Annotated in this window: 56 protein-coding genes (1 of these 56 cut by a window edge); 16 read left to right on the top strand and 40 right to left on the bottom strand. The window is 63.3% G+C overall.

Features of this window, described 5'->3' with window-relative positions; genetic code table 11:
• Positions 1-123: 123 nt before the first annotated feature.
• Together QQK95_RS03800 and lexA are read left to right on the top strand one after the other, a co-directional pair.
• On the top strand, positions 124-897 hold the full coding sequence (locus tag QQK95_RS03800; protein WP_284269067.1) for a GntR family transcriptional regulator: 774 nt from the start codon (positions 124-126) through the stop codon (positions 895-897).
• A gap of 599 nt (positions 898-1,496) precedes the next feature.
• Positions 1,497-2,234, top strand: coding sequence for a transcriptional repressor LexA (lexA, locus tag QQK95_RS03795; protein ID WP_032933442.1), 738 nt, complete (start codon positions 1,497-1,499; stop codon positions 2,232-2,234).
• Here the strand turns inward: lexA and QQK95_RS03790 are convergent.
• On the bottom strand, positions 2,228-4,675 hold the full coding sequence (locus QQK95_RS03790; protein ID WP_284269065.1) for a ComEC/Rec2 family competence protein: 2,448 nt from the start codon (positions 4,673-4,675) through the stop codon (positions 2,228-2,230). The genes lexA and QQK95_RS03790 overlap by 7 nt on opposite strands.
• A 102-nt stretch (positions 4,676-4,777) precedes the next feature.
• Between QQK95_RS03790 and gltX the strand changes: the two genes are divergently transcribed.
• Positions 4,778-6,202, top strand: a complete 1,425-nt coding sequence (gene gltX, locus QQK95_RS03785; protein ID WP_284269063.1) for a glutamate--tRNA ligase — start codon at positions 4,778-4,780, stop codon at positions 6,200-6,202.
• Positions 6,203-6,385: 183 nt separating this feature from the next.
• Positions 6,386-7,714 carry a citrate synthase gene (gene gltA, locus QQK95_RS03780; RefSeq protein WP_019858188.1) on the top strand — a complete coding sequence of 443 codons (1,329 nt, stop codon included), beginning with the start codon at positions 6,386-6,388 and terminating at the stop codon, positions 7,712-7,714.
• Positions 7,715-7,746: 32 nt separating this feature from the next.
• On the opposite strand, the gene lpxB is transcribed toward gltA, so the two are convergent.
• The 13 genes from lpxB to QQK95_RS03715 form a co-directional block, all read right to left on the bottom strand.
• Positions 7,747-8,919 (bottom strand): lipid-A-disaccharide synthase, encoded by a 1,173-nt coding sequence (lpxB, locus tag QQK95_RS03775; RefSeq protein ID WP_284269061.1) that lies wholly within the window; start codon positions 8,917-8,919, stop codon positions 7,747-7,749.
• Positions 8,912-9,826, bottom strand: coding sequence for an LpxI family protein (locus QQK95_RS03770; protein ID WP_284269060.1), 915 nt, complete (start codon positions 9,824-9,826; stop codon positions 8,912-8,914). Before QQK95_RS03770 ends, lpxB begins: the two co-directional genes overlap by 8 nt.
• Positions 9,798-10,631 (bottom strand): acyl-ACP--UDP-N-acetylglucosamine O-acyltransferase, encoded by an 834-nt coding sequence (lpxA, locus tag QQK95_RS03765; protein ID WP_284269059.1) that lies wholly within the window; start codon positions 10,629-10,631, stop codon positions 9,798-9,800. Before lpxA ends, QQK95_RS03770 begins: the two co-directional genes overlap by 29 nt.
• 13 nt (positions 10,632-10,644) lie before the next feature.
• Entirely contained in the window at positions 10,645-11,112 is a 468-nt protein-coding gene (gene fabZ / locus QQK95_RS03760; RefSeq protein WP_258583665.1) for a 3-hydroxyacyl-ACP dehydratase FabZ, read from the bottom strand.
• Positions 11,105-12,160, bottom strand: coding sequence for a UDP-3-O-(3-hydroxymyristoyl)glucosamine N-acyltransferase (gene lpxD / locus QQK95_RS03755; protein ID WP_284269058.1), 1,056 nt, complete (start codon positions 12,158-12,160; stop codon positions 11,105-11,107). The genes fabZ and lpxD overlap by 8 nt, the downstream gene beginning before the upstream one ends.
• Before the next feature lie 75 nt (positions 12,161-12,235).
• Positions 12,236-14,614, bottom strand: coding sequence for an outer membrane protein assembly factor BamA (bamA, locus tag QQK95_RS03750; protein WP_284269057.1), 2,379 nt, complete (start codon positions 14,612-14,614; stop codon positions 12,236-12,238).
• A 217-nt stretch (positions 14,615-14,831) separates the two neighbouring features.
• Positions 14,832-15,974, bottom strand: coding sequence for an RIP metalloprotease RseP (rseP, locus tag QQK95_RS03745; RefSeq protein ID WP_284269056.1), 1,143 nt, complete (start codon positions 15,972-15,974; stop codon positions 14,832-14,834).
• Between the two features lie 95 nt (positions 15,975-16,069).
• Positions 16,070-16,885, bottom strand: coding sequence for a phosphatidate cytidylyltransferase (locus QQK95_RS03740; RefSeq protein ID WP_284269055.1), 816 nt, complete (start codon positions 16,883-16,885; stop codon positions 16,070-16,072).
• Positions 16,882-17,616, bottom strand: coding sequence for an isoprenyl transferase (locus QQK95_RS03735; RefSeq protein ID WP_284269054.1), 735 nt, complete (start codon positions 17,614-17,616; stop codon positions 16,882-16,884). The genes QQK95_RS03740 and QQK95_RS03735 overlap by 4 nt, the downstream gene beginning before the upstream one ends.
• 32 nt (positions 17,617-17,648) lie before the next feature.
• Positions 17,649-18,203 carry a ribosome recycling factor gene (gene frr / locus QQK95_RS03730; RefSeq protein ID WP_010909550.1) on the bottom strand — a complete coding sequence of 185 codons (555 nt, stop codon included), beginning with the start codon at positions 18,201-18,203 and terminating at the stop codon, positions 17,649-17,651.
• Between the two features lie 107 nt (positions 18,204-18,310).
• Positions 18,311-19,033, bottom strand: a complete 723-nt coding sequence (pyrH, locus tag QQK95_RS03725; protein ID WP_027025102.1) for a UMP kinase — start codon at positions 19,031-19,033, stop codon at positions 18,311-18,313.
• 159 nt (positions 19,034-19,192) lie between these two features.
• Positions 19,193-20,302 (bottom strand): aldo/keto reductase, encoded by a 1,110-nt coding sequence (locus tag QQK95_RS03720; protein WP_284269053.1) that lies wholly within the window; start codon positions 20,300-20,302, stop codon positions 19,193-19,195.
• Between the two features lie 37 nt (positions 20,303-20,339).
• Positions 20,340-20,882 carry a nuclear transport factor 2 family protein gene (locus QQK95_RS03715; protein WP_284269052.1) on the bottom strand — a complete coding sequence of 181 codons (543 nt, stop codon included), beginning with the start codon at positions 20,880-20,882 and terminating at the stop codon, positions 20,340-20,342.
• Positions 20,883-21,012: 130 nt separating this feature from the next.
• On the opposite strand from QQK95_RS03715, the gene QQK95_RS03710 reads away from it, so the two are divergent.
• Positions 21,013-21,948, top strand: coding sequence for a LysR family transcriptional regulator (locus QQK95_RS03710; protein WP_284269051.1), 936 nt, complete (start codon positions 21,013-21,015; stop codon positions 21,946-21,948).
• 13 nt (positions 21,949-21,961) lie between these two features.
• Here the strand turns inward: QQK95_RS03710 and tsf are convergent, their stop codons facing one another.
• The 5 genes from tsf to QQK95_RS03685 all read right to left on the bottom strand — a co-directional run bounded on the left by tsf (position 21,962) and on the right by QQK95_RS03685 (position 25,722).
• Positions 21,962-22,882 (bottom strand): translation elongation factor Ts, encoded by a 921-nt coding sequence (gene tsf, locus QQK95_RS03705; protein ID WP_010909555.1) that lies wholly within the window; start codon positions 22,880-22,882, stop codon positions 21,962-21,964.
• Between the two features lie 110 nt (positions 22,883-22,992).
• Positions 22,993-23,775, bottom strand: a complete 783-nt coding sequence (gene rpsB / locus QQK95_RS03700; protein WP_019858207.1) for a 30S ribosomal protein S2 — start codon at positions 23,773-23,775, stop codon at positions 22,993-22,995.
• 193 nt (positions 23,776-23,968) lie between these two features.
• Positions 23,969-24,580 (bottom strand): LysE family translocator, encoded by a 612-nt coding sequence (locus QQK95_RS03695; protein WP_284269050.1) that lies wholly within the window; start codon positions 24,578-24,580, stop codon positions 23,969-23,971.
• Complete coding sequence (locus QQK95_RS03690) at positions 24,577-24,855, bottom strand: DUF4031 domain-containing protein (protein WP_202354338.1); 279 nt, start codon at positions 24,853-24,855, stop codon at positions 24,577-24,579. The genes QQK95_RS03695 and QQK95_RS03690 overlap by 4 nt, the downstream gene beginning before the upstream one ends.
• 36 nt (positions 24,856-24,891) lie before the next feature.
• Complete coding sequence (locus QQK95_RS03685) at positions 24,892-25,722, bottom strand: cell envelope integrity EipB family protein (RefSeq protein WP_284269049.1); 831 nt, start codon at positions 25,720-25,722, stop codon at positions 24,892-24,894.
• Positions 25,723-25,860: 138 nt separating this feature from the next.
• On the opposite strand from QQK95_RS03685, the gene QQK95_RS03680 reads away from it, so the two are divergent.
• The 4 genes from QQK95_RS03680 (at position 25,861) to QQK95_RS03665 (ending at position 28,876) form a co-directional block, all read left to right on the top strand.
• Positions 25,861-26,325 (top strand): RidA family protein, encoded by a 465-nt coding sequence (locus tag QQK95_RS03680; protein WP_140891041.1) that lies wholly within the window; start codon positions 25,861-25,863, stop codon positions 26,323-26,325.
• 13 nt (positions 26,326-26,338) lie between these two features.
• A complete protein-coding gene (locus QQK95_RS03675) occupies positions 26,339-27,067 on the top strand; it encodes a glycerophosphodiester phosphodiesterase (protein ID WP_284269048.1) in 729 nt (242 codons plus the stop codon).
• Between the two features lie 55 nt (positions 27,068-27,122).
• Positions 27,123-28,337: a GNAT family N-acetyltransferase gene (locus QQK95_RS03670; protein ID WP_284269047.1), complete on the top strand. Its 1,215-nt coding sequence runs from the start codon at positions 27,123-27,125 to the stop codon at positions 28,335-28,337.
• A gap of 107 nt (positions 28,338-28,444) precedes the next feature.
• Complete coding sequence (locus QQK95_RS03665) at positions 28,445-28,876, top strand: HIT family protein (protein ID WP_284269046.1); 432 nt, start codon at positions 28,445-28,447, stop codon at positions 28,874-28,876.
• Between the two features lie 132 nt (positions 28,877-29,008).
• Here the strand turns inward: QQK95_RS03665 and QQK95_RS03660 are convergent, their stop codons facing one another.
• The 4 genes from QQK95_RS03660 to QQK95_RS03645 all read right to left on the bottom strand — a co-directional run bounded on the left by QQK95_RS03660 (position 29,009) and on the right by QQK95_RS03645 (position 33,102).
• Complete coding sequence (locus QQK95_RS03660) at positions 29,009-29,629, bottom strand: chloramphenicol phosphotransferase CPT family protein (protein WP_284269412.1); 621 nt, start codon at positions 29,627-29,629, stop codon at positions 29,009-29,011.
• Between the two features lie 61 nt (positions 29,630-29,690).
• The gene (clpA, locus tag QQK95_RS03655) at positions 29,691-32,159 is read right to left on the bottom strand and encodes an ATP-dependent Clp protease ATP-binding subunit ClpA (protein WP_010909564.1); all 2,469 of its coding nucleotides are present in this window, start codon (positions 32,157-32,159) and stop codon (positions 29,691-29,693) included.
• Positions 32,160-32,165: 6 nt separating this feature from the next.
• On the bottom strand, positions 32,166-32,495 hold the full coding sequence (gene clpS / locus QQK95_RS03650; RefSeq protein WP_010909565.1) for an ATP-dependent Clp protease adapter ClpS: 330 nt from the start codon (positions 32,493-32,495) through the stop codon (positions 32,166-32,168).
• A gap of 277 nt (positions 32,496-32,772) precedes the next feature.
• Complete coding sequence (locus tag QQK95_RS03645; protein ID WP_095774324.1) at positions 32,773-33,102, bottom strand: phasin family protein; 330 nt, start codon at positions 33,100-33,102, stop codon at positions 32,773-32,775.
• Positions 33,103-33,387: 285 nt separating this feature from the next.
• Between QQK95_RS03645 and QQK95_RS03640 the strand changes: the two genes are divergently transcribed.
• A complete protein-coding gene (locus QQK95_RS03640) occupies positions 33,388-34,824 on the top strand; it encodes a D-alanyl-D-alanine carboxypeptidase (protein WP_284269029.1) in 1,437 nt (478 codons plus the stop codon).
• 45 nt (positions 34,825-34,869) lie between these two features.
• On the opposite strand, the gene QQK95_RS03635 is transcribed toward QQK95_RS03640, so the two are convergent.
• From QQK95_RS03635 to QQK95_RS03625, 3 genes are all read right to left on the bottom strand, one after another.
• Complete coding sequence (locus QQK95_RS03635; RefSeq protein WP_284269027.1) at positions 34,870-35,571, bottom strand: DnaJ domain-containing protein; 702 nt, start codon at positions 35,569-35,571, stop codon at positions 34,870-34,872.
• A gap of 276 nt (positions 35,572-35,847) precedes the next feature.
• Positions 35,848-36,285 (bottom strand): DUF1489 family protein, encoded by a 438-nt coding sequence (locus QQK95_RS03630; RefSeq protein ID WP_284269025.1) that lies wholly within the window; start codon positions 36,283-36,285, stop codon positions 35,848-35,850.
• A 70-nt stretch (positions 36,286-36,355) separates the two neighbouring features.
• Positions 36,356-37,759, bottom strand: a complete 1,404-nt coding sequence (locus tag QQK95_RS03625; protein ID WP_284269023.1) for an L-serine ammonia-lyase — start codon at positions 37,757-37,759, stop codon at positions 36,356-36,358.
• A gap of 176 nt (positions 37,760-37,935) precedes the next feature.
• Between QQK95_RS03625 and QQK95_RS03620 the strand changes: the two genes are divergently transcribed.
• Positions 37,936-38,655 (top strand): DUF599 domain-containing protein, encoded by a 720-nt coding sequence (locus QQK95_RS03620; RefSeq protein ID WP_284269022.1) that lies wholly within the window; start codon positions 37,936-37,938, stop codon positions 38,653-38,655.
• On the opposite strand, the gene QQK95_RS03615 is transcribed toward QQK95_RS03620, so the two are convergent.
• From QQK95_RS03615 to QQK95_RS03590, 6 genes are all read right to left on the bottom strand, one after another.
• On the bottom strand, positions 38,628-39,425 hold the full coding sequence (locus QQK95_RS03615) for a YdcF family protein (RefSeq protein WP_284269020.1): 798 nt from the start codon (positions 39,423-39,425) through the stop codon (positions 38,628-38,630). The genes QQK95_RS03620 and QQK95_RS03615 overlap by 28 nt on opposite strands.
• A gap of 28 nt (positions 39,426-39,453) precedes the next feature.
• Positions 39,454-41,019, bottom strand: coding sequence for an amidase (locus QQK95_RS03610; protein ID WP_284269018.1), 1,566 nt, complete (start codon positions 41,017-41,019; stop codon positions 39,454-39,456).
• Positions 41,019-41,474 (bottom strand): GNAT family N-acetyltransferase, encoded by a 456-nt coding sequence (locus QQK95_RS03605; protein WP_095788830.1) that lies wholly within the window; start codon positions 41,472-41,474, stop codon positions 41,019-41,021. The genes QQK95_RS03610 and QQK95_RS03605 overlap by 1 nt, the downstream gene beginning before the upstream one ends.
• Positions 41,475-41,481: 7 nt before the next feature.
• Positions 41,482-41,769, bottom strand: a complete 288-nt coding sequence (gene gatC, locus QQK95_RS03600) for an Asp-tRNA(Asn)/Glu-tRNA(Gln) amidotransferase subunit GatC (protein WP_010909575.1) — start codon at positions 41,767-41,769, stop codon at positions 41,482-41,484.
• Positions 41,770-41,893: 124 nt separating this feature from the next.
• The gene (locus QQK95_RS03595) at positions 41,894-42,310 is read right to left on the bottom strand and encodes a hypothetical protein (RefSeq protein WP_284269012.1); all 417 of its coding nucleotides are present in this window, start codon (positions 42,308-42,310) and stop codon (positions 41,894-41,896) included.
• Positions 42,311-42,334: 24 nt separating this feature from the next.
• Positions 42,335-43,042 (bottom strand): metal-dependent hydrolase, encoded by a 708-nt coding sequence (locus QQK95_RS03590; protein ID WP_284269011.1) that lies wholly within the window; start codon positions 43,040-43,042, stop codon positions 42,335-42,337.
• Positions 43,043-43,167: 125 nt separating this feature from the next.
• Between QQK95_RS03590 and ruvX the strand changes: the two genes are divergently transcribed.
• Positions 43,168-43,653 (top strand): Holliday junction resolvase RuvX, encoded by a 486-nt coding sequence (gene ruvX / locus QQK95_RS03585; protein ID WP_284269010.1) that lies wholly within the window; start codon positions 43,168-43,170, stop codon positions 43,651-43,653.
• Here the strand turns inward: ruvX and QQK95_RS03580 are convergent.
• From QQK95_RS03580 to QQK95_RS03570, 3 genes are all read right to left on the bottom strand, one after another.
• Positions 43,592-43,951 carry a DUF6105 family protein gene (locus QQK95_RS03580; protein ID WP_284269008.1) on the bottom strand — a complete coding sequence of 120 codons (360 nt, stop codon included), beginning with the start codon at positions 43,949-43,951 and terminating at the stop codon, positions 43,592-43,594. The genes ruvX and QQK95_RS03580 overlap by 62 nt on opposite strands.
• Positions 43,951-44,514, bottom strand: coding sequence for a hypothetical protein (locus QQK95_RS03575; protein ID WP_284269006.1), 564 nt, complete (start codon positions 44,512-44,514; stop codon positions 43,951-43,953). The genes QQK95_RS03580 and QQK95_RS03575 overlap by 1 nt, the downstream gene beginning before the upstream one ends.
• Before the next feature lie 156 nt (positions 44,515-44,670).
• Positions 44,671-46,299, bottom strand: coding sequence for a DNA alkylation response protein (locus QQK95_RS03570; protein ID WP_284269004.1), 1,629 nt, complete (start codon positions 46,297-46,299; stop codon positions 44,671-44,673).
• Positions 46,300-46,456: 157 nt separating this feature from the next.
• On the opposite strand from QQK95_RS03570, the gene QQK95_RS03565 reads away from it, so the two are divergent.
• From QQK95_RS03565 to dprA, 4 genes are read left to right on the top strand one after another with little or no spacing between them, the layout of a single operon-like run.
• The gene (locus QQK95_RS03565; protein ID WP_123169285.1) at positions 46,457-47,437 is read left to right on the top strand and encodes an aspartate carbamoyltransferase catalytic subunit; all 981 of its coding nucleotides are present in this window, start codon (positions 46,457-46,459) and stop codon (positions 47,435-47,437) included.
• Positions 47,434-48,720 (top strand): dihydroorotase, encoded by a 1,287-nt coding sequence (locus QQK95_RS03560; RefSeq protein ID WP_284269000.1) that lies wholly within the window; start codon positions 47,434-47,436, stop codon positions 48,718-48,720. The genes QQK95_RS03565 and QQK95_RS03560 overlap by 4 nt, the downstream gene beginning before the upstream one ends.
• A 56-nt stretch (positions 48,721-48,776) precedes the next feature.
• The gene (gene plsY / locus QQK95_RS03555; protein WP_284268998.1) at positions 48,777-49,364 is read left to right on the top strand and encodes a glycerol-3-phosphate 1-O-acyltransferase PlsY; all 588 of its coding nucleotides are present in this window, start codon (positions 48,777-48,779) and stop codon (positions 49,362-49,364) included.
• Positions 49,361-50,494: a DNA-processing protein DprA gene (gene dprA / locus QQK95_RS03550; RefSeq protein WP_284268996.1), complete on the top strand. Its 1,134-nt coding sequence runs from the start codon at positions 49,361-49,363 to the stop codon at positions 50,492-50,494. Before plsY ends, dprA begins: the two co-directional genes overlap by 4 nt.
• Positions 50,495-50,503: 9 nt before the next feature.
• On the opposite strand, the gene QQK95_RS03545 is transcribed toward dprA, so the two are convergent.
• The 5 genes from QQK95_RS03545 to QQK95_RS03525 form a co-directional block, all read right to left on the bottom strand.
• Complete coding sequence (locus QQK95_RS03545) at positions 50,504-50,710, bottom strand: hypothetical protein (RefSeq protein WP_284268994.1); 207 nt, start codon at positions 50,708-50,710, stop codon at positions 50,504-50,506.
• A gap of 51 nt (positions 50,711-50,761) precedes the next feature.
• Positions 50,762-51,553, bottom strand: coding sequence for a trehalose-phosphatase (gene otsB, locus QQK95_RS03540; RefSeq protein WP_284268992.1), 792 nt, complete (start codon positions 51,551-51,553; stop codon positions 50,762-50,764).
• Positions 51,550-53,319: an alpha,alpha-trehalose-phosphate synthase (UDP-forming) gene (locus tag QQK95_RS03535; protein ID WP_284268991.1), complete on the bottom strand. Its 1,770-nt coding sequence runs from the start codon at positions 53,317-53,319 to the stop codon at positions 51,550-51,552. Before QQK95_RS03535 ends, otsB begins: the two co-directional genes overlap by 4 nt.
• 107 nt (positions 53,320-53,426) lie before the next feature.
• Complete coding sequence (locus QQK95_RS03530) at positions 53,427-55,589, bottom strand: amylo-alpha-1,6-glucosidase (RefSeq protein WP_284269403.1); 2,163 nt, start codon at positions 55,587-55,589, stop codon at positions 53,427-53,429.
• A gap of 45 nt (positions 55,590-55,634) precedes the next feature.
• Positions 55,635-55,820, bottom strand: partial view of a glycosyltransferase family 4 protein gene (locus QQK95_RS03525; RefSeq protein WP_284268989.1) — the 3' portion only. 876 nt of this gene lie beyond the right edge of the window; only the last 186 of its 1,062 coding nucleotides appear in the window; the start codon falls outside the window, past its right edge; the stop codon is at positions 55,635-55,637.

Genomic DNA, 55,820 nt, shown 5'->3' with positions numbered 1-55,820 from the left:
TCGGGGCGGCAACTGGAGGCGATCATGGTCAGTACCCCGCCACCTGTCAAACATTATATATAATTCTTGCCATGCATCCCCATCATATATAATTTTCGCGAGCCCGATGATGGACGGATCGCGATGCAGGATCAGAACAACTCCACAAAGACCGAGGCGGCCTACCAGCTGCTACGGCGCGATATCCTGACCACCCGCCTCATGCCTGGGGCGCCGCTCAAGCTGAGCGCGCTGCGCGGCACATACGGTGTCGGCTGGACGCCGCTGCGTGAGGCCTTGTCCCGACTTGAAGCCGAACGCCTGGTCACCGCCATCAGCAATCGCGGCTTTGCCGTCGCTCCCGTGTCGCGCGCCGAGCTCGAGGACCTGGCGCGAGCAAGGATGGTTGTCGAAATGCCGCTGTTCCTGGAATCGATCGCGAAAGGCGGCAGGGAATGGGAGGACGCGGTCGTCACCGCCCATTACCGGCTCTCGCGCTGCAAGACCGCGGTCGACGACCCTTCCGATGCGGCCGTCGACAAATGGGACGAGAGCCACGAGGCCTTCCACGCGGCGCTGCTGAGCGCGGCGACATCCAACTGGCTGTTACGCTTCCGCTCGACGATCGCCGACCAGCTGCGTCGGCATCATCGGTTTCTCGGCCTGGCGCCGACATTGCGGGCGGCGGCCGGCCTGAAGGACGGCTATGGCGAGGCAATGGACGCGCTGCGCGAGGCGATCGCCATCGAGCATCACACCGCGATCATGGAAGCGGCGCTCGACCGCGACGTCGAGCGGGCAAAGGCGCTGATGACGGCGCATATCGGCTACACGCTGCACGTCTATGTGCACAGCGAAGATAACGGCGCCAACACCTACACCGCGCGCGCCGGCAGCCTGAAAGCGGTTTCCGGATGACGCTGCCGCAGCGCCCGGCACCTGACGAGGTTGTCGCGGCCCGGTGATCGGCCGAGCGTCTGGCTGCCGCGCACGCCGCTGCCGCGCACCGATCTCGGCCGGCCCGATCAGCGGATATTCAAGCTCGAGACATTGCCGCCCATCGGCGCCTTCAAGATCAGGCCGGCGCTCAATGCCTTGGTTTGTCGCGACGCCGATGAGCTCAGGCATGGCGTGGCGACTGAGAGTTCCGGCAACATGGCCTTGCATCCGTTACCGCCTGAAGCCAGTGATGGGTTGGCGTTTTGATTTCGTTTCGTTCCGCTGGAAATGGATCGATACACCGCACGGATCCGCCCCATGGACGCCTGTCAAACGCCTGATGCCAAACCGGGTCCAGGGATAGGCCACAGGCCATTAACCAAAATGATTTCAATGCGCCTGCAGGCAGCGGAAGCGGTCGATCGCCACCCGCTGCCGGGGTCAATTAATTTCGGCCGCCTTAACAAATTCATTAAACTTTAAACAGTTGCAGAACACAACTGGAACAGATAGTGTTTGTTCTGGGTTTGTTTTTCGATTCTGGTTCACACCCTTCGTTCAATGCCTTGGGGGCCGCCATGCTGACACGCAAGCAACATGAACTGCTGATGTTCATTCATGAACGGCTCAAGGAAAGCGGCATTCCGCCTTCCTTCGACGAGATGAAGGAAGCCCTCGATCTCGCCTCCAAGTCAGGCATCCATCGCCTGATCACGGCACTGGAAGAGCGCGGCTTCATTCGCCGGCTGCCCAACCGGGCGCGCGCGCTGGAAGTGCTGCGGCTGCCGGATTCGATCGCGCCCGGCCTCAACGCGGCAAAGAAATTCTCGCCAAGCGTCATCCAGGGCAGCCTTGGTCAAGGCGGTCTTGGCCGCCAGATCAAGCCTGCGCCGTCGCGCTTGCCCGCGGCCGGCAATGATGATGATGCGGTTTCCGCCGTGTCGATCCCTGTGATGGGCCGCATCGCCGCCGGTGTGCCGATCGATGCCATCCAGCACCAGACGCATTCGATCTCGGTGCCGCCGGACATGATCATGGGTGGCGAGCATTACGCGCTTGAGGTCAAGGGCGACTCGATGATCGAGGCCGGCATCTTCGATGGCGACACGGTCATCATTCGCAACGCCGACACGGCGAGCCCGGGCGAGATCGTCGTGGCGCTGGTCGACGAGGAGGAAGCAACCCTGAAACGGTTCCGGCGCAAGGGCGCCTCGATTGCGCTTGAAGCCGCCAACCCGGCCTACGAGACGCGCATTTTCGGACCGGATAGGGTCAAGGTGCAAGGCAAGCTCGTCGGCCTGATCCGACGCTACTGAGCAGCGGCGGCCGGTTTTTCGGATTTTTGATAGGGCGGCAGCCCCCTCGCCTCACGCGAAAATTTTCGCTGCTCGTGCCAGGGCCGATATGGTCCGTCCACCGCGAAGCTGACGGTTGGCGGACTGGTCGCAGATTGGCGGTCGAAGAAGACGGCGGCGCTGCCCTTGCGGGCGAGCTGCTGTTTGGTGACGACAAGAACCAGCGGATTGTGGCAGGCATCATAGCCCGTCGCGTCATTGACGACGATCAGGTCGGCGAAACCGCAGGCTTTCCAGGTGTCCTTGCGGTCTTCGACATGCGCGATGATCGCACCCGAGGGGTGCCGGGCAAGACAGACACCATCCGTGCAATAGAACGGAGCTCCCGGCGGCAGATTGACGGCATCGGCAATGTCGAATTGCCCGTCCGCCCTGTCGAACATCTCCGGCACGACGATGGTTTCGGACACCAGCACGCGTTTCCAATTGTCGACGGTGAACTCGTTCGGGCGAGCCCGGCTGACCGCGAGTTCGCCGCCGCCGATCGGCAGCGCGACCAGCCGCGCATCTTCGGAGATCAGCACATCCGGGGTGCGCGTATCCGACACCGTCAACAAGCCGGCAAGCGCGAACGGCACTGCCGCGAGCCGCAGCCAGGTCGTCGCCATCGTCGCGATGACCAGGGCGATGGTCACCAGCAGCACGGATTGCTGAGAAATCAGCCCGACAGCATCGACCGGTGAGCGTTCCGATATCCACGCCGATATGGCGATCATCGCCGTCAGGCCCTTTCCCATCAGGTAAAGCGTCGGCGCATCCAATCCGAATGGCATCAGCAACGCGCTGGCAACAGCCAGGAACATCACGACCGACACGATCGGCATGACGGCCAGATTGGCGAACAGGCTGAGCGGTGACACACGCTGGAAATGCCAGATAGCAAACAGCGCCGTGGCGCAGCCGGCAATGATGGAGGTCATTGCCAATCCGCCGGTCGCCAGCAGGAATTTTCGCGTGAGAAAACCCGGCAGGGATCGCTTTGGCGGTGGCGGTCTTGCCTTTCCCGCATGGTGATCAGCCCACCCGGCATAGGCGCCGACCAGCGCCGCGGTCGCGGCGAACGACATCTGGAAGCTTGGGCCGACGACCTCGTGCGGCGACACCAGAATAACGGCGATCGCCGAGATCGCCAGATTGCGCATGGTCAGCGCCGCGCGATCGAACAGGACGGCAACCAGCATCACCGCCAGCATGATGAAGCTGCGCTCGGCGGCAACGACGACACCGGAGATGACGAGATAGGCGGCAATCGAGAACAGGGCGGCGGCAGCCGCGTATTTCTTCACCGGCCGGCGCGCGGAAAAATCTGGAAACAGCGCGAAGGCACCACGCAGCAGCCCCATGATGGTACCGGCGACCAGCGCCATATGCAGCCCGGAAATGGAGATGATGTGATAAATGCCGGTGCGCCGCATCGCTTCGTTGATTTCATCGGGAATACCGGCCCGCACGCCGACGATCAGCGCTGCTGCGATCTCCCCTTCGGCGCCGCCGACCGTGGCCCTGATATGGTCGGCTATGGCTTCACGGGCATTTTCTATTCCTGAGAAAAGCCGGGCCGAAAGCGGCATCTCGTCGTCCGCGGAGACAAGCTTTGGATTGCCGAGAAAGAAGCCGCTGCCGCCAATGCCGGCGAAATAGCTGTCGAAGGAGAAATCGTAGCTGTCCGGCCGCACCGGGCCGGTCGGAGGCAACAGTTTGGCGTAGCCGGTGACCAGGGAGCCGGCGGTCATTTCCGCTGGGATGTTGCGCGCCGAAAGCCTTACCCTTTCCGGCGCATAGCGCAGTTTCGGCCGGGCGGTCGACGTCACGTCGATGGTCAGCCGGATGCGGCCGGTCTCCATCCGGTCGAGCGACACGACGCGGCCGGTCACTTGCGTCGAGATTTCCGAACCCAGCATCTGGGTGCCCGCCCGCCATGTCTCGACCTTGGCGGCAAGCAGGCCAAGCGCACACAGCAATGCCGCCATGAAGCCCAGATGGGTTTTCGGCCAGGAGCGCGAAACAAGCGCACAGACCGCCATCAGCACGACGACCGCGACGGGCTTTGCAAAATCAGGCTCCGCCGCGAGCGAATAGTAGCCGACCGCACCAGTGGCCAGACATACCGGCACCAGTAGGAAGGCGATGCCCCGGTCAAGCTCGAGCTCGGCTGCGGTCGCCGCACTATGGCGCAGGCGAGGCCAGGAAACCCGGCCGAGTTGCCGCCGCACGCGCACAATCCGGCCCGAAGCAGCGGACGGAAGTGACGCCGGGATATCCGCCTGTGGCGGCTGGCTGCCGGGTGCAGGCACAAGAGGCGACGGCAGTGGGGTCGCCAAGGGGGCTGCAAACAGGGACCGTTCGCTGACGCCAGCACCAGCGTCCTCGCCCTGTTCCGAACCCCGGCCTCGTCCAGCCATCGGGTCTGCCCCTTGCACCCCTGACGCCCTATGCTACATGAACGCGCGACGCGCGAAAGTCCGCGCAGCCGCACCCCGCTTCAGATGGTTTCCGAGAGCTTCATGTCCGACAAGGTCGTAACCCGTTTTGCCCCCTCGCCCACCGGCTATCTACACATCGGCGGCGCGCGCACGGCGCTGTTCAACTGGCTCTATGCCAAACACACAGGCGGCACGATGCTGCTGCGCATCGAGGACACCGATCGCGAGCGTTCGACCGCCGCCGCGACGGCCGCTATCCTGGACGGCCTCACCTGGCTCGGCTTGACCTGGGACGGCGACGCGGTCTCGCAATTCGAGCGCGCGCCGCGCCACCGCGAGGTCGCGGAGGAACTCGTGCGTCTGGGCAAGGCCTATTACAGCTATGAAACGCCGGCCGAGCTGGAGGCGATGCGCGAGGCAGCGCGGGCCAAGGGCCTGCCGCCGCGCTACAATGGCCAGTGGCGCGACCGCGGCCCCTCGGAGGCGCCTGCGGGCGTCAAGGGCGCCATCCGCATCAAGGCGCCGACCGAAGGCGAAACGATCGTCCATGACCGTGTCCAGGGCGAAGTGCGCTTCCCCAACAAGGATCTCGACGACTTCATCATCCTGCGTTCGGACGGCAACCCGACCTACATGCATGCCGTCGTCGTCGACGACCACGACATGGGTGTCACGCACATCATCCGCGGCGACGACCACCTGACCAATGCCGCACGCCAGACCGTCATCTACAACGCCATGGGCTGGGACGTGCCGTCTATGTCGCACATCCCGCTGATCCATGGCGCCGACGGCGCCAAGCTGTCGAAGCGCCATGGCGCGCTCGGCGTCGAGGCCTATCGCGCCATGGGCTACCTGCCGGAGGCGCTGCTCAATTACCTGGCGCGTCTGGGCTGGAGTCATGGCGACGACGAGATCATGTCGATCAGGGACATGATCACCTGGTTCGATATTGGCGACGTCAACAAGGGCGCTGCTCGCTTCGACTTCGCAAAGCTGGAAGCGATCAACGGCGCGCACATGCGCCGCATGGCCGACGCGGAGCTGCTCGACATCTTCATCGCCACTCTGCCCTATCTCGAAGGCGGTCCGGCGATGGCCGCGCGCCTCAACGAACACAACAAGGCGCAGCTGCTGGCGGCCCTTCCGGGCCTGAAGGAGCGCGCCAAGACGCTGGTCGAACTCGTCGATGGCGCGGCCTATCTGTTCGCCACGCGACCGCTGCGGGTCGACGAGAAGGCGGCGCTTCTGCTCAATGACGATGCCCGCAAGATCCTGCGTGGCGCTCACGAAGCCTTGAACGCGCTTCCAGGCGACTGGACGGCTGCCGCTGCAGAGGCCGCGGTCCGCGACTATGCGCTCGCCGGTGGCCACAAGCTTGGCGCCGTGGCCCAACCGTTGCGGGCCGCGCTGACCGGCAAAAGCACCTCGCCAGGCGTGTTCGACGTGCTTGCCGTGCTTGGGCGCGAGGAAAGCCTGGCGCGCATAGCGGATCAAATCGATTAGGAGCAAACTGGCCCAAGAAGATTGGCATTGAAAGGCGCGTTTCGCAGTGCAACATTAGGCCTTGGCCCAATCTGGCACGCACCTCCTAAAATGCGGTGGCGAATACGCGCATTGCGGTGATTTCGACGTGTCGCTCTGCAGAATTTGCCTTTGCCGGCATGAGGAAACAACAAGGAGTTTGCAATGACCGAAGCTGCGAAAAAACTGGATGTGGGCGGCGCGAACCAAGAGGCTACCGCAACGCTTCAATTCGCCGGCAAGACCCATGAATTCAAGGTGCGAAGCGGCTCCGTCGGACCCGACGTCATCGACATCGCCTCGCTCTACAGCACGACCGGCGCCTTCACCTACGACCCTGGCTTCACCTCGACCGCAAGCTGCGAATCCGAGATCACCTTCATCGACGGCGACGCGGGTATTCTCCTCCACCGCGGCTATCCGATCGATCAGCTCGCCGAACACGGCGACTTCCTCGAAGTCTGCTATCTCCTGCTCTATGGTGAACTGCCGACCAAGGCGCAGAAGGACGATTTCGATTACCGCGTGACGCGCCACACCATGGTGCACGAGCAGATGTCGCGCTTCTTCACCGGCTTCCGCCGCGACGCGCACCCCATGGCGGTGATGTGCGGCGTGGTTGGCGCGCTGTCGGCCTTCTATCACGACTCCACCGACATCTCGGACCCCTACCAGCGCATGGTCGCCTCCATGCGGCTGATCGCCAAGATGCCGACGATCGCGGCCATGGCCTACAAGTACCACATCGGCCAGCCCTTCATTTACCCGAAGAACGATCTCGGCTTCGCGGCAAACTTCCTGCATATGTGCTTCGCCGTGCCGTGCGAGGAATACAAGATCAACCCGGTGCTGGCGCGCGCCATGGAGCGCATCTTCATCCTGCACGCCGATCACGAGCAGAATGCCTCGACCTCGACGGTTCGCCTCGCCGGCTCGTCGGGCGCCAACCCGTTCGCCTGCATCGCAGCCGGCATCGCTTGCCTTTGGGGCCCGGCCCATGGCGGCGCCAATGAAGCGGCGCTCAACATGCTGGGCGAAATCGGCCATGTCGATCACATCCCGGAATTCATCGCCCGCGCCAAGGACAAGAACGACCCGTTCCGGCTGATGGGTTTTGGCCACCGCGTCTACAAGAACTACGATCCTCGTGCGAAAATCATGCAGAAGACGGCGCACGAGGTCCTGGGCGAACTCGGCATCAAGGACGACCCGTTGCTCGACATCGCCATGGAACTGGAGAAGATCGCGCTGACCGATCCCTATTTCATCGAGAAGAAGCTCTACCCGAATGTCGACTTCTATTCCGGCATCACGCTGAAGGCGCTAGGCTTCCCCACCACCATGTTCACCGTGCTGTTCGCGGTCGCCCGCACCGTCGGCTGGATCGCCCAGTGGAAGGAGATGATCGAGGATCCGCGCCAGAAGATCGGCCGCCCGCGCCAGCTCTACACCGGCGCGCCGGAGCGCGACTACGTGCCGATCGCCAAGCGCTGACCGAAGCTGTCTTGATTGTAAAAAGGCGCCCCTCAGGGCGCCTTTTTTATTTGGCGTAGCACCACGCCCGCCGCGATCTCGCCCGACGGCTTGTCTGTCGCCATGCGCCGCGCGATCTCGACAAAGCCGGCTTTCTGCCAGGCGCGCATGCCGCTGTCGGCGAACAATGCTTCCAGCTGGCGAGCCAGATTGTTGGGCTTGACGTACTCGTTGTAGAACTCCGGGATGAGTGCGCGATCCGCGATCAGATTGGGCAGCAGCGCCGACCAGACCGAAACAAGATACGGCGCAACGGCACGGGCGACCGGATCGAGCCTGTAGGACGACACCATCGGCACACCAGCCAAAGCCAGTTCCAGCGATACGGTTCCCGATGCGATCAGCGCGGCATCGGCCTTGCCGAAAGCCTGCCATTTGCGCTGGGGATCCACGATGATTTCGGGTTTTTCGTCCCAACGATTGACCGAGGATTTGACGAGGTCGGCGACATGCGGAACCGTCGGCAGCAGCAGCCGCAGGCGATGCCCGCGCGCGCGCAGCATCGACACGGTCTCGCCGAACGTGTCGACCAGCCGCCGCACCTCGCCGCGCCGTGAACCCGGCAGGACAAGCAATGTCTTGATGCGGTCCTGGGCAAGGTCGCGTGGCAAGGCCTGCGCCTTCTGAGCGGCAAGCACACCTGCGTCATGCGTCAGGCGATGGCCCACATAGGTGCCCGGTGGGCCGCCCAGCCGTTCGAGTTCCTTCACCTCGAACGGCAGGATGCACAGGATATGGTCGACATAGGGCTTCATCGCCACCGCCCTGCCCGGGCGCCAGGCCCAGACGCTCGGGCAGACATAATGGATGATCGGTATCGACGGATTGGCCGCCCGCACCTTCCTGGCGACGCGCAAGGAAAAGTCCGGACTGTCTATGGTGATCAGGCAGTCCGGCTTTTCCTCGGCGATGGTTTTGGCGAGTTGGCCGATCCGCCTGATGAGGCGCGGCAGGTCTCGCAGGACTGCACTGAAACCCATCAGCGCGATCTCGCCTGCATCGAAGGGCGACACCAGACCCAATTCTTCGAGATGCCGGCCTCCGAGGCCGACGAGCCGCACGTCGCGGCCTGTTATCTGCCGGAGCGAACGCACGATGTCGGCGCCAAGCAGATCGCCCGATTCCTCCCCCGCGACGATCGCGATCTTCAACGCCCTGTCAGCCATGCCCAGGCTCCGCTGCGGCCAGGCCGACGATGAACAGGCCAAGTTCATTGGCGCGCGACAGGGTTGCGGGGCCTTCGAGGATCAGTGAGCGCCCCGCCTCGACCGCAATGCCTGCAAGCCCCGCCGCATGCGCCGCTTCGACCGTCTGCGGTCCCATCGAAGGAAGATCTGCGCGCAGCTCCTGGCCAGGCTTGGCGCATTTGACCAGGACGCCGCGCGTCTTGCCGGCGATACGGCCATGGCCGCGCAGCAGCTTCGCGCGGTCGAGCAATCCGGCCGTGCCCTCGATGCCCTCGAGCGCGATGACCCGGCCGCCGACAGCGATCGCCGCCTGGCCGATATCCAGCGCCCCGATGGCCTTCGCCGCCGCAAAGCCTGCCTCGATGTCGCGCCGATCCGATTTCTGTGGCACGGCTTTCGTCAAGACCCCTTCGGCGGCGACCAGGTTCGGCACGATTTCGTGGGCGCCCACGACCTTTATCCCTCGGGCCTCGAGACCGCGCGCCACCACCTTCAACAAGCCATCGTCGCCACGCGCCAGCGCCATGACGACAATTGGTATCACCGCCAGCAGGCTGAGGCTCGGGTGCAGATGGGTCAGCCTTGGCCGGCGCTTGATCTCGCCGGCCAGCACCAGATGGGTAATCCGGTGGCGTTTGAGCAGTGGAACAAGCGAACCGATCGCCTCCAGGGCAAGCGTCTCATGCTCATAGCGGCACAATTCCGACAGACGGTCGGCCTCGCCTTCCATGAGGACGATGAAGGGCGGATAACCCTGCTCGGCCGAACCGGCCGCGACTTCGACCGGAAGACTGCCGCCGCCGGCAATGATGCCGACCCTGGCATCTGGCGGGAGATCAAGACCGGCAGAAGCGGTCTCAGTCTTCATCATCGGTATCGTCGCCATCGCCACCCCTGAGCGATGGCACCGCATAGTGCCGCTTGCCGCGGCTGCTGATGAAGTCGATGATCTTCATGGCGGTCGGCGAAGAGGCGAACTCGGCCTTGGCGAATTCGATGTTCTCGCCGACGGTGCGGGAGCGGTCGAAAATCGTCCTGTAGGCTTTGCGCAACAGATAGATTTCGGAACGCGGCAGACCGGCACGCTTCAGTCCGATAATGTTCAATCCGCGCAGGCTGGCGCGGTTGCCGACGGCAATGGCATAGGGAATGACGTCGCCAACGAAAGCCGAGCATCCGCCAAGAAAGGCGTTGTCGCCGACACGCACGAATTGATGAACGGCGCTGAGGCCGCCGATATAGACATTGTCGCCGATCTCGCAGTGGCCGCCCAGCGTCGCGCCATTGGCGAAGGTGGCATTCTTGCCAACGACGCAATCATGGGCGATGTGGGCGTAGGCAAGGAAATTGCCATTGTCGCCCACTGTCGTTTCGCCGCGGCTGGTGTCGGTGCCGACATGCATGGTGACGCCTTCGCGGATGGTGCAGTTGGCGCCGATGACCAGCGTCGTGCGGCCGCCCTTGTGCTTGGTGTTCTGCGGCGGCGCGCCCAATGTCGCCATCGGATAGACCTTGGTCGAGGCGCCGATTGTGGTCGCGCCCATGACCGAGACATGACTGACCAGTTCGACACCATCGGCGATCACGGCATCGGCGCTGACATGGCAGAACGGCCCTATGCGCACACCCTGGCCGATTTGAGCGCCCTCTTCCACGACGGAGGAAGGATGGATTGAAGTCTCGATTTTCATAAGCACTCGATCGTCAGTCGCCGGTGACCATCATGGCTGAAATCTCGGCCTCGGCCGCCTTGGTGCCATCGACCAGGGCTTCGCAGGCGAATTTGAGCAGGTTGCCGCGCTTCTTGATTTTCTTGACGTGAATCTTCAACTGGTCGCCGGGAACGACCGGTTTGCGGAACTTGGCGTTGTCGATGGTCAGGAAATAGACCAGCGACGGCTTCGACGCTCCAAGGCTGCGGATGCAGATGGCGCCCGCCGTCTGCGCCATGGCCTCGACGATCAGCACGCCCGGCATTACCGGCTGCTCCGGGAAATGCCCCTGAAAATGCGGCTCGTTGATGGTGACGTTCTTGATGCCGACGGCGGAATCGTCGCCATCGATGTCGACGATGCGGTCGATCATCAGGAAGGGATAGCGGTGCGGCAGGAGCTTCATCAGCCCCATTATGTCGACCGCTTCCAGCGTCGTCGCCGCCACCATATCAGCCATTGTCCTTGCCTTGCTTGCGTGCCCTGGCCATCGTGCGCAACATGGCTATCTCCCGCATGGCTTCCGCCATCGGCTGTGCCGGATAACCGCCCCATATCTCGCCGGCGGGAACATTGCTCATAAATCCACTTCTGGCGGCAAGCTTGGCTCCTGAGCCGATGGTCAAGTGATCCGCAAGCCCGACGCCGCCGCCCATTGTAACGTTGTCACCCACGACCACGGAACCGGAAATACCCGAAAGCCCGGCCACTATGCAATTGCGGCCGATGCGGACGTTATGGGCGATCTGCACGAGATTGTCGATCTTGGTGCCCTGACCGATGATCGTATCGGACATGGCGCCGCGATCGACGGTGGAATTGGAGCCGATCTCGACATCGTCCTGGATGACCACCCGTCCGATCTGGGGAACGCGTTCCGGGCCCTTGGCGCCGCCGACAAAGCCGAAGCCGTCCTGGCCGATCCTGGCGCCGCCATGGATGATGACCCGATTGCCGATCAGCGCATATTGGATGCTGGCGCCCGGGCCGACATAGCCGTCACGGCCGATCTGGCAGGACTGTCCGATGACCGCGTTTGGCGCGATGACGGTGCCCTTGCCGATCGAGACGCCTGGCCCGATGACCACGCCGGCCTCAATGATGGCGCCGGCCTCGACATGCGCTGTCGGATCGATATGGGCATGCGGTGAAACACCGGTTTCACCGGTCATTGGACCCGGCGTCGCGGCTGTCGGAAACAGCAATCGGCCGACCAGCGCGAATGCCTGTTGCGGACGCGGATGGATCAAAACGGCGACGCTGGACGGCGCCTTGTTGGCGAATTCCGCCGGACACAGCACCGCGGCCGCCCGCAATGACGGCATCAGCGTGGAATTACGCCTGCCATCGACGAAGACGAGCGCATTGGCACCGCCTTCGTGGGCCGGCGCCAGCGCCTCGATCGAAACGTCGGATTGGCCGGAATCGACAAGCACCGAGCCGGTCAGATTCGCGACTTCGGCCGCCGTATACCGGCGTGATGGCGCGAAGAACACCGGATCGGTCATTCCAGAAGCTATATCCAGCTAGGTCGGAACATTTCTCCCGGATCCAAAAAATCCGGGAGCATCGTTGGCCGCCGATCAGAAGCGGGTCGATATGCCGAAGTTAAATTCCTGCACGTCGTCGCTCGCTTCCTTCTTGACCGGGATCGCATAGTCGATACGGATCGGACCGAACGGCGAGGCCCACATCAGGCCGACACCGACTGAGGCGCGCACTTGCATGCCGGTCGACGACTGATCGACCAGCGACTGATTGGCGATCTTGTTGCCGTAGAGCGTCGCCGCGTCGGCGAACACCGCACCACGCAGGCCGAAGCTCTCGGGAACGACCGGCAGCGGGAACTGGGCTTCGGCCGAAGCGTTGAAATACGTCGTGCCGCCGAGATGGTCGCCGCTGGTGCCGGAAGCAACCGGGCCGATGCCGCCATAGGCAAAACCGCGGATCATGCGGTCGGTGCTCTGGAAATGGTCGAAGATGCGCAGGTCGCCGTCGTTGCCGTAACCCTCGACATGCCCGGCGCCGCCCGAAACGAGGCCGACAAGGTCAAGCTGCTCGGACAGCGTCTGGTAGATGCTGCCGCGTCCGGTGATCTTCACGAACTTGGCATCGCCGCCGAGACCCGCGACCTCCACGGTCGTGTTGGCATAGATACCCTCATGCGGGTTCTTCATGTCGTCGATGGTGTTGTACACCAAACCGAGGCTGACAGACGACTTGATCCACGGGCTTTCCGCGATGCCATCCAGGATGGCCTGGGAAATGTTGCAGGTGCCTTGCGGAACTGCATCCGTGGGATTGCAACCTTTGTCGACCTTATACTTCTCCTGAGAGATATTGTACGCCAACTGGGTCGTGATGCTGTTGGTGATCGGCAGGCCGAAGCGCACCGTCGCGCCCATGGTGTCGCTGTCGTAGTTGTTGTTGTATTGCCTCGTCGACTTGTAGATGTCGAAGCCGGCGGCGATGCGCCGTCCGAGGAAATACGGCTCGGTGAACGAGACGGCGTAGTCACGCGAATTCTTGCCGCCGCCCGCCGACAGCTTGATGAACTGGCCGCGGCCGAGGAAGTTGCGCTCGGTGATCGAGCCTTCGACGGACGGGCCTGCGGAGTCACCACCGGTCGAATAGCCGGCGCCAACGGAGAATTCACCCGTCGACTTCTCGACCACGTCGACCACCAGCACGACCTGGTCGGGCTGCGAGCCGGGCACTGTCGAGATTTCGACTTTGTCAAAATAATTCAGGTCTTCCAGGCGCTTCTTAGCGCGCTGGATGAGCACCTGGTTGAACGCGTCGCCTTCGCTGACATCGAACTCGCGGCGGATGACATAGTCACGCGTACGGTCGTTGCCGCGAATCTCGATGCGCTCGATATAGGCCTTGGTGCCCTGGTCGACCGTATAGACCACCGAAATCGTATGGTTCTCGAAATTGCGGTCACCGCGCGGCGTCACCTGCGCGAAGGCATAGCCTGAACCGGCCACCTTCTCGGTGAGAGCGATGATGGAGTCCTCGACATCCTTGGCGTTGTAGACATCGCCCTTGTGCGTCTCGACCACCGATTCCAGCGACTTGGAGTCGACTTCCGGGATCGTGCTTTCGACGCTGATATCGCCAAAATTGTAGCGCTCGCCTTCCTGCACGGTGATGGTGACCGTGTATTTGTTCGTCGCATTGTCGAGTTCGCCGACGGCGGAGACGACCTGGAAATCGGCATAGCCATGATTGTAGTAGAAGCGGCGCAGCAACTCCTGGTCGGCGCGCAGCTTGTCCTCGTCATAGACGTCATCGCGCAGGATGAACGACACCCAGGACGAACGCTTGGTGTTGATCACGTCCGACAGACGGCGGCTCGAATAGGCGCTGTTGCCGACGAAATTGATCGCCGCGATCTGCGTACGATCGCCTTCCGTGATGTGGAACACCACGTTCACGCGGTTGTCGCCGAGTTCCATGACCTGCGTGGTCACGCCAGCATCGTCGCGACCGATGCGCCTGTAAGCGGCCTTGACCGCCTCGACGTCGGAATCGAGCGTCGCCTGCGAGAACGTGCCACGCGGCTTCAGCTGAACCGCAGCCTCAAGCGCGTTGTCCTTGAGCTTCTTGTTACCCTGGAACAGCACCTGGTTGACGACCTTGTATTCGGCGACCTTGACTACCAGCGTCGAGCCGACCTGGTTGATCTGGACGTCCGAGAACAGGCCGGTGCCGAACAGCGCCTTGACGGCTGCGTCGACATCGGAACTGGAAAAGGCCTTGCCCGGCTTGATGGTGATGTAATTGCGGATGGTATCGGCGTCGACACGCTGGTTGCCGCTCACCTCCACCCTGCTGACGACAGCGGCTTCAGCCGCCGATGTGGCAACGAATTGTACTGCGAGCGCACCTGGCACGACCAGAGCGGCGGACAGTGCCGCCGCTGACGCGGCGCTCAGAAACTTGGATGCTGCCTTCATCGGGCTTAATAACCTTTTCTCGTAGTCCCCACGGCGAGAAAACCGGACGTGCGGTAATTTCCCCTACCGTATTAACCGGATTTTCCCTACACGCAAGGCTTCTGGTTAATTTGTATTTACTTAACCCTGGTGCGTGGCTTTCGCGTCACTCATATCCCCGTGCATGGTAAACGGCGTCTCAACATCGACCATGCCAAAGCCAAATTTCTTCATGATTTCAGCATCCAAACAGATCGTTCCAGAACACGAAACCCATGAAGCACAAGACCAGAAGCAGACCGGCCCGATAGGCCATTTCCATCATCCGTTCCGACACCGGCCGGCGAATGACGGCCTCCACCCCGTAGAACAACAGATGGCCGCCGTCGAGGGGGGGAATCGGCAAAAGGTTTAGAATACCTATGCCGACGGAGAGCAGCGCGACGAGCTGCACCAGCCATTCGAAACCGAGTTTCGCTGCCTTGCCGGCCATGTCCGCGATCTTGACGGGACCGCCCAATTGGCACTTGTCCTCGCGCCCGACGGCGAAACGCTGCAGGAACTGGCCGGTGCGCTCGATGACGTGGCCTGTTTCCTCGACTGCCGCCGCAACCGCCCCGACCGGTGTGTAGGTGACGAGACGCGGCTGACCGAGTTCCTTGTTGTTGACGACGCCGATCACGGCGACCTTGACCTTGTTGCCGAGCGCGTCCTGCTGCTCCATCAACCGCGGCGTCGCGGTGACCGTGACTTCCTTGCCGTCGCGCAGCATGACAAAGGTGATGGTATCGCCGGCGCGGCCCGAGACCAGCCGCTGCACATCGCCAAAGGTTTCGACCTTGCTGCCGTCGACACTGACGAATCGGTCACCTGGCTGGATGCCGGCCTTTGCCGCCGGACTGTCTGCCGTGACTTCCGCCACCATGGGCTCTGCGACATAACGCCCATAGGACGCAAACAGCACGGAAAAGACGACGATCGCCAGCAGGAAATTGAACAGGGGGCCGGCCACCACGGTCGCCGCGCGCTTCCAGATGGCCTGTGTGTGGAAGGCGACCTTGCGCTCCTCATCGGTCAGCGTTTCGAGCTCTTCCGACGTGGGCTGGCTGGAGGTGGCGTTCATGTCGCCGACAAATTTGACATAGCCGCCAAGCGGTATGGCGCAAAGCTTCCAGCGCGTGCCATGCCGGTCGTTGAAGCCGATGAGTTCGGGACCGAAGCCGATCGAGAAGGCCCTGACCCCGATGCCGCACCAGCGGCCGACGAGGTAGTGGCCCATCTCGTGGACGAACACCACCACGGTCAGCACGAACAGAAACGGCACGAGCGTGCCGAGAAACAAGCCTTCCGTGCTGAAAATCGCGTGAAGAATTCCGTTCAATTCATGCCCTCAAATTCTTCCGCTGTCGCCGTGACTGTGACATCAATCCAGGCGAATCCAAGGCACGCCCGCTCCAGATCGTGAAACGACACCGTTCAAATCGGAAACAGCCCCTGCGCCGGATGATCGGCGCCCGCCGAAATCCAGCCAATGACGTATAGGGCGAGAGCCGCCGCGACAAGCCCGTCGACACGGTCCATGACGCCGCCGTGGCCCGGAATGAGCACGCCCGAATCCTTGCGGCCATGCCGCCGTTTGACCCAGGATTCGAACAGGTCTCCAGCCTGGGCCACAATCGAAAGCGCAAGCGCCACAAGGCCAAGCAAGGCCAGATTGCCGGCACCGGCGGCGGCTGCCAGCATAACCCCGGCGACAACGCCGCCGACAGCGCCGCCGAGCGCACCGCTGCGCGTCTTGCCGGGCGAGATCGACGGCGCCAGTTTAGGACCACCGACGGTGCGTCCGACGAAGTAGGCAAAAATGTCCGTCGCCCAGACGACCGCGAACAGGAACAGGATGGCGACAAGGCCCGAATGGTCGCCATCACGCAGCAGGGCAAGCGACAGGCCGGACACGCTGGCATAGGCAAGACCGCTCGCTTCCCACTGCCCGGTCTTGCGAACCAGGGCGGCAATCGCCGTAACGGCGATCAGAATCACGACGAGCAGCAGCAGCCATGATGCGGCAAGCCCGGCAATCAAGGCGCCGATGAAAACCATGACCAGCGCCTCGGGCAGGAATCCGAGCCCTTTGGCTGCGGCTGGCCGCGCCATGCGTGTCCACTCGTAGAAGATCATCGCCGACATGGCCGCGCACAGCAGGCGGAAGGGCAAGCCGCCAAGCCAGGTCAGGCCAAGGGCGATGACGGCAAGCACGACCGCTGAAATGACGCGGAGCTGAAGGTTGCTCATCCGGCGGCCGGTCGCGAAGCGACGCCTTGCGGGTCCAATCCACCGAAACGGCGCTCGCGGCCGGCAAATTCGCGCAACGCCTCGGCTAGGTGTTCGCGGCTGAAGTCAGGCCAATAGCAAGGCAGGAAGACGAGCTCGCTGTAGGCGGCCTGCCACAAGAGGAAGTTGGACAGGCGAAGCTCGCCGCTGGTGCGTATGACCAGTTCCGGATCGGGAATGCCTTGCGTGTCGAGACAGCCGGCAAAGCTTTCCGCGGTGATCGATTCGGCGTCGATTTCGCCGCGCGCCGCGGCCGAGGCAAGCTTGCGCGCCGTGCGGACGATCTCGTCGCGCCCGCCATAGTTGAAGGCGATCACCAGCGTCAGAGACTGATTACGGGCGGTCAGCGATTCGGCCTCTTCGAGCAACCCGCGGATGTCGGCCTGCAGCCCTGCCCTGTCGCCGATGATCCTCACCCGCACGCCGCTCTGGTGCAGCTCCGCGAGGTCGCGGCGGATAAACAGCTTCAACAGCCCCATTAGGTCGCTGACCTCGGACTTCGGCCGCGACCAGTTCTCCGACGAGAAAGCATAGACGGTCAGGAAGGAGATGCCGAGATCGGGCGCCGCGCGCACGGTCTTGCGCAGCGCCTCGACGCCGGCGCGATGACCGGCAAGCCTCGGCATGCCGCGCGCCTTGGCCCAGCGTCCATTTCCATCCATGATGATCGCGACATGCGCGGGCGTTGTCATGATCTCGCTTTCGGGTCAGCCGGCGGCCAACCCTAAACCTGCATGATTTCAGCTTCCTTGTCGGAAAGCAGATGATCGATGGTGCTGATCGTTTCGTCTGTAAGCTTCTGGACCTGGTCTGAACGCTTGCGCTGATCATCCTCGCTGATGACGCCGTCCTTCTCGGCCTTCTTCAGGAAATCCATGCCGTCGCGGCGCACGTGGCGCGCGGCGACACGGGCATTCTCGGCATAACCATGCGAGATCTTGACCAGTTCCTTGCGGCGCTGCTCGTTGAGCTCCGGCAGCGGAATCCTCAGATTGGTGCCGTCGACGATCGGGTTGAAGCCCAGATTGGATTCGCGGATGGCGCGGTCGACGGCGCCAACCATCGACTTGTCCCAGATCGACACCGAGATCATGCGCGGCTCCGGCACCGTGACGTTGGCCACCTGGTTGATCGGCATGGTGGTGCCGTAGGCCTGCACCTGGATGGCATCGAGCAGATTGCTGGAGGCGCGGCCGGTCCGCAGCGAAGCCAGGTCATGCTTGAACGCGGCGATTGCCCCATCCATGCGCCGCTTGAGATCGTCGTACTCACCACTCATCTTAGTCTCCTCGACCCGTCTGCCGCGGGTTCACTGCCTCGGGGCAAGGCCCCGTTCGAGCCTGATTTTCGAAAAGCCGGTTTCCCTTTCCAGGGATCAGGCCCGGATCAATCGTCCGCGACGACCGTGCAGCGGCCGCCACCCCTCAGAATATCGCCGAAACCACCTTTTTCGTGGATCGAATAGACGATTATCGGAATGTTGTTTTCGCGCGCAAGTGCAATCGCAGCCGTATCCATGATGGAAAGGCCACGATTTATGACTTCGGCATGGCTGATGCGCTCGAAACGCGTCGCATGCGGATCCTTTTTCGGGTCGGCCGAATAGACACCATCGACCTGCGTGCCCTTGAACAGCGCGTCGGCGCCGATTTCGGCGGCGCGCAGTGCCGCGGCCGAATCAGTGGTGAAGAACGGATTGCCGGTGCCGCCGGCAAAGATCACCACCTTGCCCTGGTTCATGTAGGCGGTGGCCTGGCGCTGCGAAAAGCTCTCGCACAGCTCGGGCATGGCGATCGCCGACAGCACTACGGCGTCGACGCCGATCTTGTTCAGCGAGGTGCGCAGCGCCAGCGAGTTGATGACCGTGGCAAGCATGCCCATGTGGTCGCCGGTAACGCGGTCTCCGCCCTTGGAGGCGACGGCCACGCCGCGAAAGATATTGCCGCCGCCGATGACGACGCCGACCTCGATGCCCAGCGCGCGGGCCTCGGCAATGTCGGCGGCGATGCGATCCACGACCGAGACGTCGATACCGAAATGCTGTTCGCCCATCAATGCTTCGCCCGACGCTTTCAGCAAGACACGTCGGTAGAGGGGCTTCACCGTCATCTGGTCCTCGTCATTTTTCATGTGGTCGCGCCTGGGCTGGCCGCCCTCGCACAGGCGCCGCGCCCGAACATTGGCGCGATGTCGAGTTCCGATACACGAAGGGCGCAGCGATGTCACGCGGCGCCCGCCCGGCAAATTGGTGGCAAGCTGCCGGATCGTTCAGTCGGTAGACACGCTGGCCGGCTCACCCTCGACAAGCACCGGCGATGCGTAGCCGGAGGGCTTGTCCCCGGTTGCAGCACCGCCGGTGACGCGCGCCTGTATCAACGGTCCGAAATAGGAATAGGGGAACGACGCTGGCGTTCGGCTGACCGCATCCAGCCGGTCGCGAAGCCCTGGCGGAATCTCGAAATCCAGCGCGCCAAGATTGTCCTTGATCTGGGCAAGCGTCGTCGCGCCGAGGATGACGGTGGCGATTCCAGGCTGCGTCGCCACCCAGTTGAGCGCGATCTGTGGCATGCTGCGGCCGAGTTCGGATGCGACCTTCTCGAGTTCGGCCACGATGGCCCAATTGCGCTCGGTGAACTTCTGGAAACCCGGATGAGTCGAATTGCGGAAACCGTCGAGCCGGCCGGCATTTCCGGCCTGGGCCGGACGATACTTGCCGCTGAGCAGCCCGCTGGCCAGCGGGCTCCAGACCATGATGCCGGCGCCATGGCGCGTGCCGAAAGGCACGAACTCGTTCTCGATCGAGCGCTCGGCCAGGGAGTATTCGAGCTGCAAGGCCGAAACCGGCTCATATCCGCGCAGCTCGGCGATTGCCTGCGCCCGCCCCGCATACCACGCCGGCACGTCGGACAGGCCGACATGGCGCACCTTGCCGATCCGCACCAGGTCGTCGAGCGTGCGCATGACCTCCTCGGCCGGCGTCAGCCTGTCCCACACGTGCATGAGATAGAGATCGATATAGTCGGTGCCCAGCCGCTTCAGCGAAGCATCCACCGCCCGCATGATGTTCTTGCGGCCGTTGCCGCCGGCATTCGGATTGCCCGGCTGCATGTTCATGCTGAACTTGCTGGCGATCACCGCGGTGTCACGCAAGCCCCGCTCGGCGATGAATTCGCCAAGCCAGGCTTCGGCCGTGCCGCCGGTGTAGAGGTCCGCCGTGTCGAAGAAATTGCCGCCCGCCTCGACATAGGCGTCGAACATCGCGCGGGCTGTGTCCCTGTCGGCTCCCCAGCCCCACTCCTTGCCGAAAGTCATGGTACCCAACGCGAGCCGGCTGACCCTGAGGCCGCTGTTGCCGAGCGTGTAATAGGTCATGGTCATGATCGTCTTCCAATGCCTGCCGATGAATGCCGTGGCGTCACTGGCCCGCCCTGTCAGTGCCCGGCGTTGCCTTGACCCAAGGGTTGCCGCGCTCATGCGTCATGTGGAACGCGAAGCCGTCGACCTTCCAGCCGGCGGCGGAGCGCGTCAGGTGATGCTCATAGGTGCCCCAGACTTCCCAAAGCGGGTCGCCATTGCCCTCCATCCGGTTCCAGGCATAGCCGTTCGAACGGACCGTCGCCGTGTCCGCCTCCAGAATGACCTGATGATTGGTGCGCAGATGCAGGCTCGTCTTGCTGCCCTTCAGGTTGCCGGCCCAAGCGCCGATCAGGTCGTCTGAGGCGATGTTGGCCGCCGGCTGTCCGGACAGGCTGCTGAAATCGGCGGTAACCCGATCCGCGAAATAGCTGCGCGCCAGTTTCCAGTCCTGCGCGTCGACGGCGCGGTCGATGGCATCGGCAATCCGGATGACCGCGCGTTCGTCCGCGAGCGCCTGCCAGCCGGAAGGTTCCGCCCCGCCGGCATCGATCGGCGCCAGCACCATGCCTGCCGCGAACGTTACATATTTCAACGCATTCATGTCTGTTCTCCTTGAAGCCACCAGCCAATTGCAATCGTGTGGGCGCCGGTGCGTTGGCGACAATGTGGACCACCGCCTTGGCATCGATAAGATTGCATTGTGTGCAAAGACCATGCGATATCGCTCATGAATGGATCGCGATCTCCTCACACATCTGCCTGTCATCGTTGCCGTTGCCCGGCGTGGCGGCTTCGCGCTTGCCGCGGCCGAACTCGGCATGAGCCCGTCAGCGGTCAGTCACGCGGTACGGCTGGTCGAGGAGCGCATCGGTCAGCCCTTGTTCGCGCGCACGACACGCAGTGTTTCGCTGACCGAGGCCGGCAAGGCGCTGGTCGAAACCGCGGCCCCTGCCCTTCAGGATATCGGCGAGCGGATCGATCGGATCCGCAGCATCAAGGGCAGGCCGTCCGGCCTGCTCAGGATCAACGCCTCAACCATCGCGATCCCGCTGGCGGTGACGCCTGTGGTGGCGTCGATGGCCGAGCGCTATCCGGACATTACGGTGGAGATTTTCGCCGACCAGGGGTTGGTCGACATTGTCGGTGAAGGTTTTGATGCCGGCATCAGGCTGGGCGAGATGATCGCGCAGGACATGGTCGCCGTACGGCTCACGCCTCCGTTCAAGGCCGTCATCGTTGCCTCTCCCGCTTATATCGGGCGCCATGGCCGTCCGCGCAGCGTGGCCGACCTCGCCAACCACAATTGCATCGGCTACCGGCTCGTCCGCTCCGGTGCGCTCTATCGCTGGGATTTGACCGAGGACGGCAAGGATGTCGTCATGGAGACCGGCGGTACGGCCATCGTCACGGATTCGCTCGCAGCGATCGACCTGGCGCGTGCCGGAGTGGGCCTTGCCTATCTGTTCGAGCCGCTGGCGCGCGCCGATCTTGCAGCCGGCCGCCTGGTGCAGGTCCTGCCGCAATCGGCAATCGAGGAGCCTGGCCTTTTCCTCTATTTCCCGCGCCGGGCGGCGATGGCGCCGAAATTGCGGGCCTTTATCGACACCGCACAAGAAATCGGCCGGACATCCCTGAGGATATCCGGCCGAAAAACGCTTTCGGAATAAAGCGGCAGGAAGTTTACTTCTTGACCGCCGCGGCGACTTCCGCCGCGAAATCGGTCTCTTCCTTTTCGATGCCTTCGCCGAGCGCGAAGCGCAGGTAAGCGGTGATCTTGGCCGGCGCGCCGATTTCCTTCTCGGCATCCTTCAGCGCCTTCTCGACGGTGATGTCGGGATTGAGCACGAAGGCCTGCTTCAGGAGCACGACTTCCTCGTAGAACTTGCGCATGCGGCCCTCGACCATCTTCTCGATGATGGCTTCCGGCTTGCCGGACTGGCGCGCTTGATCGGAGAAGATTGCCTTCTCGCGCTCGACCGCTGCCGGATCGATCTGCTCCGCCGTCAACGCCATCGGGTTGGTGGCGGCGACATGCATGGCGACCTGGCGGCCAAAGGCGTTGGCGGCATGCTCATTGCCGGTGGTTTCGATCGCGACAAGCACGCCGAGCTTGCCAAGGCCGTCGGCAACCGCGTTGTGGACATAGGTCGCCACCGCGCCGTGCGGAACGGTCAGCTTGGCCGAGCGGCGGAAGCCCAGATTCTCGCCGATGGTGCCGACCGCATCCTTGATGGTGTCGGTGACCGACTTGTCCGAACCCGGATACTTCGCGGCAGCCACGGCTTCCGTCGTGCCGTAGGCCAGAGCAACCTTGGCAACGTTAGCGACGATCTCCTGGAACGCGGCGTTGCGGGCGACGAAGTCGGTCTCGGAATTGACCTCGACGACGGCGGCTTCACGCACGCCGGCATCGACGCCGATCAGGCCTTCGGCCGCGGTGCGGCCGGCCTTCTTGTCAGCCTTGGAGATGCCCTTCTTGCGCAGCCAGTCGACTGCTTCTTCCATGTTGCCGTTGGTCTCGTTCAACGCCGCCTTGCAGTCCATCATGCCCGCGCCGGTCAAGTCGCGGAGTTCTTTGACCTGTGCAGCCGAAATGCTCATTGTCGCCTCTTTGTTTTAAATGCACCGACGCACCACCGGTACTCGATGATGCGTCCGTTTAGCGTGCCAAAATATTAGAAAGATGAAGGCCGGAACCGGCCCTCGCCGTTTTACGCCTGCGGGGTCTCGGTCGACGGAGCCGGATCGAGCGCCGGCTCGACCGGGGCTTCGACCGAAGCGCCGATGTCGACGCCGAGCGCGCCCTGCTGACGGGCGATGCCGTCGATCGCAGCCTTGGCGATCAGGTCGCAATAGAGCTGGATGGCGCGAGCCGCGTCGTCATTGCCGGGGATCGGGAAGTCGATCTTGTCCGGATCGCAGTTCGAATCGATGATGGCGACGACCGGGATGCCGAGACGCTTGGCCTCGAGGATGGCGATCGCTTCCTTGTTGGTGTCGATCACGAACATCAGGTCGGGCGTCGAGCCCATGTCCTTGATGCCGCCGAGCGCCTTGTCGAGCTTCTCGCGCTCGCGGTCGAGGTTCAGGCGTTCCTTCTTGGTGAGGCCCTGGGCCTCGCCGGCCAGCATCTCGTCGAGCTTGCGCAGGCGCTGGATCGAATTCGAGATCGTCTTCCAGTTGGTCAGCATGCCGCCGAGCCAACGCGAATTGACATAGTACTGCGCCGAACGCTGCGCCGCGTCGGCGACGATGTCGGACGCCTGGCGCTTGGTGCCGACGAACAGCACGCGGCCGCCCTTGGCAACGGTATCGGAGACCTGCTTCAGCGCCTGGTGCAGCAAAGGCACCGTCTGCGAGAGGTCGATGATGTGGATGTTGTTGCGGGCGCCATAGATGTAGGGCGCCATCTTCGGGTTCCAGCGGTGGGTCTGGTGGCCGAAGTGAATGCCAGCTTCCAAAAGCTGGCGCATGCTGAAATCAGGCAGAGCCATTCTCGTTTTCCTTTCCGGTTAGCCTCCACGGACACAGGCATTTTTGGACTTGTGTCCTCGAACGCCACCGGAGGTTTCAGCCGGATTTCTCCCGGGCAGACACCAAAGTCCGTGTGTGGAATGAGCGCGCATATAGAGGGGAAGTCCGACAAACGCAAGCGGGCCAGCGTTTTATGTGCAAGCGTTTTACCGCTCAGCGTGCGGCAATCAGCGCTCCGGTGCCGATCATGGCGCTGCCGGCGAACCGGTTCATCAGCCGCATGCGCTTCGGTGTCCTGAACCAGCCCGAAGCCCGGCCCGCCAGAGCGGCATAGACACCCATGGTCAGGATATTGACGCTGATGACGGTGGCCACCACCAGCAGGCCATCGACAAATGTCAGCGTGTCGAGATTGAGGATCAGCGGCATGATCGAGGCGTGGAACAGGATCGCCTTGGGATTGCCCAGCGCAATCGACGCGCCCAGGAAGAAGGACCGGGACAATCTCGCCTCGCCCGTCCGCGGCTCATTCGATTGCGAGACCGAGGCGCGCCACATCCTGATGCCGAGAAAGACCAGATAGGCGGCGCCGGCATATTTCAGCAGGAGAAATATCCATTCGAAGGTTTGCGCCAGCGCCACCAGCCCGAGCAGCGCCAGGGTGACCAGCACGGCATCGCCGGCGGCAACCCCGACACCGGCCATGAAGGCGCGAAGGAAACCGCGCGACACACCATTGGTGATGACCGTGAACATCGCGGGCCCCGGCGTGGCGGCAGCGAGCGTAACGGCGGCGCAATAGGCCAGAAATGCAGTTGGCGTCATCGCTTGGCCTTTCCATTGGGCACCCGCACGCGCCGGAAGATCGCGACGATTTCCTCGCGGCTGCATTCGACGGCGCCGAGCCGCACCGCGCGATCGCGCTCGAAGCCGGTTATGTCATAATGCGGGGCCGATGTCTTGGGCGGTCCCTGGTAGGACGAACGCTTGACGCCAAGGGCGGCGGCGAAACGATGCAGCTCGTCGGTGTCGTCGGCCATCAGGTGGCACCAGCGATGGCCGGCCCACTTCCAGATCGCCGCATCGACGTAGACCGCCATCAAGCCCGCCGCGGCCAGCTCAATTGCGCAACCCTGCTATTTCGAGACCGGGCACGGCTTCGTCTGCTCGAACAGCGAAAGATTGACCAGCTTGCCGGTCATCGAGAAGTCGCCGTAGTCCATGGTGAGATCGCGGGTGATGCCGTTCTCGTGCAGCTTGAAGCTGATCCGGTATTCCGGCACCTCTTCGCCCGATTTGTCGGTGTCGTCGAAATAGGCGATGTCGACCGGCCAGTATTTGTCGGTGGCGAGCTTGGCCAGCGCCGGAGCCTCCGGATCGGTCTTGTCGGCTTCGGTCTTCTTGCCGACGACGACGGTGGTCGCCATCACCTTGTTGGCGTCCTCCGAGCCGTCGAACAGGTTCGTCTGGTAGAAATTCTCGCCTTTTTCGGCCTTGCCGATCAGTTCGACCAGATGCTGGGTCGGAAACTGGGTGGCGGCGAGTTCCAGGCTGTTTTTCTCGGGCTTGTCGATATCGACCTTGAGCCCCTTCTGGTCTTTCGTGGCGATACCCTTGACCTCCTTGTCGAGGTTCTGGTCCACAAAGGATTTGGTCACGAACGAGAAGGTCTTGCCTTCGGCATCCTCGAAAGTCGTCGTCTGCTGGTCGGTCAGCTTCGTGCCGTCGGCTGTAGCGATCTGGGTCACGAAACGGAATTTCACCGTATAGCCTTCGCAGGCCGAGCCGTTGAATTCGTAGACCATGCGGCCAGATATGCCTGTGATGCCGGAGCGGTCGGAGGCCTTGTTGAGGGTGAGGTCATACACGGCGCGATGCGCCTGCAACGCCGGTACCGCGAAGGCGGGGACCATCGGGAACACCGCCGACAACAGAACGGCATGGAATGCAAGGCGCGCTGCGCGCATGAGGTACTCCGATCGTCGCGGCTGATGGCAGGCCGCAGGGAAAGATGGTCCAGCTTAAAAAAAGTCGTGGCGGAAGCGAGGCAAAAATAGCAATTTCGGCCCCGCCAGCGCGGCGCCTTCCAGCAATAGGGAAAAGCAATGAGTGAAACAATCGAAAAGCGGCTAAGCGATCTCGGCGTGACGCTTCCTGTCGCCGCCGCACCTGCCGCCAACTACGTTCCCTACTGCAGGTCAGGCAATCTGCTGTTCACCGCCGGGCAATTGCCGCTCAAGGACGGCAAGCTGCAGGCGAGCGGCCTGCTCGGCCGCGACGTCGACACGGCAAGCGGCAAGGACGCGGCGAAATACTGCGCGATCAACATTCTTGCGCAAGCCAAGGCTGCGCTCGGCGACCTGGAGAAGATCAGCCGGCTGGTGAAGATCACCGTCTTCGTTGCCTCTGCCCCCGACTTTGTCGAGCAGCATCTGGTTGCCAACGGCGCCTCCGATTTCCTGGTCGCCGCCCTTGGCGAGCGCGGCAAGCACGCCCGCTCCGCGGTCGGCACTGCCTCCCTGCCGCTTAATGCCGCAGTGGAAATCGAAGCCATCTTCGAAGTCGAATGAACGAAGGCCTGACATGACCGACCTATCCTGGCTGACTGCCCGGCCCGTTGCCCATCGCGGCTTCCACGACATGAACAAGACGCGCTGGGAAAACACGCTTTCAGCCTTCGCAGCCGCGGCCGAACGGGGCTACGCCATAGAATGCGACGTGCATCTGTCGTCGGACGGCGTTCCCATCATCATCCATGACGACGACCTGAAACGGCTGACCGGAGAGGACGGTTTCGTCTGGCAGCGCAGCGCGGCCGAACTGACCGCGCTCAGGGTTGGCGGCACATCCGACCGCGTGCCGACGCTGCAGGAAGCGCTCGACCTCGTCGACGGCCGCGTGCCCATGGTCGTCGAGCTGAAAGGGGTTCCCGGCCGTGACGAAGGCCTCGTCGCCCGCGTCGGCAAGATGCTCAAGCGCTACAAGGGCAATGCGGCGATCATGTCGTTCGATCACTGGCTGATCCGCGATTTCCCCAAACATGCACCCGGCATTCCCGCTGGCCTGACCGCCTACGGCAAGGACCTCAAGCTGATCGAGGCACATTTTTCCATGCTGGCGCATGAGCTATCCTTCACCTCCTACGCCGCTGGCGACCTGCCGAACCCGTTCGTCAGCTTCGTGCGTGAAAAGCTCAAAATGCCTGTCATCACCTGGACGGTGCACGATCAGCCGGCGATCGACCTGACCTTCAAATATGCCGACCAGATGACATTCGAAGGGTTCGAACCCGACCTGGTCAAAGTCGCTTGAGCGGAGTGTCTGAAACGTGACTTGTAGCGGCCCGGATGGAGCTTAAATAAGCCTCATGGATCAGGGCGACGATGGCGACGGGCAAACAGCAAATGCGGACTATTCGATCCGTATCGCCGCTGGCATCGGCGCATTCACCTGCGATGAGTGGAACGGCTTTGCCGGCACCACGCGCGGCGATGTGGAAAATGGCTATAACCCGCTCGTTTCATTCGCTTTTTTGAGTGCACTGGAAGATTCCGGCTGCGCCGTGCGGCGAACCGGCTGGCAGGGACATCATGTGCGGCTGGAGACCGCGCAAGGCAGGCTGCTGGGCGCCATCCCCTGCTATCTCAAATCGCACAGCCAGGGCGAGTATGTGTTCGACCACGGCTGGTCTGACGCCTTCGAGCGCGCCGGTGGCCGCTATTATCCGAAGCTGCAATGCGCCGTGCCGTTCACACCGGTCACCGGCCCTCGCCTGCTGGTCGGCAAGAGCGAGGATCCGGAAGCGGTGAAGGCCGGGCTTGCCGCCGGCCTCAAAATGGTGACCGACAAGCTCGGCGTGTCCTCGGCGCATGTCACTTTCGCGCAGGAAAGTGACGTCGCGACACTCGAAGCCGCCGGTTTCCTGCATCGCACCGACCAGCAGTTCCATTTCTTCAACGAAGGCTTTTCGACTTATGACGACTTTCTCGCCACGCTTGCCTCGCGCAAGCGCAAGGCGATGAAGAAGGAACGGCGCGAGGCGCTCGCCGATGGCATCACCATCGACTGGCTGACCGGCAAGGACCTGACGGAAAAGGCTTGGGACGACTTCTTCGCCTTCTACATGGACACAGGCAGCCGCAAATGGGGCCGCCCCTATCTGAACCGCCAGTTCTTCTCGCTGATCGGCGAACGCATGGCGGACGACATCCTGCTGGTGATGGCCAAGCGCGGCGGGCGTTATGTCGCCGGCGCCATCAATTTCATCGGCTCGGACGCGCTCTATGGCCGCAACTGGGGCTGCATCGAGGATCACCCCTTCCTGCATTTCGAGGTCTGCTATCACCAGGCCATCGACTTCGCCATCGAACGCAAGCTGAAGGTGGTCGAGGCCGGCGCGCAAGGAGAGCACAAGCTGGCGCGCGGTTACCGGCCGGTGACGATGCATTCCGCGCACTACATTTCGCACCCTGGCCTGCACAATGCGGTGGCCGACTACCTCCAGCGCGAGCGGCGCGAGGTGGAGCGGATGAGCGAATATCTGGAAGGGCACACGCCATTTCGCAAGGATCTCGAGGAGTAGCGGGCTTTCCGGCATGGCCGATCTCGCCTGATCGCCCGTCCCATCGTCTTGCCGCTCAGGGACAGCTTCGCTACACGGGACGCGAGGCAAAATCCGGAGCGTTCGCCATGACTGAGGCCGCCTACGACACCAACAACATTTTCGCCAAGATCCTGCGTGGAGAAATTCCCTCGCACCGCGTCTACGAAGACGACGCCGTCGTCGCCTTCATGGATGTGATGCCGCAAGGGCCGGGCCACACGCTGGTTGTGCCAAAAGCCCCGTCGCGCAATCTGCTCGACGCCGACCCGTCGACCTTCGGCCCGCTTTTCGCCGTGGTCCAGAAAGTGGCGCAGGCGGTCAAGAAGGCGCTCAAGGCGGACGGCGTCACCATCCTGCAGTTCAATGAGCCGGCCTCGGGGCAGACCGTCTATCACCTGCATGTCCATGTCATCCCGCGCTTCGACGGCATCCCGTTGAAGCCGCATAGCGGCGCGATGGAGAAACCCGAAGTGCTGGCCGGGAACGCCGAAAAAATACGGGCGGCGCTCGGAAACTAAGCCGCACTGCGTTTCGCGGTGAGGAGAAAGTCTAGAGCGTTTCACCATTTCATGGAAACGGCGAACCGCTCTAACTCTTTGTTTTGACGCAATTCCTGACGGAAAACCGCTCACACTTTTCCTGGAATTGCTCTAGTTGGCGGCTTGAGCCAGCCGCTCGATCGCGCCGGGCTGCACGCCATCATGCAGGCGCCGACGGATCGCCTCCGCGCACTGTTCGGGGCTGAGGACCGAGGTATCGATCTCGAGATCGTATAGGCCTGGCCGGTGCACCGCTTCCTGCCACAGACGCACCGGCAGAGGCGCGGGATCGTCTGACGAGCCGGTGACATAACCCCTGCCCGGCTCGCTGGCGGCTCGCCTTTCCATAATGATTTCAATCGCACAGCGAACGCCGACAAACAGCACCGGCAGGCCGGCGAGACGGCGTGCGCAGTCGGCCAGGCAGTCGAGCGGCTTCGAATAGGCATCGTGATGGCCGACATCCGTCACGACGTTGAGCTCCAGCCGGCTATGCGCCGCGATCGATTCGTAGAGGGCGGCGTACAGGCGCGGCACGAAGACTTCGAGGTCGGGGCGTTCGCCGCCAGGGCGCAATCCTATTCCTGGGCGAAGTCGGGGTGGTGTGAGCTGCTCATAGCTGTCGACGCCCAGATTGATCCATGCGCCATCGAAGCTTTCCTGAATGGCTCGGGCAATGCTCGACTTTCCCGACCGCGGCGCGCCGTTGAGGATGATGATCTGGCCTGGCATGGTCACTCTATTGTCCAAATGAAAAAGCCCCGTTTCCGGGGCTTTTTCGAGTGCGTGCCGATCAGCCCTTGCGGGGCAGTTGCGGGACCAGGCTGCGCTTGCCGCCGTCCTTGCCCTTGGGCTCAGGCTTCTGCGCCACGACCTTCTTGGCGGCCGGCTTCTTGGCCACGGCCTTGGGCGGCTTCGGCGCGTCTTCCGGCTCTTCCTTCTTCGGCTTCACCGGCGCCTCGTCGGCCAGCGATTCAAGCTTCAGCCCGGTCTCGCCGGTTTCCTTCTTCTCGACGGTGACGCGCACCGTGCCGCCCTTCTTGAGCTTGCCGAACAGCACCTCGTCAGCCAGCGGCTTCTTGATGTGCTCCTGGATCACACGGCCAAGCGGCCGCGCGCCCATGCGCTCGTCATAGCCCTTGTCGGCGAGCCACGCGATCGCGTCCGGCGACAGGTCGAAGGTGACGCCACGCTCGGAAAGCTGCGCCTCGAGCTGCATGACGAACTTCTGCACCACCTGATGGATGACCGGCACCGGCAGCGAACCGAACGGGATGATCGCGTCGAGACGGTTGCGGAATTCCGGCGTGAACAGCCGGTTGATCGCCTCGACATCATCGCCTTCGCGCTTGGTCGACCCGAAACCGATCGCCGCGCGCTGCGCATCGGATGCGCCCGCATTGGTGGTCATGATCAGGATGACATTGCGGAAGTCGATCTGCTTGCCGTTATGATCGGTCAGCTTGCCGTGATCCATCACCTGCAACAGGATGTTGAACAGGTCCGGATGCGCTTTCTCGACCTCGTCGAGCAGCAGCACGCAGTGCGGATGCTGGTCGACGCCGTCGGTGAGCAGGCCGCCCTGGTCGAAACCGACATAGCCGGGAGGCGCGCCGATCAGCCGCGAAACGGTGTGGCGTTCCATGTATTCCGACATGTCGAAGCGGATCAGCTCGACGCCGAGCGAGGCGGCGAGTTGCTTGGCCACTTCCGTCTTGCCGACGCCGGTCGGACCCGAGAACAGATACGAGCCGATCGGCTTTTCCGGTTCGCGCAGGCCGGCACGGGCCAGCTTGATCGCCGAGGTCAGCGCGGTAATCGCGGTGTCCTGGCCATAGACGACACGCTTCAGCTCGATATCGAGGCCCTGCAGCACCTTCTCGTCATCGGCCGAAACCGTCTTCGGCGGGATGCGCGCCATGGTGGCGATCGTTGCTTCGATCTCCTTGATGCCGATGGTCTTCTTGCGCTTGGCTTCCGGCACCAGCATCTGCGAAGCGCCGGTCTCGTCGATCACATCGATCGCCTTGTCCGGCAGCTTGCGGTCGTTGATGTAGCGCGCCGACAGCTCGACCGAGGCCTTGATGGCTTCCGAGGTGTAGCGGACCTTGTGGAACTCCTCGAAATAGGGCTTCAGGCCCTTCATGATCTCGATGGCGTCCTCGATGGTCGGTTCGTTGACATCGATCTTCTGGAAGCGCCGCACCAGAGCGCGGTCCTTCTCGAAGAACTGGCGGAACTCCTTGTAGGTGGTCGAGCCGATGCAGCGGATCGCCCCCGACGACAGAGCCGGCTTCAACAGGTTCGACGCGTCCATGGCGCCGCCCGACGTGGCGCCCGCACCGATCACGGTGTGGATCTCGTCGATGAACAGCACGGCGCCCGGATAGTCCTCGAGCTCCTTGACCACCTGCTTCAGCCGTTCCTCGAAATCGCCGCGGTAGCGCGTACCGGCCAGCAGCGTGCCCATGTCGAGCGCGAAGATGGTGGCGTTGTGCAGCACTTCGGGAACGTCGCCCTCGACGATGCGCTTGGCCAGGCCCTCGGCGATCGCCGTCTTGCCGACGCCGGGGTCGCCGACATAGAGCGGATTGTTCTTGGAGCGGCGGCACAGCACCTGGATGGTGCGGTTGATTTCCGACTCACGGCCGATCAGCGGGTCGATCTTGCCGGCCTTGGCCTTGTTGTTGAGGTTGACGCAATAAGCGGTCAGCGCGTCCTGCTGCTGCTTCTTCTTGCCACCTTCCTCCTGCGGCTCGGCGCCGTTCTGGCCGCCCTGTTCGTCATCGGCGCCGCGCGGCGAGCGCGTCTCCGAAGCGCCCGGACGCTTGGCGATGCCGTGCGAGATGTAGTTGACCGCGTCGTAGCGGGTCATCTGCTGTTCCTGCAGGAAATAGGCGGCGTGGCTTTCGCGCTCGGCGAAGATAGCGACGAGCACGTTGGCGCCCGACACTTCCTCGCGGCCCGACGACTGGACGTGGATCACCGCGCGCTGGATGACGCGCTGGAAGCCGGCGGTCGGCTTGGAATCCTCGTCGTAGCCAGTGACCAGATTGTCGAGCTCGGTGTCGATATAGGTCAGAACAGTGTGCTTCAACTCGTCGAGATCGACGTTGCAGGCGCGCATCACGGCGGCCGCCTCGGTGTCGTCGATCAACGCGAGCAGCAGATGTTCAAGGGTTGCGTATTCGTGGTGCCGCTCATTGGCGAGCGTCAGCGCCTGGTGAAGCGCCTTTTCCAGGCCTTGGGAGAAAGCCGGCATGTTACCTCACTTCTTCTCCATCACGCATTGCAGCGGATGCTGATTCTGTCGGGCGAAATCCATGACCTGAGACACTTTGGTCTCGGCCACCTCGAATGTATAGACCCCGCACTCGCCCACTCCATGATTGTGAACATGAAGCATGATGCGTGTGGCGGCTTCGCGGTCCTTCTGGAAAAAACGCTCCAGCACGTGAACCACGAACTCCATGGGAGTGTAGTCGTCGTTGAGGATGAGGACCCGGTAAAGGCTGGGCTTCTTGGTCTTGGTTTTGGTGCGCGTGATGACGGCCGTCCCGCGGCCGGCCTCATTGCCGTCGCCGCCGCCGTTTTGCATCCGCGCCACTTGTCTCATGGCAGTCAAACCGATCGTCACGTAATCCTGCCTCTTTCGAATCCCCATGCGAGTTCGACATGTAGGTGTTCGATGGACGATTTTAAGCCCTTCTGGTTAGCTGACAATATGGCTAGGTGACCAAACTTGGCGGATTTTCGCAATCATGAAGCGCTACGCCGCCGCGAAGCGGAATTTAGCATGAAAAAACCCGGCCGCGTTTCCGCGACCGGGCTTTGTCCCGGGCCCAAAGGGCCGGATCTGAAACTGTCGGGCTAAACTACTTCGCCTTGGCAACGATCGATTCGAACGGCTTGTAGGCTTCCTTGGCGAGTTCGGCATAGAGGTCGCCGATCTTGGTGGCCTCGGCGACGAACGCCTCATAGGACTGCTTGGCGTAGTCGGACTGGATTTCGATCGCCTTGTCCAGCGACTTGGCCGAAAACAGCTTCTCGAAAGCGGCGCTGCCGGCCTCAAAGCTCTTCTTGGTATACTCACCGGCCTCGGTGGCGATCGCCTGGGCGCCCTTGGAGAGCGAAGCGAAGCTCTTCAAACCGGTGTCGGCGAATTCCTTGCCGTATTTGCTGAAGTCCTCATAGGTCTGGGTCATTTCACGATTCCCTTGACGGTTGAGGCGTCCTTCTTCGGGGCGCCCTTGTGCAATGCACCTCAATATATTGTGCGCCGCACAAAAGTCAATATTTCGCCGGCGCGCGGGGGCCGCCTGCGCCGGCAATGGCTAAAAATCAAATAAAGTGCGTTTCAAGCCCGAAGAAAATGGTGAACGCGGCGGTTACCATAAACGGATTGGTAACGCTGCCCCGTTAGCTTGGCTGAAAGTGAGGCAGGACCCTTTGCCGCCTCCAACGCAACGAAGAATTCAAGGGAAATATCAGTGCGTAAGGCGTTGTTGGGCATCGTTTCCAAATCCACCTCCCCCCTCAAAGCGATGATGGTCCTCGCCCTGGCGATGACGTTCGTTTGCGCCGACGTCGCCTCCTCGCTGGCAGCGCGGCAGGCGGCCATCGTCGTGGACGCCAAGACGGGCAAGGTGCTGTATTCCGCGGATGCCAATGGCAGGCGCTATCCGGCGTCGCTGACCAAGATGATGACGCTCTATCTGACCTTCGAAGCGATGGCGAAGGGCAAGATCAGCCGGAACACGCCCGTCGTGTTTTCCGCCAAGGCATCCGCCGAGGCGCCGACGAAACTCGGCGTGAAGCCGGGCGGTTCGGTCTCGGTCGAAACCGCGATCTTGTCGATCGTCACCAAGTCGGCGAACGACTCGGCCACGGCGCTGGGTGAAATGCTGGGCGGCGATGAACCCACCTTTGCCCGCATGATGACCGCCAAGGCGCGAGCGCTTGGCATGAACGGCACTGTCTTCCGCAACGCCAACGGCCTGCCCGACCCCGGTCAGTTCACCACCGCGCGCGACATGGCCACGCTCGGCATCGCGCTCAGGGAGCATTTTCCCCAGTACTACGGCTACTTCTCGCAGCGCTCGTTTCTCTATGGGCGCCAGCGCATCAATGGCCACAACCGTCTTCTCGGACGCATCAAGGGCGTCGACGGCATCAAGACCGGCTACACCCGCGCCTCCGGCTTCAACCTTGTCTCGTCCGTGTCCGACGGCAACCGCCGCCTCGTCGCCGTTGTCATGGGCGGCACGTCGGGCGGCAGCCGCGACAACCAGATGGCGTCCCTGATCAACACCTATATGCCGAGGGCCTCGACCCGCGGCGGCGGCGACCTGGTCGCCAAGGCCGACAGCACCAACCCGGTCAAGGCCCTTGCCAAGGTTCTCCTGCCCAAGCACGACGCGCCGACCCCGGACGACAAGCCGGTCACGGTGGCCAGCGCCGATGATTCCGTTGCCGACGACGCGACGGCTGCGCAGGGTGACGACGAAGAGAGTGCCGAGGCCGAAGCACCCACGCTGGTTGCCCCGGCAAAGAAGGTGAAGACGGTCATCGTCTCCGCCCCCAAGGTCGCCACTGCACAGGTCGTGGCCGCCTATGCCGAGCCGGCGCCGGCTGCCGCGCCGACGCCAACCGTCGATCCGGTCAACACCGCTTCGGTGCCGTCGGGCTGGGCCATCCAGGTCGCCTCCTCGCAGAAGCAGTCGGAAGCCCAGGCCGTCCTCGACAAGACCAGCAAGCAGGCGCCGAAGGTGCTGGCGGATGCTTCCGGCTTCACCGTCGCCTTCGACAAGGACGGCGTCACCTATTACCGCGCCCGTTTCGGCGGCTTTGGTTCGAAGGACGCCGCCTGGAAGGCCTGCACCGCTTTGAAGAAGAAGAAAATCGAGTGCTACGCCGTCCAGCAGTAGGGCGGCGTGGAAATATCTCCCGGAAATTTTCTGCGTCGAAGGAGACTAGTTGTGATTGGAGAGCAAGACGTCCTTGGCTTCGTTGATTCGCGCCGCCAGGAAAGACGTGCCGCCGACATCGGGGTGCAGGCGCTGCATCAGGCGGCGGTGCGCCTTGCGGACATCCGCCGCGGCGGCCCCCGCTTCAAGACCAAGGACCTTGTAGGCCTCCTCCTTAGTCATGGCGCCCGGACCTGGCGCAACACCCAGCCCTTCGCCACCGTTCGTCTCAGTGTTTTTGCGCCAGACGGGAAATCTGCCGTCAAGATACGTCTCTAGCAACTGCCGGCTCTCTGCGTCGGGGGAGAGTTCGCGGTAGAGATGCTGCAACTCCGCAAGGCCCATTGCACCAAGCATCTTGCCGTCATGGCGGCCGGCCAGAACCAGCCCTTCGAGGCCGCCCGTATCGTGATCGAGCTCCATTTCGAGTGCCGCCGTGCGCACCGTCGAGCGTTTTCCCGGCGCCGGTCTGACATCGGGCCGGTTCGTGCACGTGGCGGCGTACCAGCCGATCGCCACGAACAGCATGACGCCGCCGATTCCGCTTCGACCGACCAGAAGCACGGCGGCGCCCACCAGCGCCAGCAGGATCGGCCCCAGTGTTGTCATGCCGGTTGCCAGCCGCGCCGGATCGGCCCGGAGGAAGGCCGAGGCAACGCCCAGGAGCACCAGCAGCAATGCGACCAGACCGATAATTGCGCCTAACATTTCCCACCGCCCCGCGAATACCCGGTCCGCCTGGACAGTCGCGTGATGTCATCCAATATCTTTTCTGCGCCGGAATGATGGCTTTCGCCTGGACAGGAAGAGAACCACCAGGCGGGATGGCTCTCCGAACCTTTGACCCTTGTCGGTTTCGACGGCTTTTCGCTGCGCATGAATTTCAAGATGTGGCGTTGTCGCGCCGCTTGCAAGTCCAGTGCGAAGCAAGATGGGGGGCCAGAAAAGCCCGCGCCAAACCAGGCGACCCTTGCGCGCGATGGCCTACAGCAGACCGAGATCGGCAAGCTCGCGCCTGAGTTTCGGCGGCATCTCGACCAGCCCCGCCTTGCCTTTGCCGAGATCGGCGGGCGCATCCGACGGTTTCAAATAGCGCCAGCCCTGGAAGGCCCGGCGCGGCTGCCAATCGGTGCGCACGACATGCGGATCGAGCATAAGATGGCAGCGCCCGATGCCCTCGTCATCGGTGAAGGGCCGGATCTCGGTGATCAGCTGGCGGCATTGCACATTGCCTTTGATCACCCAGTAGAGCGAGCCGCCATCGGTGACCTCGGCGCCGCGCGTCGGCACCATGCGGGTGGTGTGCCAGTGCTCGGCCGGCTCGCCGGCGCGGCGGCGTTCGTCGAGACGGAACTCGATCCATTCCTCGAGATCCTCGACGCTGTCGCAGCCGACGCACAGTTTTAACAGATTGAGAGCCATTCGCTAAGGTTAGTCCGGAGCGCCGGGACGTCAACGGCCTGACGGACTTCTCCACAGTGCCAAGCGTTGCTCAGCACTCCACGACATTGACAGCGAGCCCGCCAAGGCTGGTTTCCTTGTACTTCTCGTTCATGTCCAGACCGGTCTGGCGCATGGTCTCGATCGCCGCGTCGAGAGGCACGAAATGGATGCCGTCGCCCTTGATTGCCAGCGACGCGGCCGTCACCGCCTTGACCGCGCCCAGCGCATTGCGCTCGATGCACGGCACTTGCACCAGCCCGCCGACCGGATCGCAGGTCATGCCGAGATGGTGTTCGAGCGCGATTTCGGCGGCATTCTCGACCTGCTCGGGCGTGCCGCCCATGACGGCGCACAGGCCGGCCGCGGCCATCGCCGAGGCGGACCCGACCTCGCCCTGGCAGCCGACCTCGGCGCCCGAGATCGACGCATTGGTCTTGATGATGCCGCCGACGGCGGCGGCCGTCAGCAGGAAATCGCGGATGCTCGGCTGGTCGGCCTCGGGATGGAAATGCAGCCAGTAGCGCAGCACCGCAGGCAGCGTGCCGGCTGCGCCGTTGGTCGGCGCGGTGACGACGCGGCCGCCGGCGGCGTTCTCCTCGTTGACCGCCATGGCATAGATCGACAGCCAGTCATTGGCGAGCAGCGGATTTGGCCGGTTCTGCTGCCACTGTTCCTGCAGCTTGTCGTGCAGCTGCCGGGCCCGGCGCCGCACCTTCAACCCGCCCGGCATGATGCCGTCCTGCGACAGGCCGCGGTCGATGCAGCTCTTCATGGCACCCCAGATGGCGTCGAGACCGGCGTCGAGCTCCTCGCGCGTCATCTGCGTCTCCTCGTTGACGCGCTTCATCTCGGCGATGGAAAGCCCGCTCTTGCCCGCCATCTTCAGCATTTCGACGGCGTTCTTGAAGGGATAAGGCACTTTCTTGCCTTCTGTCGTCACCGACCCTTTGGCCTTCATGCGCTGCAGCTCTTCTTCCGACACCACGAAGCCGCCGCCGATCGAATAGTAGATGCGCTTGAGCAGCAGGCGTCCGCTGGCGTCATAGGCAGAGAACGCCATGCCGTTGGCGTGACCGGTAAGCGGTGTCTTACGGTCGAGCACCAGATCCGTGGCCGGATCGAAATCATAGGACGGGTGACCTGGCGGTGAAATCACCTTGTCCGCGGTGATGCGGCTGATGATGCCGTCGGCCTGGTCCGGATCGACCGTTTGCGGGGTCTGGCCGGCAAGACCGAGGATGACGGCGCGGTCGCTGCCATGACCGATGCCGGTATAGGCGAGCGAGCCATGCAGGCTGGCGCCGATGCGAGCGACCTTGGCGCCGGTGGGGCGCGGCCAGTCGTCTCCGGCGACCTCGTCGAGAAACCGCCGCGCGGCCGTCATCGGCCCCATCGTGTGCGAGCTCGAAGGGCCGATGCCGATCTTGAACAGGTCGAAAACCGAAAGGAACACGCTGTCTCCTGGAGTCACGTCGAGGACTCTACATATAGGAATTCCCCGGAATGTTTCCGCTCTTTTGACGGTCACGGCGCAGCACCTGCCGACCTTGTTTGCTCCGGCAGCGACATTGCTGCCGATCGCGGGAGCAGGCATCGAAGCCACCACGCTGGATGTGGTAAATTCAGCCCATGGGCGATTCCTTCTATCTTTCGATGGCCGATCTCGGGGCGCTGGCCTTCTTCCTGATCGCGTGGTTGCTGCATACGCTCGCTTCGGACGGCAAGCTGGTCAGCCGCATGTCGCTGACGACGGCGATGAATGCGCAGCGCGAAGCCTGGATGCGCACCATGGCCGAACGCGAAATCCGCATCGTCGACACCGCCATCATGAGCGGCCTGCAGCAGGGAACCGCTTTCTTCGCCTCGAGTTCTCTGATCGCGCTCGGCGGCTGTTTTGCCTTGCTCGGCGCATCCGACCGGGTGCTGGAAGTGCTGAGCAACCTGCCGCTCGGCGGCGCGCCGTCGCGCCCGGCCTTTCAGATCAAGGTGCTGGGGCTGGTGCTGATCCTGGCCTTCTCCTTCTTCAAATTCGGCTGGGCCTACCGGCTGTTCAACTATTGCTCGATCCTGATCGGCGCGGTGCCGATCCCGCATGGCGAAGCCTCGCGCAATCCGGTCACGGAAACGGCGGTGTGGCGCGCGGCGCAGATGAACATGCTGGCCGGCAAGCATTTCAACTCGGGCCTGCGCGGCGTGTTCTTCTCGATCGGCTATCTCGGCTGGTTCGTCGATCCGGTGGTGTTCGTGCTGTCAACGCTTCTGCTGCTGGCCGTGCTGGTGCGGCGCCAGTTCTTCTCGGCGGCGCGACGTGCCGTCATCGGTCAGCCGCCCGGTGCCGGAAAAGGCTGATCGATGCGGCCGGAAAGCCAATAGGCGAACAGCCCGATCCATTCGCGGATCGCTATGGTGGTGTTCTGCACGGAATCAATTGGATTGTCGCGAAACAAGCCGACACCCTCCTTGCCCGAAGTGCGGTAGTCGACCGGCCATGGGACGGTTGGAAAACCTGCCTTGTCGAACAGCGCCTTGGCCCGCGGCATATGGAAGGCGGAGGTCACCAGCAGCCAGGTCTCGCCCGGCTTCGGCTCGACCAGTTTGCGGCTGAAGACGGCGTTTTCATAGGTGTTGCGGGACTTGTCCTCGAGGACAAGACGGTCAGCCGGCACGCCGAGCGGGACGAGCAGGCGGGGTGCGGTATCGGCGTCGCCCTCACCGTCGAGGAAAAGCGAGCCGTTTCCGCCTGATACAACCACCTTGGCCTGCGGGAAGCGGCGGGCGAGGATCGCGGTCTCGACCATGCGATCGCCGCCGCTGCTCAATTCATAGCCGCCCCGCGTCAGGTTGATGGCACCCTCGAAGCCGCCTCCGAGCACGACGATGCCGTCGACCTTTTGCGGCAGCGGCGGGCGCGGAAAGCGCTCCTCCAAGGGATTGAGCATCATCGCGCCAAGCGACGTCCAGGCCGATAGCGCAATGATCAGAAACGCCAGAACGCTGCCGGTGACGGCCAGCCGTCGCCGGCCGATCCGCCCGGCAAACAGCCCCGCCAGAAGCAGGAAGATCGCCAGGTTGATCGGCTGGATGAAGAACCAGAATATCTTGGAAAGATAGAAGAACATCGCTCACCCCTTCAGACGAGCGATATCCCTACCACCACTTCTCCGGCTGAAATGTGCCGGCCGCCTGCTCGATGACGGCGGCGGTCTGGAACAGCGTCTCTTCCTCGAACGGTCGGCCGATGAGCTGCAGGCCGAGCGGCAGGCCCTTGGGGTCGAGGCCGGCTGGCACGGCGATGCCCGGCAGGCCGGCCATGTTCACGGTGACCGTGAAAATGTCGTTGAGGTACATTTTCACCGGATCGGCGGCCATGTCCTCATCGGCGATGCCGAAGGCGGCGGACGGCGTCGCCGGGGTCAGGATGACGTCGACGCCGGCGGCGAAGACATTCTCGAAGTCGCGCTTGATCAAATTGCGCACCTTCTGCGCCTGCAGATAGTAGGCGTCGTAATAGCCTGCCGACAGCACATAGGTGCCGATCATGATGCGGCGCTTGACCTCGCGGCCGAAACCGGCGGCGCGGGTCTTCTCGTACATCTCGACAATGTCCTTGCCCGGCACGCGCAGGCCGTAGCGGACGCCGTCATATCGCGCCAGGTTGGACGAAGCCTCGGCGGGCGCCACGATGTAGTAGGCCGGCAGCGCGTATTTCGTATGCGGCAGGGAAATGTCGACGATCTCGGCGCCGGCATCCCTGAGCCAGGCAATGCCCTTTTGCCACAGCGCCTCGATCTCTTCGGGCATGCCGTCGACGCGGTATTCCTTGGGAATACCGACCTTCATGCCTTTGATCGGCTTGCCGATCGCCGCCTCGTAATCCGGCACCGGCCGGTCGACGGAAGTGGTGTCCTTCGGATCGACCGAAGCCATGGATTTGAGCAGGATCGCGGCGTCGCGCACGTCGCGCGCGATCGGTCCGGCCTGGTCGAGCGACGAGGCGAAGGCGACGATGCCCCAGCGCGAGCAGCGGCCATAGGTCGGCTTGATGCCGACCGTGCCGGTGAAGGCCGCCGGCTGGCGGATCGACCCACCCGTATCGGTCGCTGTGGCGCCGGCGCACAGGAACGCCGAGACGGCCGTCGCCGAACCGCCGGACGAACCGCCCGGCACCAGCTGCGCATTGTCCAGGCTGCGCGCGGTCCTTGTGCCGCCGGCCGAAACAAAACCGCCGTCGCCCTGATGCGTCGTCGGCATCACCACCGTGTCGAGCCGCGAGCGCCGCCACGGGTTGATGACCGGGCCGTAATAGGATGTCTCGTTGGACGAGCCCATGGCGAACTCGTCCATGTTGAGCTTGCCGAGCATGACCGCGCCATCCGCCCACAGATTGGCGGTGACGGTCGATTCGTAGCGCGGCTTGAAGCCGTCGAGCACATGGCTACAGGCCTGGGTATGGACGCCTTCGGTGCCGAACAGGTCCTTGATCCCCAGCGGAATGCCTTCCAGCGCACCACCCTGGCCCTTGACCAGCCTGGCATCGGAGGCCTTGGCCATATCCAGCGCCTTGTCGCCGGTTACCGCGACATAGGCATTGAGCGCCGGATTGGCGCGACCGATCTCCGAGAGATAGGCCTCGGTGATCTCGGTCGCGGTGATTTCCTTGCCGCGCAGCTTGGCGCGGGCCTGCGAAATCGTCAGTCTGGTCAGGTCGCTCATCAAAGGCTCTTTTCGTAAAACACCGACCACTTGGAATCGGGATAATCCAACACCGGGCCGCAGCGCGAAAACCCGGCACGTTCGTAGACGGTCCAGGCGGCGGGATGGCGGTCGCCCGTCTCCAGCACCAGCCGCTTCAGTCCTTCCTGCCTCGCCAGCGCCTCGACGCGCTCAACAATGCTGGCGCCGATTTTCTGGCCGCGATGCGAAGGCCGCGTATACATGCGCTTGACCTCGCCAATTGCGCCGCCATGGCGCTTCAGCGCGCCGCAACCGATGGCGATGCCATTGTCGCGGGCGATGAAAACGGTCGTGTCCTGGCCGGCCATCTGCTCTACCGTCAGATGATAGCAGTGCTCCGGCGGCGTCAATTCGAGCAAGGTCTCGTTGAGTTCCTTGACCAGGCCGCGCACGTCGTCTTGCAACGGCGTCTCGATGGCGATCTCGATGGCCATCGGCGCCCTACTCCACGACCTTCGGCACGAGGAAGAAATTCTCTTCGGTCGCCGGCGCATTGGCGACGATGTCGGCCGCCTTGTTGCCGTCGGTGACGACGTCCTGGCGCTTCTTCATCTCCATCGGCGTCACCGAGGTCATCGGCTCGACGCCGGAGACATCGACCTCGTTCAGTTGCTCGACGAAGCCCAGTATGGCGTTCAGTTCGCCGGTCATGCGTTCTGCATCTTCTTCGCTCACCGCGATGCGGGCGAGACGCGCGACGCGCTTCACAGTCTGAAGATCAACGGACATAGATTTTGCCTCGGGGAAAACCAGTCCGGGCTATAGCGGCGCCGCGCGTGCTGCGCAACATGCATCGTGCGAGAGACCAGGCGTGATGGCGACCTGGTTCTCGGCCATCGGTCCAAGGACAAGTCTATGGCAGGGCAACGCCCTCGCACAGATAATAGCTGCCGCTGTTGCCGCTCGCTTCGCTTTCGTCGTCGATCGGCCGGACCGATACGAGATCGAGTTGCGTCGGACTGACCCGCGTCACCGACAGGACATCGGGAAAGACATAGCCCGGTTCCTGGCAGATGGCCGTCACCGCCCAGGCCGGCGAGCGTGTCGCCTTTGTGACCTGAACGAACTCACAGTTATATTCGACCCCTTGCAGGCCATGCACGGAAAGCACGACGTTGCCGGCATCGATCAGCGTCTGCAGCGTGTCCTTCCTGGCCTGCGTGCAGAGCTCCTCGGACTGCAGGTAGACGCCTTCGATGAAGTCATCCGCGGCGAGCGCGGGCGATGCCGCGACAAACATCGACACACAAAGAGATCGCCCCAACGCCATGGATTTGTTCCGCTTTGGCTGTTTCTAGATCGTAATCGTTTCACCGATTTTCGGCAATGCGACCTTCACGCCGGACCCTTCGAGGCCGGCCTCGAACTTCTCAGGCGTCGGATCGATCATCGGAAACGTGCCGAAGTGGCAGGGGACGACCGTATCGAACTTGAAAAAGCGGCGGCACGCTAGTGCCGCCACCGCGCCGCCCATGGTGAACCGGTCGCCGATCGGCACGATGCCGATCTTTGGCTCATGCAATTCGTTGATCAGCGCCATGTCGGAAAAGATGTCGGTATCGCCCATATGGTAGAGCGTCGGGTCTTCGGGGAAATGCAGGACCAGCCCGCCGGGATTACCGAGATAGACGTTCTTGCCACCGTCTTCGCCAAACGAGGAAGAGTGCAGCGCCTGGACGAAAGTCGTGGTGAAGCCGCCGCAGTCGACCGTGCCGCCAATGTTGCCGGGATTGATCTTGCTGCCGTCGGCGCCCTTGCCGACCAGATACATGCAGATCTCGAAATTGGCGACCAGTTGCGCGCCGCTCTTGCCAAGCACTTCCAGCGCGCCGCTGATGTGGTCGTTGTGCCCATGCGTCAACAGGACATGCGTGATCCCTTCGGCCGGCCCTTCCCAGCCGCCCGTCCAGGACGGGTTGCCGATCAGATAGGGGTCGATGAGGATCTTGGCGTCGCCGGTTTCGATACGGAAGGCCGAATGGCCGTACCAGGTCAGTTTCATGAAATGCATTCCTCGATTTTTGCCGGGCCAGAGGATAGAACGCCGATGAGCCCGAGATCAAAGGGTATAGTGTCCGCCGCGCATCCGGAAGGACGCATGCTGCTGAAAAAGACGAGGGAAAACCGTTGGCTGTCATCACGATCGAGCAATTGCCGGCATGGCTCGCCGATGGCAGGACGCTGGCGGGGCTCGATCTCGGCGACAAGACGATCGGCGTCGCGGTTTCCGACCGGGGATTCGCCTTCGCCCACCCGCGCCCGGTCATCATGCGAAGGAAATTCTCGCTCGATGCCGCCGTGCTTCTGGCCATGCTGAAGAAGGAGAATGTCGGCGCGGTGGCGATCGGACTGCCGATCAACATGGATGGGTCGGAAGGTCCGCGCGCGCAGAAGTCGCGCGCCTTCGTGCGCAACATGGCGCAGCTCAGCGACCTGCCCTTCGTGTTCTGGGATGAACGGCTGTCGACGGTGGCGGCCGAGAGGACGCTGATCGAAATGGATTTTTCGCGCGCCAAACGTGCCGGCAAGATCGATTCGGCGGCCGCGGCCTTTATTCTCCAGGGAGTCTTGGACCGGCTTCAGTCGCTCGATTCAGCCGCTCGAACGGAATAGGATGCTCGAACGGAACCGGCCCCGACCGGCGCCGCCTGACCCAGTCCAGAATTTCGCGGCGACGGCGAAAAGCCCATATAGCCATCAGCAGAAACCCGTCGAAGATACAGGCCTTCGCCACCATGCCCGGTATGATGGCCGGATCGATGCCGAGCATCTGGCCATAGAGCTGGAACACGAAATCGTGCAGCTGCCGGGTCAGCATCACATAACCGAAATTCATGTCGTTGAGGGAGAGGTAGAACCAGCCCCAGAACAGCGCCATCGGGGCCGCCCACAATGCGAAGATATAGCGCATCAGCGGCCTCCCTTCCCGTTCGAGCCGGTCCGACCGGGGCCGGTCCGGCCCGATATCAGGGAAAGCAGCGAATTATGGGCCGCTGCCTTCGCCATGCCGTGCGCCGTGGCGCGAAAATCGGCGTCGTTCGACGCGGCCGCGGAGCGCCGCTCGGCAAGCATCGCGACATAGGAGGCCAGAAGAGCCGCCAATTGCACCGCCACCACCATGAACAGCCCGTTGATGCCTTGGGCCGCTCCGCCGATCAAAATCATTGACAGCACACCGGAAGCGGAAATGAAGGCGATGCGAACGACGCTGTCGGCGCCCGGGCTGGCCGCATCGTTGATCAGCGAATCGACAAAGGCCCAGAAGAACAGCACCGCCACGACCAGCAATGCGATCGCCAGCGGCGCGACCACGACGACGTTTTGCAGATCGACGAACCGGGCGCTCTCGACGGTCACTCCAAGCACGCCGAGGGCTGCCGTCACACCGCGATCTCCATCGATGCAGATCAGCGCCAGCAGGGCAAAGACAATCGCCCAGTGCACAGACAGAAAGGAGGTCAGTACGTGTCGCATCGTGGTTCCTGCTTCGGCAGGAATGACAGTGGGCTTTGCCGCCCGCCGCCGCAATGGAAACCATTTGTTAAGGTTAACGGCGATCCACAGGACGCACCACTATGTTCTCGGATGCGTTCAATTGATCGAAGAATCGAACGTTGCGCCGCTCTCGGCTCAGTTCACAGGCGGATAGAGCGTGTCGATGATCATGCGCGCGTCGTGGCGCGAATCGATCATGCCGTAGGTGTTGCGCCATTGGCCGGCCAGGCGCGTCTCGACGAAGGCATCGGCGATCCTCCCTGCCCCCAGCCTGCGCAGTTCCGCCGCCGCGGCCGACAGCGCCAGTTGTTCGGTCAGCAGCCGGGCCGAGCCCTCGTCGGTCGAAGCCACCTGCATCGCCGCCTTCAGCACGCCGACCGTGCCGCGCCCGCCGGCGCCGAGGTCGCGGTCGATGCCAGCCAGCACCTCTTCGAACAGGCCGGGCGCACGGCCGAGCACGCGCAGCACATCGAGTGCCATGACATTGCCCGATCCTTCCCAGATCGCATTGACAGGCGCTTCGCGATAATAGCGGGCGAGCGGCGCCTCCTCGACATAGCCATTGCCACCGAGACACTCCATCGCCTCGTAGAGCAGCGGCGGCGCGATCTTGCACACCCAGTATTTGACGACCGGCGTCATGGCGCGGGCAAACGCCGCCTCGCCGCGATCGCTTGCCGCCTCGTCAAAGGAGCGCGCCAGCCGGAACGACAGCGCGGTAGCCGCGGCAACATCGAGCGCCATGTCGGCCAGCACGCGCTGCATCAGCGGCTGCTCGATCAAGGTCGAGCCGAACACCTGGCGATGGCGGGCATGATGAACAGCTTCCGCCAGCCCTGCCCGCATGATCGCCGAGGACGCCACGGCGCAATCGAGCCGGGTCAGCGTCACCATGTCCATGATCGTCTTCACGCCGGCGCCGGGCTCGCCGACCATCTCGCCGATGGCGTTGACGAACTCGACCTCGGAAGAGGCGTTGGAGCGGTTGCCGAGCTTATCCTTCAGGCGCTGGAAACGAAAGCCGTTGCCCGACCCGTCGCCGAGGACGCGCGGCACGAGGAAGCAGGACAGTCCCTCCGGCGCCTGCGCCAGCACCAGGAAGGCGTCCGACATCGGCGCCGACATGAACCATTTGTGGCCGGTCAGGCGATAGAAGCCGCTGCCGGCGCGCTCGGCCCTGGTTACATTGGCGCGCACATCCGTGCCGCCCTGTTTTTCGGTCATGCCCATGCCGAGCGTCAGCCCGGTCTTCTCGACCGGCGGCTTCTGGCTCTGGTCATATTTGCGCGTCGTCACGCGCGGCGCCCATTCGCGAAACAGCTTTGGGCTGGCCATCAACGCCGCCAGCGAGGCGCTGGTCATGGTGATGGGGCAGAGATGCCCGGTCTCGAGTTCGGCAGTCAGATAGAAGCGTGCGGCGCGCACCTGGTGACGGCGGCCGATCTCGGCGTCGCCATTTTCCCAGACCGAGGAATGCAGCCCGTTCGCCACCGAGCGGCGCATCAAGGCGTGATAGGCGGGATGGAATTCGACCAGGTCGATGCGCCGTCCCTGGCGATCATGGGTCCTCAGCTTCGGCGTCTCGACATTGGCTAGGCGCGCCAATTCCTGCGCCTCCTGCGTCAGCACGAAACGGCCGAGCCCGTCGAGGTCCTTGCGCACCGGGTCGGAAAAGCGCTCGGCAAGCTGGATCAGCAACGGATCGCCCCGCCAGGCGTTGCCGCCCGTCAGCGGCGGCGGCTGGTTCGTCACGTCGTCGGTCACGCTTTGTCCTTGTCGCAAGAAGACCTCGAATCCGAAGCCATCGGCTAGATATAGCCAAGCGTTGCCGCGCGCGCGACGAAAATACCGGGGAGAACGGCGTCAATCGAAAGCTGACGCTTGCGGGCGCAAAATCCGCACCCTATAGCAGCGCCTTGAGATGACCGACGCTTCGTCCCTGCCACTCTACCCTCACCGCCATCTTCTGGGCATCAGCGATCTTTCGCCCGCCGACATCGAGTTGTTGCTCGACCGGGCGGATCGAGCCGTCGCGATTTCACGGCAATCCGAGAAGAAGACCTCGACGCTGCGCGGCCGTACCCAGATCAATCTCTTCTACGAGGCCTCGACCCGCACGCAGTCCTCTTTCGAGCTGGCTGGAAAGCGGCTCGGCGCCGATGTCATGAACATGTCGGTGGCAAGTTCTTCCGTGAAGAAGGGCGAAACGCTCATCGACACGGCGATGACGCTGAACGCCATGCGGCCCGACATCTTGATCATCCGCCATCAGTCAGCAGGTGCCGCCGCCCTGCTGGCGCAGAAAGTCGGCTGCTCGGTGGTCAATGCCGGCGACGGCGCGCATGAACATCCGACCCAGGCGCTGCTCGACGCGCTGACCATCCGCCGCGCCAAGGGGCCACTGTCGAAGCTGATCGTGGCGATCTGCGGCGACATCCTGCATTCGCGCGTCGCGCGCTCCAACATCATGCTGCTCAACGCGCTTGGCGCGCAGGTGCGCGTGGTGGCGCCTTCGACGCTGCTGCCGTCCGGAATCGAGAAGATGGGCGTCATCGTCACGCGCTCGATGGCCGAAGGCCTCAAGGACGCCGACGTGGTGATGATGCTGCGCCTGCAGCGCGAGCGGATGGAAGGCGCCTTCGTGCCTTCGGTGCGCGAATATTTCCGCTATTTCGGCCTCGACGCCGAAAAGCTGAAGGCCGCCAAGGGTGATGCGCTGGTGATGCATCCCGGCCCGATGAACCGCGGCGTCGAAATCGCCTCGGAAATCGCCGACGGCCCCCAAAGTGTGATCCAGGAGCAGGTGGAGATGGGCGTCGCCGTGCGAATGGCGGTTATGGAAGCGCTGCTCGACCCCCGTCGTAATCAAGAGGGCCGCAATCAAGAGGGTCGCGGCGCATGAGCACGACAGTCTTTGAACGCGCCCGCATTATCGACCCCTCGCGGGGCATCGACGAAGTCGGCTCCGTCATCGTCGAGGGCCGCAAGATCGTCGCCGCCGGCAAGGCGGCGTTGAACCAGGGCGCGCCCGATGGCGCCACGACCATCGATTGCACCGGCAAGGCGATCATTCCCGGCCTGATCGATGGCCGCGTCTTCATCGGCGAGCCCGGCGGCGAGCATCGCGAAACCATCGCTTCGGCAAGCGTTGCCGCGGCCGCCGGCGGCGTCACTTCCGTCGTCATGATGCCCGATACCGACCCGGTGATCGACAATGTCGCGCTGGTCGAGTTCGTGCTGCGCACCGCCAAGGACACCGCGATCGTCAACATCTTTCCGGCGGCGGCGATCACCAAGGGGCTTGATGGCCGCGAGATGACCGAGTTCGGCCTGCTGCGCGAGGCCGGCGCCGTCGCCTTCACCGATGGCCGCCACACCATCGCCAGTTCACTGGTGATGCGCCGGGCGCTGACCTATGCCCGCGATTTCGGCGCCACCATCGTGCACGAGACCCAGGATGCCGACCTCGGCTCGTCCGGGGTCATGAATGAAGGCCTGTACGCCAGCTGGCTCGGCCTCTCCGGCATTCCGCGCGAAGCCGAATCCATCCCGCTGGAGCGCGATTTGGCTTTGGCGCGGCTGACGCGCGGCTCCTACCATGCGGCCAAGATTTCGACGGCGATGGCGGCAAACGCCGTGACGCGCGCCAAAGCCGATGGCGCTGATGTGACATCGGGCGTGTCGATCCACAATCTGTCGCTCAATGAAAACGATGTCGGTGAATACCGCACCTTCTTCCGGCTGACGCCGCCGCTGCGCGCCGAGGAAGACCGGCTGGCGATGATCGAGGCCGTCAGGGACGGCACGGTCGACATCATCGTCTCCTCGCACGATCCGCAGGATGTCGACACCAAGCGCCTGCCTTTCGCCGACGCCGCTGCCGGCGCCATCGGGCTGGAGACGCTGCTGGGCGCGGCCCTGCGGCTCTACCACAATGGTGATGTGCCGCTGCTGCGGCTGGTCGAAACACTGTCCACCGCGCCGGCAAAACTGTTCGGATTGCCCGGCGGCACGCTGAAGCCGGGTTCAGTCGCCGACCTCGCGCTCGTCGATCTCGACGAACCCTGGATCGTCAGTGAAGGCGGCATTCGCTCCCGTTCGAAAAACACCTGCTTCGAAGGCGCGCGCCTGCAAGGCAAGGTCTTGCAAACACTGGTTGCGGGCCGCACAGTGTTCTCGGCATAGAACGGCAACGGCGTCGCGCCTGACCGGACTGACCTGGGGGAAATGCGGGGGAAACAATGACTTACGGCCTAATCCTGGCGCTGGTATTCGGCTACCTCCTAGGCTCGATTCCCTTCGGGCTGCTACTGACCCGCGCCGCCGGCCTTGGTGACGTGCGCAAGATCGGCTCGGGCAATATCGGCGCCACCAACGTGCTGCGCACCGGCAACAAGGGTCTCGCCGCCGCGACCTTGCTTCTCGATGCGCTGAAGGGCACGGCGGCCGTGCTGATATCAGGCCATTTCGCGCCGGAAACGGCTGTCTGGGCCGGCCTCGGGGCCTTTCTTGGTCATCTCTTCCCGGTCTGGCTTGGCTTCAAGGGCGGCAAGGGCGTCGCGACCTATCTCGGCGTGCTGATCGGCCTTGCCTGGCAGGTGGCGCTGATCTTCGCCGTCGTCTGGCTGGCGGTGGCGTTCCTGTCCCGCTACTCGTCGCTTGCGGCGCTGACAGCGGCCGTCATCGTGCCGATCGCCCTGTATTTCCTGAGCGCACCGCAGATTGCAGTCCTGTTCGTGGTGATGAGCATCATCGTCTTCATCAAGCACAGGGCGAACATTTCGCGGCTGCTTGCCGGCACCGAGGGCAAGATCGGAGCCAAGGGATGAGCGAGCCGGCAGCCGGGCCGCGCCTCAGCGACCGGCAGCGGCTGAGCTGGCTGCGGCTGATCCGCACCCAGAATGTCGGCCCCGCTTCCTTTCGCGACCTCATCAACCGCTTCGGGTCGGCCGAGGTGGCGCTGGAAATCCTGCCGGAACTGATGATTTCGGGCGGTGCCAGCCGGATCGCCCGCATTCCGTCGATCGCCGAGGCCGAGGCCGAACTCGAGGCAGCCCGCCGGGCCGGCGCGCGTTTCGTCGGTATCGGCGAGCCCGACTATCCCCCGCTGCTGAGGAGCATGGACAATCCTCCGCCTCTTCTGGCGGTCAAGGGCAATGCCGCTGTGTTCCGGCTCCCTGGGGTCGCCATCGTCGGCGCCCGCAACGCATCGCTGGCCGGCATCAAGATGGCGCGCATGCTGGCGGTCGATCTCGGCGGCGACGGCTACGGCATCGTCTCCGGCCTGGCGCGCGGCATCGACACGGCGGCGCATCAGGGCAGCCTGGCAACCGGCACGGTTGGCGTGCTCGCCGGAGGCCTCGACCTGCCCTACCCGCCCGAAAATGCCGGCCTATGCGAGCAAATCGCCGAACGCGGCGCCATCATCTCCGAGATGCCGTTCGGCTGGCAGCCGCGCGCCCAGGATTTTCCGCGTCGCAACCGTCTTGTCGCGGGCGCTGCCCTCGGGCTGGTGGTGGTCGAGGCCGCGCAGCGCTCGGGCTCGCTGATCAGCGCCAGGCTTGCCGGTGAAATGGGCCGGCTGGTCTTTGCCGTGCCGGGCTCCCCGCTTGATCCGCGCGCCGCAGGCTGCAATGGCCTGCTCAAGGACGGCGCCACGCTGGTCACGGAGGCATCGGACATTTCCAGGGCGATCGCGCCGCTGACCGGCATGCGGGCGCCTGCCGTTCCGCCGTTCGAGGATCCGCCCGACTTTTCGGCCACACCGCCACCCGGCGAGAGCGACCGCGCCAAGGTGCTTGAGGCGCTCGGCCCGACACCGGTGCCGATCGACGAGATCATCCGCCACACCGGCCTGCACCCGGCTCAAATCTTCATGGTGCTTTTGGAACTCGACCTCGCCGGCCGCCTCGAACGCCATGCCGGCGGCAATGTTTCGCTGGTTTTCGGAGAAGGCTGAGCGCGGCCGTCAATGACGGTTAGGTTCCCTCTCGCCGGTCTCGGCGTAATCCGGCGTGTTGGCCCCGAACAGATCCTTCTCGACAGCCTTGCGCCAGATCGCGTCTGCATCTTCAGGGCGCAACGGCGCAGCTGCCGTATCGCCGCTTTGTGGCTCGGGGCGCCGCAGGAGCCAGTCGGGCATGATTTCGCGGATGAGGCTGGTCAGTTGGGTCATGGCAAACTCCTTCCATGCGTGCGACCGGGAGTGGCTCGGGAGCAATCCGGTTCATTTGGGCATTGCGGCCAGCGTCGCCGCTTTCGCGGTCTCGCGTCTGCTCATCTCGTCCAGCCAGGCCAGGGCCGCGTGCACACCGGCCAGCGCAAAAGGCGCCGCTGTCGATCCCTGCGGCTTTATACGAACCGAAATGCCGTCCAGTTCGTTGACGGTCTCGAACCCGTTCTCATCTGAAGTATCGTCCCCGAGGAACACCGGGCGCCGTCCTCTGAAAGCCGGAATTTGCATGAAGCGCCGGATGGCCGCTCCCTTCGCCGCCTCCAGCGGCATCAGTTCCACGCCGGCATTTCCGGCCAGGACCCGGTATCCCGCAGGCAATCTGTCCAGTGCCTGTTCGACGAGCTGTGTCGCGCGTTGCAACAAATGCGGGGCCGCGCGTGTATGAATGGCCAGGATGGGTCCCTTGCGCTCGATATAGACGTCCGCATTGTCCAGTTCCGTCGCGATTTCGTTGGCAAGCGCGGCAATGTCAGCCGGTTCGCCGGCTGCCTCGACCGGACCATCGCGCGCCAGCCTGTGCTCGAGGCCATAAAGCCCGGCAGCGCGCAATCTGAGGGGCTGGAAGAGATGGTCGACGGCGGCGATCGACCGCCCCGTCACGAAGGCCAGCGCTCCGTCCAATTGCGCTTCGAGCCGCACCAGCAGGGTGCGCAACTCCTCACTGACGACCACCGCATCGGGATGCGCGGCATGTTCGAGAAGCGTGCCATCGATATCGAGGAACAGACTCCACGGCCCTTGCGGGACGACGGGTACCGGCAGGTTTGGCAATATCGACATCATAGCGCCGCCACGCGTCTGCGATCGAGCAACGATATGACGTTGCCTGGAGCCGCTGGAGCAGCGCTGACGGCGCGATCGACCGCATCGCGCTTGCGCAAGCGCGCGGCATCGAGAAGCATGCTGCCCGCCCACCGGTAGACATTGTTGTCGCGAACGATCTCGCGCATGCGTCGCATGCGCTGGCTTTGCTCCTCGTCAGACATGGTCAAGGCCTGCAGCAAGGCATCGCCCATCATCGCCGCGTCATACGGATTGACGATAAGTGCGTCCAGAAGCTCCTTGGAGGCGCCGGCGAACATGCTGAGCAGCAGCACGCCCTGTTCATCCTCACGCGCCGCGACAAACTCCTTGGCAACCAGGTTCATGCCGTCATGCAGACTGGTGACCATGCAGACGTCGGCTGCACGGTAGATTTCGTAGACCTGCTGCTGCGAGTGATGTTCCGTTACCATCAGGACGGGAGTGTAGCCTTCGCGACCATAGCGCCGGTTGAGATCCTCGGCATGGCGCATGCACTCCTCGTACAATTGCTGATAGGCAGGCAGAGTGCCGCGGCTGGGCGCCGCGATCTGCAGGAACGCCACCTTGCCGATCCATTCGGGATGAAGCGTCAGCAGTTCATCGAGTGCATTGAAGCGATCGAGGATGCCCTTGGTGTAGTCGAGACGCTCAACCCCCACGCACAGCCTGACATTCTCGCCCAGACCGAATGTCTCACGGACCTTCCGGCGGCATTGCGCGACGTCCGGCAATTTGCCCAGTTGCGCCGGCGGCCATTCAATTGAGATCGGATAGGCGTGGACCAGGCTAATCTGGCCGCCATAGGAAATGGCCGAATCCTCGCGCTCGATCCTGCTTTCCAGGAAACGGTCGACACTGTCGATGAAGTTGTTGCAATGGAACTGGGTGTGAAAACCGACGATCGAACTGCCGAGCAGCCCCTCGAGAATCTTCTCGCGCCATGGGCAGATGCTGAACACCTCGGAATTCGGCCACGGAATATGCCAGAAGGTGATGATGATCGCCTCCGGCAGCCGCTCCCGGATCATTCGCGGCAGCAAAGCGAAATGATAGTCCTGGACGAGCACGATCGGCCGCTCGTTGCGGGCTTCCGCGACGACGGTGTCGGCGAATTTGCGGTTGACCGCCTCATAGGCTTCCCAATCCGAGGCGCGGAATATCGGCCGGGTGAAGGCGATATGGCAAAGCGGCCAGAGGCCTTCATTGGCAAAGCCGAGATAGTAGCCTTGCTGTTCTTCCTCGCTCAGCCAGACGCGGCGCAGCGTGTAGGAGGGATTGTCCGGCGGCACCTCGATCCGGTCGTTCTTGTCGACCACCAGCCTGTCTGCCGAACCGCCACCATAGGCAATCCACGTGCCCGCGCAGGCGCGCGTGATCGGCTCCAACGCGGAGACGAGCCCGCTGGCCGGTACGACCAGCTGGATATCGTCGCCCTCGCGGTTGTGGATATACGGCTCACGGTTTGAGACGACGATCACCTGGGCATCGGGAAGCTCCGTCGCCAGGATGTGACGCAGCGTTTCGGGCGACCACTGCACCAGTGCCGCGGCCGCCGACTGCCCATTCTTCTCGAATTCCGGCAATGGTCCGCGAGCAGGGTCAACCCCCGCAGCGGCCAGCCTGCTGCCCTTGCGCGCCCGCAACATCATCGTCACCAGCACAATGACCAGGACGCCGACGGCTGCAACAACGACGAGCCACAATGTGAATATGGGAACGACTAGATACGAACTGTTGTCGGGCATTGAAATCGATTACCTTTCAATGGGATACCGCAGCGGCTTCAACGGCTGGAGTTTCGGCACCCACGGCGTGGTGTCCAACGTTCATGGTGCGGGATGGTTCCGCCTTTTCAGCTCCTGACCACAAGTGGCACCAGCCCCTCATGCGGTTCGGCAAGGAAGGCGCCGACGCGATCTCCCACGCGCTGGAACGTCAGATCCACTGCCGCCTGCCCCACCGAAAGGTGGCGGATGACGAGGTTGTCGATACCGATCGGCAGGCGCGGCCGGGTCACATGGATTTCGCCGGTCCAGCCATCGATCTGCAGGCCGAGGCACGATTGCATGAGCATGAAGGCCGAGCCGGCGGACCATGCCTGCGGCAGGCAGGCAACCGGATAGGCGATCGGCGCTTCGCCGGCCGCGCGCGTGAAGCCGCAGAACAGTTCTGGCAACCGCATGTTGAAATGAACGGCGGATTCGAAGGTGCCGCTCATCAGCCGCACAACGCTGTCGCGGATACCGTATCGCGCCAGTCCGGCAGCACAGATCGCCGTATCGTGCGGCCAGATGGAGCCGTTGTGATAGGACATCGGATTGAAGAAGATCGCATCGTCCGCCAGCGTCCGCAGCCCCCAGCCGGAATGAAACGAGGCCGACAGGAGCTGGTCGGCGACCATGCGCGCGCGATCGGGACTTGGAAGGCCGACATAAAGCAGGTGACCGGCATTGGACGTGCGCACCTTGCAGGGCTGACCCTCGCCGTCCAAAGCCAGCGCATAGTAGTTGAGGTCCTCGAGCCAGAAATGGCGCTCGACTTTTTGACGAATGGCGTCGGCGCGTATTTCCCAGCTCTCGGCGCGTTCCGCTTCACCGCGCAGCCGCGCCAGTTTCGCCAAACCCTGGAACGCCGCGAAGACGTAGCCCTGCACCTCGACCAGCGCGATCGGCCCTTTCGGGATGCGGCCATCAGCGTGGAAGACCGAGTCGAAACTGTCTTTCCATCCCTGATTGGCAAGTCCCGATTCCGCGGCGCGCTGGTAGGTGAGGAACCCAGTCGCACGGCTCGCTGTTTCGATCCACTCGGCAGCGGCGCAAAGCGATGGCCACAGCGTATCGATGAAGGCCGTGTCCCCCGTGCGGTCCGCATAGGCGCAGGCAAGATGGATATAGAGCGGCGTGGTGTCGACGCCGCCATAATAGCGGCCGAACGGCAGCTCGCTCAGCGCCACCATCTCGCCCTTGCGGGTCTCGTGCATGATCTTGCCGGGTTCGGAATCGCTGAAAGGCGAAGTCTCGGTCGCCTGGTGCTGGGCGAGAAACGCCAGGACGCCGCGCGCCAGACCGGGATTGAGCCAAAGCATCTGCAAAGCCGAGATCACGCCATCCCGGCCGAAGGCGGTGGAGAACCAGGGAATGCCTGCATAGGGATAGGGCCCGGTCGCCAGTTCCGTGGTGAGCAGCGCGACATCGGCGCGAGCCCGTTCCATCCAGTCGTTGAAGACGCGGCCCGAACTGTACAGTGTCGCGCCATGCCGGCGCTTGGCGCGCATGCCGAAGCGGGCGCGGGCGGCGGCCGCGCGAAACCGGCCGCTTTCGGGGCGATCGTCCGTCTCGTTGCCCACTTCCACGTAAAGCGTCTGGCTGCTGCGCTTGGTGACGGCGATGACGAAATCCGCGCGCTCGGAAGTCAGGTGATCAGGCGTCTGCGAGAATGAAATCGCCGATGTCCGCACGACCTTGTCCAGGCCCTCGTAGCGAAGCACCACCGCGTTCCCAGTGATCTCGGCCGTGTGGGCGGTTCCACGCTTCGATCGGGTCGAGCCCCGGACCTCGAACATGTCACGGAAATCGGCGGCAAAACGCAGTGACAGCAGGATCGTTGAATGCTCGCGGCTGTAGTTGGAGAGCGTTATGCGCTCATACAGTCTTTCCTCCCACAACAGCCGAACGCGCTCGATATGGATAGCGCCTTGCGGTATCTGGCGGCCCGCGGCGCTCTCGATCGGCAGATTGGTCAGGTTGGTGGTGAAGAGCACATTGTCCTGGCTGAGCGACGCGCCGAGCAACGACGTCGACCGTCCGCCGACGGTGAGGCGAAATTCGGAGAGCACGCGCGTGTCGTCGCGAAAAAACCCGTCGCCGACACCGCGTATGTCACCATAGGCATCGGCGACGGCAAAGCAGTCGCCATGCTTGAGGGCGAACAGCCTGTGCGGCTCCCTCGGCGCGGTTTCGTCCAGGGAAGCCAGTGCTATGGCAGGATCGAGCTTGCGCTCGTCGAGTTGGGTGATGGTCAACAGGATTGTCCCGTGCTGGTTTTTCGGACGCGTGAAGGCCTAGGAGGCTCTGCTTTGCTCATGACCGTTGCGCAGCCGGGAATAGGCCGCGACGTAGTCCCTGGCCATTCTGTCGGCCGAAAACCGCCTTTCGAACACCGCTCTTATGCGCCGTCGGTCCAGTTGCAGGAGAGCCGGCATCGTGGCGACCGCATCTTCGATCGTTTCGACGACGAAGCCGGTAAC

Origin of the sequence: Mesorhizobium huakuii, from assembly GCF_030160235.1 — a bacterium.
Taxonomy (GTDB): domain Bacteria; phylum Pseudomonadota; class Alphaproteobacteria; order Rhizobiales; family Rhizobiaceae; genus Mesorhizobium; species Mesorhizobium huakuii.
The sequence above is the reverse complement of the archived record's forward strand: the minus strand, read 5'-3'. Positions and strand labels throughout refer to the sequence as shown.

What these genes read in the sequence shown, in the direction of transcription:
- QQK95_RS03800 (WP_284269067.1), top strand. Translation starts at nt 124, where the DNA reads ATGCAGGATCAGAACAACTCCACAAAGACCGAGGCGGCCTACCAGCTG.
- lexA (WP_032933442.1), top strand. Translation starts at nt 1,497, where the DNA reads ATGCTGACACGCAAGCAACATGAACTGCTGATGTTCATTCATGAACGG.
- QQK95_RS03790 (WP_284269065.1), bottom strand. Translation starts at nt 4,675, where the DNA reads ATGGCTGGACGAGGCCGGGGTTCGGAACAGGGCGAGGACGCTGGTGCT.
- gltX (WP_284269063.1), top strand. Translation starts at nt 4,778, where the DNA reads ATGTCCGACAAGGTCGTAACCCGTTTTGCCCCCTCGCCCACCGGCTAT.
- gltA (WP_019858188.1), top strand. Translation starts at nt 6,386, where the DNA reads ATGACCGAAGCTGCGAAAAAACTGGATGTGGGCGGCGCGAACCAAGAG.
- lpxB (WP_284269061.1), bottom strand. Translation starts at nt 8,919, where the DNA reads ATGGCTGACAGGGCGTTGAAGATCGCGATCGTCGCGGGGGAGGAATCG.
- QQK95_RS03770 (WP_284269060.1), bottom strand. Translation starts at nt 9,826, where the DNA reads ATGGCGACGATACCGATGATGAAGACTGAGACCGCTTCTGCCGGTCTT.
- lpxA (WP_284269059.1), bottom strand. Translation starts at nt 10,631, where the DNA reads ATGAAAATCGAGACTTCAATCCATCCTTCCTCCGTCGTGGAAGAGGGC.
- fabZ (WP_258583665.1), bottom strand. Translation starts at nt 11,112, where the DNA reads ATGGCTGATATGGTGGCGGCGACGACGCTGGAAGCGGTCGACATAATG.
- lpxD (WP_284269058.1), bottom strand. Translation starts at nt 12,160, where the DNA reads ATGACCGATCCGGTGTTCTTCGCGCCATCACGCCGGTATACGGCGGCC.
- bamA (WP_284269057.1), bottom strand. Translation starts at nt 14,614, where the DNA reads ATGAAGGCAGCATCCAAGTTTCTGAGCGCCGCGTCAGCGGCGGCACTG.
- QQK95_RS03740 (WP_284269055.1), bottom strand. Translation starts at nt 16,885, where the DNA reads ATGAGCAACCTTCAGCTCCGCGTCATTTCAGCGGTCGTGCTTGCCGTC.
- QQK95_RS03735 (WP_284269054.1), bottom strand. Translation starts at nt 17,616, where the DNA reads ATGACAACGCCCGCGCATGTCGCGATCATCATGGATGGAAATGGACGC.
- frr (WP_010909550.1), bottom strand. Translation starts at nt 18,203, where the DNA reads ATGAGTGGTGAGTACGACGATCTCAAGCGGCGCATGGATGGGGCAATC.
- pyrH (WP_027025102.1), bottom strand. Translation starts at nt 19,033, where the DNA reads ATGACGGTGAAGCCCCTCTACCGACGTGTCTTGCTGAAAGCGTCGGGC.
- QQK95_RS03720 (WP_284269053.1), bottom strand. Translation starts at nt 20,302, where the DNA reads ATGACCATGACCTATTACACGCTCGGCAACAGCGGCCTCAGGGTCAGC.
- QQK95_RS03715 (WP_284269052.1), bottom strand. Translation starts at nt 20,882, where the DNA reads ATGAATGCGTTGAAATATGTAACGTTCGCGGCAGGCATGGTGCTGGCG.
- QQK95_RS03710 (WP_284269051.1), top strand. Translation starts at nt 21,013, where the DNA reads ATGGATCGCGATCTCCTCACACATCTGCCTGTCATCGTTGCCGTTGCC.
- tsf (WP_010909555.1), bottom strand. Translation starts at nt 22,882, where the DNA reads ATGAGCATTTCGGCTGCACAGGTCAAAGAACTCCGCGACTTGACCGGC.
- rpsB (WP_019858207.1), bottom strand. Translation starts at nt 23,775, where the DNA reads ATGGCTCTGCCTGATTTCAGCATGCGCCAGCTTTTGGAAGCTGGCATT.
- QQK95_RS03695 (WP_284269050.1), bottom strand. Translation starts at nt 24,580, where the DNA reads ATGACGCCAACTGCATTTCTGGCCTATTGCGCCGCCGTTACGCTCGCT.
- QQK95_RS03690 (WP_202354338.1), bottom strand. Translation starts at nt 24,855, where the DNA reads ATGGCGGTCTACGTCGATGCGGCGATCTGGAAGTGGGCCGGCCATCGC.
- QQK95_RS03685 (WP_284269049.1), bottom strand. Translation starts at nt 25,722, where the DNA reads ATGCGCGCAGCGCGCCTTGCATTCCATGCCGTTCTGTTGTCGGCGGTG.
- QQK95_RS03680 (WP_140891041.1), top strand. Translation starts at nt 25,861, where the DNA reads ATGAGTGAAACAATCGAAAAGCGGCTAAGCGATCTCGGCGTGACGCTT.
- QQK95_RS03675 (WP_284269048.1), top strand. Translation starts at nt 26,339, where the DNA reads ATGACCGACCTATCCTGGCTGACTGCCCGGCCCGTTGCCCATCGCGGC.
- QQK95_RS03670 (WP_284269047.1), top strand. Translation starts at nt 27,123, where the DNA reads ATGGATCAGGGCGACGATGGCGACGGGCAAACAGCAAATGCGGACTAT.
- QQK95_RS03665 (WP_284269046.1), top strand. Translation starts at nt 28,445, where the DNA reads ATGACTGAGGCCGCCTACGACACCAACAACATTTTCGCCAAGATCCTG.
- QQK95_RS03660 (WP_284269412.1), bottom strand. Translation starts at nt 29,629, where the DNA reads ATGCCAGGCCAGATCATCATCCTCAACGGCGCGCCGCGGTCGGGAAAG.
- clpA (WP_010909564.1), bottom strand. Translation starts at nt 32,159, where the DNA reads ATGCCGGCTTTCTCCCAAGGCCTGGAAAAGGCGCTTCACCAGGCGCTG.
- clpS (WP_010909565.1), bottom strand. Translation starts at nt 32,495, where the DNA reads ATGCAAAACGGCGGCGGCGACGGCAATGAGGCCGGCCGCGGGACGGCC.
- QQK95_RS03645 (WP_095774324.1), bottom strand. Translation starts at nt 33,102, where the DNA reads ATGACCCAGACCTATGAGGACTTCAGCAAATACGGCAAGGAATTCGCC.
- QQK95_RS03635 (WP_284269027.1), bottom strand. Translation starts at nt 35,571, where the DNA reads ATGTTAGGCGCAATTATCGGTCTGGTCGCATTGCTGCTGGTGCTCCTG.
- QQK95_RS03630 (WP_284269025.1), bottom strand. Translation starts at nt 36,285, where the DNA reads ATGGCTCTCAATCTGTTAAAACTGTGCGTCGGCTGCGACAGCGTCGAG.
- QQK95_RS03620 (WP_284269022.1), top strand. Translation starts at nt 37,936, where the DNA reads ATGGGCGATTCCTTCTATCTTTCGATGGCCGATCTCGGGGCGCTGGCC.
- QQK95_RS03615 (WP_284269020.1), bottom strand. Translation starts at nt 39,425, where the DNA reads ATGTTCTTCTATCTTTCCAAGATATTCTGGTTCTTCATCCAGCCGATC.
- QQK95_RS03610 (WP_284269018.1), bottom strand. Translation starts at nt 41,019, where the DNA reads ATGAGCGACCTGACCAGACTGACGATTTCGCAGGCCCGCGCCAAGCTG.
- QQK95_RS03605 (WP_095788830.1), bottom strand. Translation starts at nt 41,474, where the DNA reads ATGGCCATCGAGATCGCCATCGAGACGCCGTTGCAAGACGACGTGCGC.
- gatC (WP_010909575.1), bottom strand. Translation starts at nt 41,769, where the DNA reads ATGTCCGTTGATCTTCAGACTGTGAAGCGCGTCGCGCGTCTCGCCCGC.
- QQK95_RS03595 (WP_284269012.1), bottom strand. Translation starts at nt 42,310, where the DNA reads ATGGCGTTGGGGCGATCTCTTTGTGTGTCGATGTTTGTCGCGGCATCG.
- QQK95_RS03590 (WP_284269011.1), bottom strand. Translation starts at nt 43,042, where the DNA reads ATGAAACTGACCTGGTACGGCCATTCGGCCTTCCGTATCGAAACCGGC.
- QQK95_RS03580 (WP_284269008.1), bottom strand. Translation starts at nt 43,951, where the DNA reads ATGCGCTATATCTTCGCATTGTGGGCGGCCCCGATGGCGCTGTTCTGG.
- QQK95_RS03575 (WP_284269006.1), bottom strand. Translation starts at nt 44,514, where the DNA reads ATGCGACACGTACTGACCTCCTTTCTGTCTGTGCACTGGGCGATTGTC.
- QQK95_RS03565 (WP_123169285.1), top strand. Translation starts at nt 46,457, where the DNA reads ATGACCGACGCTTCGTCCCTGCCACTCTACCCTCACCGCCATCTTCTG.
- QQK95_RS03560 (WP_284269000.1), top strand. Translation starts at nt 47,434, where the DNA reads ATGAGCACGACAGTCTTTGAACGCGCCCGCATTATCGACCCCTCGCGG.
- plsY (WP_284268998.1), top strand. Translation starts at nt 48,777, where the DNA reads ATGACTTACGGCCTAATCCTGGCGCTGGTATTCGGCTACCTCCTAGGC.
- dprA (WP_284268996.1), top strand. Translation starts at nt 49,361, where the DNA reads ATGAGCGAGCCGGCAGCCGGGCCGCGCCTCAGCGACCGGCAGCGGCTG.
- QQK95_RS03545 (WP_284268994.1), bottom strand. Translation starts at nt 50,710, where the DNA reads ATGACCCAACTGACCAGCCTCATCCGCGAAATCATGCCCGACTGGCTC.
- otsB (WP_284268992.1), bottom strand. Translation starts at nt 51,553, where the DNA reads ATGATGTCGATATTGCCAAACCTGCCGGTACCCGTCGTCCCGCAAGGG.
- QQK95_RS03535 (WP_284268991.1), bottom strand. Translation starts at nt 53,319, where the DNA reads ATGCCCGACAACAGTTCGTATCTAGTCGTTCCCATATTCACATTGTGG.